The sequence below is a fragment of the Stenotrophomonas maltophilia group sp. LNF247 genome (genome assembly GCF_054083135.1).
Genome location: NZ_JBSRQL010000007.1, coordinates 111,455 through 167,357, shown reverse-complemented (window position 1 = coordinate 167,357; position 55,903 = coordinate 111,455). Strand labels below are relative to the sequence as shown.

General features: G+C 66.5%; 52 protein-coding genes (2 of these 52 cut by a window edge). 30 read left to right on the top strand and 22 right to left on the bottom strand.

Annotated features, from left to right (window positions below; genetic code table 11):
• Positions 1-746, top strand: the 3' portion of a protein-coding gene (locus ACTXG9_RS09600) for an NAD-dependent epimerase/dehydratase family protein (RefSeq protein WP_019660752.1). 148 nt of this gene lie to the left of the window's left edge; only the last 746 of its 894 coding nucleotides appear in the window; the start codon falls outside the window, past its left edge; the stop codon is at positions 744-746.
• 213 nt (positions 747-959) lie between these two features.
• Positions 960-3,491, top strand: coding sequence for a methyl-accepting chemotaxis protein (locus ACTXG9_RS09595; RefSeq protein ID WP_021204098.1), 2,532 nt, complete (start codon positions 960-962; stop codon positions 3,489-3,491).
• Positions 3,492-3,569: 78 nt separating this feature from the next.
• Here ACTXG9_RS09595 and ACTXG9_RS09590 read toward each other — a convergent pair whose 3' ends face one another.
• Positions 3,570-3,956: a DUF2628 domain-containing protein gene (locus ACTXG9_RS09590; RefSeq protein WP_019660750.1), complete on the bottom strand. Its 387-nt coding sequence runs from the start codon at positions 3,954-3,956 to the stop codon at positions 3,570-3,572.
• Between the two features lie 214 nt (positions 3,957-4,170).
• On the opposite strand from ACTXG9_RS09590, the gene ACTXG9_RS09585 reads away from it, so the two are divergent.
• Entirely contained in the window at positions 4,171-4,341 is a 171-nt protein-coding gene (locus ACTXG9_RS09585; RefSeq protein ID WP_021204097.1) for a hypothetical protein, read from the top strand.
• A gap of 57 nt (positions 4,342-4,398) precedes the next feature.
• Here ACTXG9_RS09585 and ACTXG9_RS09580 read toward each other — a convergent pair whose 3' ends face one another.
• Positions 4,399-6,441: a TonB-dependent receptor domain-containing protein gene (locus tag ACTXG9_RS09580; RefSeq protein ID WP_197575114.1), complete on the bottom strand. Its 2,043-nt coding sequence runs from the start codon at positions 6,439-6,441 to the stop codon at positions 4,399-4,401.
• Between the two features lie 494 nt (positions 6,442-6,935).
• Between ACTXG9_RS09580 and mdoH the strand changes: the two genes are divergently transcribed.
• The 5 genes from mdoH (at position 6,936) to hemC (ending at position 12,921) form a co-directional block, all read left to right on the top strand.
• On the top strand, positions 6,936-8,861 hold the full coding sequence (gene mdoH, locus ACTXG9_RS09575; protein WP_019660748.1) for a glucans biosynthesis glucosyltransferase MdoH: 1,926 nt from the start codon (positions 6,936-6,938) through the stop codon (positions 8,859-8,861).
• Positions 8,862-8,911: 50 nt separating this feature from the next.
• Positions 8,912-9,571 (top strand): alpha/beta hydrolase, encoded by a 660-nt coding sequence (locus tag ACTXG9_RS09570; RefSeq protein WP_019660747.1) that lies wholly within the window; start codon positions 8,912-8,914, stop codon positions 9,569-9,571.
• A 3-nt stretch (positions 9,572-9,574) separates the two neighbouring features.
• Positions 9,575-10,618: a sensor histidine kinase gene (locus ACTXG9_RS09565; protein ID WP_021204095.1), complete on the top strand. Its 1,044-nt coding sequence runs from the start codon at positions 9,575-9,577 to the stop codon at positions 10,616-10,618.
• Positions 10,619-10,628: 10 nt separating this feature from the next.
• The gene (locus tag ACTXG9_RS09560; RefSeq protein ID WP_019660745.1) at positions 10,629-11,360 is read left to right on the top strand and encodes a LytR/AlgR family response regulator transcription factor; all 732 of its coding nucleotides are present in this window, start codon (positions 10,629-10,631) and stop codon (positions 11,358-11,360) included.
• A gap of 649 nt (positions 11,361-12,009) precedes the next feature.
• Positions 12,010-12,921 (top strand): hydroxymethylbilane synthase, encoded by a 912-nt coding sequence (gene hemC / locus ACTXG9_RS09555; protein ID WP_111099183.1) that lies wholly within the window; start codon positions 12,010-12,012, stop codon positions 12,919-12,921.
• Between the two features lie 127 nt (positions 12,922-13,048).
• On the opposite strand, the gene ACTXG9_RS09550 is transcribed toward hemC, so the two are convergent.
• Both ACTXG9_RS09550 and ACTXG9_RS09545 read right to left on the bottom strand, forming a co-directional pair.
• Positions 13,049-13,825 (bottom strand): DUF481 domain-containing protein, encoded by a 777-nt coding sequence (locus ACTXG9_RS09550; RefSeq protein WP_019660743.1) that lies wholly within the window; start codon positions 13,823-13,825, stop codon positions 13,049-13,051.
• A gap of 107 nt (positions 13,826-13,932) precedes the next feature.
• The gene (locus ACTXG9_RS09545; protein ID WP_069139700.1) at positions 13,933-14,535 is read right to left on the bottom strand and encodes a LolA-like protein; all 603 of its coding nucleotides are present in this window, start codon (positions 14,533-14,535) and stop codon (positions 13,933-13,935) included.
• Between the two features lie 80 nt (positions 14,536-14,615).
• On the opposite strand from ACTXG9_RS09545, the gene ACTXG9_RS09540 reads away from it, so the two are divergent.
• Complete coding sequence (locus ACTXG9_RS09540; RefSeq protein WP_019660741.1) at positions 14,616-15,587, top strand: helix-turn-helix transcriptional regulator; 972 nt, start codon at positions 14,616-14,618, stop codon at positions 15,585-15,587.
• Between the two features lie 26 nt (positions 15,588-15,613).
• Entirely contained in the window at positions 15,614-16,408 is a 795-nt protein-coding gene (locus ACTXG9_RS09535; RefSeq protein ID WP_019660740.1) for a MetQ/NlpA family ABC transporter substrate-binding protein, read from the top strand.
• Between the two features lie 179 nt (positions 16,409-16,587).
• Here the strand turns inward: ACTXG9_RS09535 and glpK are convergent, their stop codons facing one another.
• The 3 genes from glpK to ACTXG9_RS09520 all read right to left on the bottom strand — a co-directional run bounded on the left by glpK (position 16,588) and on the right by ACTXG9_RS09520 (position 20,540).
• Positions 16,588-18,087, bottom strand: coding sequence for a glycerol kinase GlpK (gene glpK, locus ACTXG9_RS09530; protein WP_456115821.1), 1,500 nt, complete (start codon positions 18,085-18,087; stop codon positions 16,588-16,590).
• Positions 18,088-18,190: 103 nt separating this feature from the next.
• The gene (gene glpD / locus ACTXG9_RS09525) at positions 18,191-19,678 is read right to left on the bottom strand and encodes a glycerol-3-phosphate dehydrogenase (RefSeq protein ID WP_206621548.1); all 1,488 of its coding nucleotides are present in this window, start codon (positions 19,676-19,678) and stop codon (positions 18,191-18,193) included.
• Between the two features lie 226 nt (positions 19,679-19,904).
• A complete protein-coding gene (locus tag ACTXG9_RS09520; RefSeq protein WP_019660737.1) occupies positions 19,905-20,540 on the bottom strand; it encodes an OmpW/AlkL family protein in 636 nt (211 codons plus the stop codon).
• Between the two features lie 186 nt (positions 20,541-20,726).
• Here ACTXG9_RS09520 and ACTXG9_RS09515 point away from each other — a divergent pair, with 186 nt between their 5' ends.
• From ACTXG9_RS09515 to lpdA, 3 genes are all read left to right on the top strand, one after another.
• Entirely contained in the window at positions 20,727-21,242 is a 516-nt protein-coding gene (locus ACTXG9_RS09515; protein ID WP_207049357.1) for a DNA-deoxyinosine glycosylase, read from the top strand.
• A gap of 167 nt (positions 21,243-21,409) precedes the next feature.
• Positions 21,410-23,119, top strand: coding sequence for a dihydrolipoyllysine-residue acetyltransferase (gene aceF / locus ACTXG9_RS09510; protein ID WP_456115820.1), 1,710 nt, complete (start codon positions 21,410-21,412; stop codon positions 23,117-23,119).
• Positions 23,120-23,226: 107 nt separating this feature from the next.
• Positions 23,227-25,035: a dihydrolipoyl dehydrogenase gene (gene lpdA / locus ACTXG9_RS09505; protein ID WP_456115819.1), complete on the top strand. Its 1,809-nt coding sequence runs from the start codon at positions 23,227-23,229 to the stop codon at positions 25,033-25,035.
• 370 nt (positions 25,036-25,405) lie between these two features.
• Here lpdA and ACTXG9_RS09500 read toward each other — a convergent pair whose 3' ends face one another.
• Positions 25,406-26,224 carry a hypothetical protein gene (locus tag ACTXG9_RS09500; protein ID WP_019660733.1) on the bottom strand — a complete coding sequence of 273 codons (819 nt, stop codon included), beginning with the start codon at positions 26,222-26,224 and terminating at the stop codon, positions 25,406-25,408.
• Positions 26,225-26,683: 459 nt separating this feature from the next.
• Between ACTXG9_RS09500 and ACTXG9_RS09495 the strand changes: the two genes are divergently transcribed.
• The 9 genes from ACTXG9_RS09495 (at position 26,684) to ACTXG9_RS09455 (ending at position 33,900) form a co-directional block, all read left to right on the top strand.
• Complete coding sequence (locus tag ACTXG9_RS09495; protein ID WP_014648497.1) at positions 26,684-27,049, top strand: hypothetical protein; 366 nt, start codon at positions 26,684-26,686, stop codon at positions 27,047-27,049.
• A 31-nt stretch (positions 27,050-27,080) separates the two neighbouring features.
• A complete protein-coding gene (gene atpB / locus ACTXG9_RS09490) occupies positions 27,081-27,881 on the top strand; it encodes a F0F1 ATP synthase subunit A (RefSeq protein ID WP_005411134.1) in 801 nt (266 codons plus the stop codon).
• A gap of 73 nt (positions 27,882-27,954) precedes the next feature.
• Positions 27,955-28,260: a F0F1 ATP synthase subunit C gene (atpE, locus tag ACTXG9_RS09485; RefSeq protein WP_005411133.1), complete on the top strand. Its 306-nt coding sequence runs from the start codon at positions 27,955-27,957 to the stop codon at positions 28,258-28,260.
• Positions 28,261-28,366: 106 nt separating this feature from the next.
• Entirely contained in the window at positions 28,367-28,837 is a 471-nt protein-coding gene (locus tag ACTXG9_RS09480; protein WP_005419512.1) for a F0F1 ATP synthase subunit B, read from the top strand.
• Between the two features lie 2 nt (positions 28,838-28,839).
• Positions 28,840-29,367, top strand: a complete 528-nt coding sequence (locus ACTXG9_RS09475) for a F0F1 ATP synthase subunit delta (protein WP_019660730.1) — start codon at positions 28,840-28,842, stop codon at positions 29,365-29,367.
• 44 nt (positions 29,368-29,411) lie between these two features.
• Positions 29,412-30,959 (top strand): F0F1 ATP synthase subunit alpha, encoded by a 1,548-nt coding sequence (gene atpA / locus ACTXG9_RS09470; protein ID WP_005419511.1) that lies wholly within the window; start codon positions 29,412-29,414, stop codon positions 30,957-30,959.
• A 97-nt stretch (positions 30,960-31,056) separates the two neighbouring features.
• A complete protein-coding gene (gene atpG / locus ACTXG9_RS09465) occupies positions 31,057-31,920 on the top strand; it encodes a F0F1 ATP synthase subunit gamma (RefSeq protein ID WP_005411129.1) in 864 nt (287 codons plus the stop codon).
• 37 nt (positions 31,921-31,957) lie between these two features.
• Positions 31,958-33,364 carry a F0F1 ATP synthase subunit beta gene (atpD, locus tag ACTXG9_RS09460; protein ID WP_005419510.1) on the top strand — a complete coding sequence of 469 codons (1,407 nt, stop codon included), beginning with the start codon at positions 31,958-31,960 and terminating at the stop codon, positions 33,362-33,364.
• 113 nt (positions 33,365-33,477) lie between these two features.
• Positions 33,478-33,900, top strand: a complete 423-nt coding sequence (locus tag ACTXG9_RS09455; RefSeq protein ID WP_005419509.1) for a F0F1 ATP synthase subunit epsilon — start codon at positions 33,478-33,480, stop codon at positions 33,898-33,900.
• A gap of 308 nt (positions 33,901-34,208) precedes the next feature.
• Here ACTXG9_RS09455 and ACTXG9_RS09450 read toward each other — a convergent pair whose 3' ends face one another.
• Positions 34,209-34,592 (bottom strand): GtrA family protein, encoded by a 384-nt coding sequence (locus ACTXG9_RS09450; protein WP_021203877.1) that lies wholly within the window; start codon positions 34,590-34,592, stop codon positions 34,209-34,211.
• Between the two features lie 83 nt (positions 34,593-34,675).
• Between ACTXG9_RS09450 and glmU the strand changes: the two genes are divergently transcribed.
• Together glmU and ACTXG9_RS09440 are read left to right on the top strand one after the other, a co-directional pair.
• Entirely contained in the window at positions 34,676-36,043 is a 1,368-nt protein-coding gene (gene glmU, locus ACTXG9_RS09445; protein ID WP_021203878.1) for a bifunctional UDP-N-acetylglucosamine diphosphorylase/glucosamine-1-phosphate N-acetyltransferase GlmU, read from the top strand.
• The gene (locus ACTXG9_RS09440) at positions 36,012-36,545 is read left to right on the top strand and encodes a GNAT family N-acetyltransferase (protein WP_019660727.1); all 534 of its coding nucleotides are present in this window, start codon (positions 36,012-36,014) and stop codon (positions 36,543-36,545) included. The genes glmU and ACTXG9_RS09440 overlap by 32 nt, the downstream gene beginning before the upstream one ends.
• A 68-nt stretch (positions 36,546-36,613) precedes the next feature.
• Here the strand turns inward: ACTXG9_RS09440 and ACTXG9_RS09435 are convergent, their stop codons facing one another.
• The 7 genes from ACTXG9_RS09435 to ACTXG9_RS09405 all read right to left on the bottom strand — a co-directional run bounded on the left by ACTXG9_RS09435 (position 36,614) and on the right by ACTXG9_RS09405 (position 44,403).
• On the bottom strand, positions 36,614-37,966 hold the full coding sequence (locus tag ACTXG9_RS09435) for a sensor histidine kinase (protein WP_019660726.1): 1,353 nt from the start codon (positions 37,964-37,966) through the stop codon (positions 36,614-36,616).
• Entirely contained in the window at positions 37,963-39,309 is a 1,347-nt protein-coding gene (locus ACTXG9_RS09430) for a sigma-54-dependent transcriptional regulator (protein WP_111098356.1), read from the bottom strand. The genes ACTXG9_RS09435 and ACTXG9_RS09430 overlap by 4 nt, the downstream gene beginning before the upstream one ends.
• Before the next feature lie 123 nt (positions 39,310-39,432).
• Positions 39,433-39,801 (bottom strand): PDZ domain-containing protein, encoded by a 369-nt coding sequence (locus ACTXG9_RS09425; RefSeq protein ID WP_031270494.1) that lies wholly within the window; start codon positions 39,799-39,801, stop codon positions 39,433-39,435.
• A gap of 16 nt (positions 39,802-39,817) precedes the next feature.
• Positions 39,818-41,035, bottom strand: coding sequence for an ABC transporter permease (locus ACTXG9_RS09420; protein ID WP_019660723.1), 1,218 nt, complete (start codon positions 41,033-41,035; stop codon positions 39,818-39,820).
• A gap of 20 nt (positions 41,036-41,055) precedes the next feature.
• Positions 41,056-42,354 (bottom strand): ABC transporter permease, encoded by a 1,299-nt coding sequence (locus tag ACTXG9_RS09415; RefSeq protein WP_019660722.1) that lies wholly within the window; start codon positions 42,352-42,354, stop codon positions 41,056-41,058.
• Between the two features lie 10 nt (positions 42,355-42,364).
• Positions 42,365-43,090: an ABC transporter ATP-binding protein gene (locus tag ACTXG9_RS09410; RefSeq protein ID WP_014648484.1), complete on the bottom strand. Its 726-nt coding sequence runs from the start codon at positions 43,088-43,090 to the stop codon at positions 42,365-42,367.
• A 35-nt stretch (positions 43,091-43,125) separates the two neighbouring features.
• On the bottom strand, positions 43,126-44,403 hold the full coding sequence (locus ACTXG9_RS09405) for an efflux RND transporter periplasmic adaptor subunit (RefSeq protein WP_111102117.1): 1,278 nt from the start codon (positions 44,401-44,403) through the stop codon (positions 43,126-43,128).
• Positions 44,404-44,606: 203 nt separating this feature from the next.
• Between ACTXG9_RS09405 and glmS the strand changes: the two genes are divergently transcribed.
• Together glmS and ACTXG9_RS09395 are read left to right on the top strand one after the other, a co-directional pair.
• Positions 44,607-46,445, top strand: a complete 1,839-nt coding sequence (gene glmS, locus ACTXG9_RS09400) for a glutamine--fructose-6-phosphate transaminase (isomerizing) (RefSeq protein WP_111102116.1) — start codon at positions 44,607-44,609, stop codon at positions 46,443-46,445.
• 445 nt (positions 46,446-46,890) lie between these two features.
• Positions 46,891-47,322, top strand: coding sequence for a CBS domain-containing protein (locus ACTXG9_RS09395; RefSeq protein ID WP_014648481.1), 432 nt, complete (start codon positions 46,891-46,893; stop codon positions 47,320-47,322).
• Positions 47,323-47,389: 67 nt separating this feature from the next.
• Here ACTXG9_RS09395 and ACTXG9_RS09390 read toward each other — a convergent pair whose 3' ends face one another.
• Both ACTXG9_RS09390 and gloA read right to left on the bottom strand, forming a co-directional pair.
• The gene (locus ACTXG9_RS09390; RefSeq protein WP_019660719.1) at positions 47,390-47,818 is read right to left on the bottom strand and encodes a VOC family protein; all 429 of its coding nucleotides are present in this window, start codon (positions 47,816-47,818) and stop codon (positions 47,390-47,392) included.
• 124 nt (positions 47,819-47,942) lie between these two features.
• Entirely contained in the window at positions 47,943-48,461 is a 519-nt protein-coding gene (gene gloA, locus ACTXG9_RS09385) for a lactoylglutathione lyase (RefSeq protein ID WP_111098353.1), read from the bottom strand.
• A gap of 126 nt (positions 48,462-48,587) precedes the next feature.
• Here gloA and ACTXG9_RS09380 point away from each other — a divergent pair, with 126 nt between their 5' ends.
• Positions 48,588-49,700: a PLP-dependent cysteine synthase family protein gene (locus ACTXG9_RS09380; protein WP_019660717.1), complete on the top strand. Its 1,113-nt coding sequence runs from the start codon at positions 48,588-48,590 to the stop codon at positions 49,698-49,700.
• 47 nt (positions 49,701-49,747) lie between these two features.
• Here the strand turns inward: ACTXG9_RS09380 and ACTXG9_RS09375 are convergent, their stop codons facing one another.
• A complete protein-coding gene (locus ACTXG9_RS09375) occupies positions 49,748-50,152 on the bottom strand; it encodes a hypothetical protein (protein ID WP_111098352.1) in 405 nt (134 codons plus the stop codon).
• A 165-nt stretch (positions 50,153-50,317) separates the two neighbouring features.
• Between ACTXG9_RS09375 and ACTXG9_RS09370 the strand changes: the two genes are divergently transcribed.
• Positions 50,318-52,348, top strand: coding sequence for a M3 family metallopeptidase (locus ACTXG9_RS09370; RefSeq protein ID WP_456115794.1), 2,031 nt, complete (start codon positions 50,318-50,320; stop codon positions 52,346-52,348).
• Between the two features lie 102 nt (positions 52,349-52,450).
• On the opposite strand, the gene ACTXG9_RS09365 is transcribed toward ACTXG9_RS09370, so the two are convergent.
• From ACTXG9_RS09365 to ACTXG9_RS09355, 3 genes are all read right to left on the bottom strand, one after another.
• Positions 52,451-53,254 (bottom strand): SDR family oxidoreductase, encoded by an 804-nt coding sequence (locus tag ACTXG9_RS09365; RefSeq protein WP_329866090.1) that lies wholly within the window; start codon positions 53,252-53,254, stop codon positions 52,451-52,453.
• On the bottom strand, positions 53,251-53,817 hold the full coding sequence (locus ACTXG9_RS09360) for a DUF1415 domain-containing protein (protein WP_134729982.1): 567 nt from the start codon (positions 53,815-53,817) through the stop codon (positions 53,251-53,253). Before ACTXG9_RS09360 ends, ACTXG9_RS09365 begins: the two co-directional genes overlap by 4 nt.
• Positions 53,818-53,917: 100 nt before the next feature.
• A complete protein-coding gene (locus tag ACTXG9_RS09355; protein WP_049411069.1) occupies positions 53,918-54,400 on the bottom strand; it encodes a YajQ family cyclic di-GMP-binding protein in 483 nt (160 codons plus the stop codon).
• A gap of 153 nt (positions 54,401-54,553) precedes the next feature.
• Between ACTXG9_RS09355 and ACTXG9_RS09350 the strand changes: the two genes are divergently transcribed.
• Together ACTXG9_RS09350 and ACTXG9_RS09345 are read left to right on the top strand one after the other, a co-directional pair.
• A complete protein-coding gene (locus tag ACTXG9_RS09350) occupies positions 54,554-55,450 on the top strand; it encodes a DMT family transporter (protein WP_019660712.1) in 897 nt (298 codons plus the stop codon).
• 199 nt (positions 55,451-55,649) lie between these two features.
• A protein-coding gene (locus tag ACTXG9_RS09345; RefSeq protein ID WP_021203891.1) for a methionine ABC transporter ATP-binding protein crosses the window boundary here: on the top strand, positions 55,650-55,903 show its 5' portion. It continues 754 nt past the right edge of the window; the window shows 254 of its 1,008 coding nt (coding positions 1-254); its start codon is at positions 55,650-55,652; the stop codon falls past the right edge of the window.

The window sequence follows — 55,903 nt, the reverse complement described above, 5'->3', positions numbered from 1 at the left end:
CACGGGCGGTGCAGGGCGTTGACGCGGTGATCCATACCGCCGCCCTGCACGCACCCCACGTCGGCCTGGTGCCGGACGGGGTGTTCCACCAGATCAACGTGGAGGCGACCGCGCACCTGCTGCAGGCCGCACGCGAAGCCGGGGCGCGGCGATTCGTGCTGACCAGTACAACCGCGCTGTACGGCCACGCCGTGGTCGCCGGTGGCTGCCGTTGGATCGATGAAGACACCGAGCCGTTGCCGCGCACGATCTACCACCGCACCAAGCTGCAGGCCGAAGCACTGGCCGAAGCCGCTGCGGCGCCGGCCTTCAGCGTGCGCGTGCTGCGTATGGCCCGCTGCTTCCCCGAGCCGCCCGAACGCATGGCGATGTTCCGCCTGCACCGCGGTATCGACGCACGTGATGTAGCCAGCGCGCATGCTGCACTGCTGCTGGACGAAGGTGCCGCTTTCGCGCGTTACATCGCGTGCGCTCCAACGCCGTTCCGGCGTGAGGATTGCCTGGAGCTGGCCACCCACCCGCGCAGCGTGCTGGCACGCCGCGCGCCACAGCTGCTGGCCGAGTTCGAACGACGGGGCTGGCCGCTGCCGTTGAGCATCGATCGCGTCTACGACAGTGCCCGCCTGCGCAGCGTGCTGGGCTGGCAGCCGCGCTTCGGCCCGGACGACGTGCTGCAGCAGTACGCCGCCGGCAGCATTGAGGTGCTGCCAAGGGCGGAGTGGATCAAGGATCGGGTCGCCGAATGAGATGGTCGCAGGGGGCGGGGCACCGAGCCCACCCTGAGCAGGTTCAGGAATGTGCAGGCCGCTGGCCTCAATCTCGATGGCGGCCGGCCGCTAAACCCGGTGTGCCTCGTGCACCGGGCGCGGCCCGGCGGCCGGTGGCCTGCGCGACGGATCGCGCGCCTGCGCGGTGTCCTCGTGACGCCGGTCGTCCTGAATTGCCTTGCGGACCCTCCCATGCCTTCTTCCCGCTCCGCCACTGCCCAACGCCCGGGCAGCATCGCCCACAAGCTGATGCTGGGCACCGCTGTGATCGCGCTGCTGTGCTTCGGCCTGACCGCGTTCCTGATCTACCGGCAGGCCAGCGCCAGTCTGATCAGCGCCTCGCGCCAGACCATGACCAGCGAGGCCAACGCCGAGGCGCGCCAGGTGGCGGCTGACCTGGGCACCGCCTTTGCCAGCAACGATGCCATGGTTGAAAGCGTGCTGGCCCAGCGTGCCCGTGGCGACGTGCCCGACCGCGCCAGCCTGGCGGCGGTGCTCGGCGAACAGCTGCGTGCTCATCCGCAATGGCTCGGCAAGAGCACCATGTGGGAGGCCGATGCCTTCGACGGCAAGGATGCGGAGTTCGTCAATAGCGAAGCTCACGATGCCACCGGCCGTTACATGAGCTACTGGGCCTGGCAGGACGGCAAGCCGCAGCAGTCGGTGATGACCGATTACACCGAGACCGCCAGCGGATCGGGCGACTGGTACATGGGGCCCAGCCGTGACAAGCTGCCCAAGGTCAGCGAACCCTACGCCTATGACATCGCCGGCCAGAAGGTGCTCATGAGCACCCTGAGCACGCCGATCATCGAGAACGGCAGATTCCTGGGCGTGTTCACCGTGGACTTCTCGCTGGCGGCGTTGCAGAAGCACCTGGCCACGCTGAAGCCGATGGGGGCCGGTCGTGTCGAACTGCTGTCGCCGAAGGGTGTGGTGCTGGCCTCGGCCAATGCCGCCGAGATCGGCAAGCCGCGCAGCGACGCGCAGACCCGCAGCATGCTGGCCGACATTGCCGCCGACCGTCGGTTCGAGGCCTTCACTCCGGATGCGGCCGGCAATGTGCGGGTGTATGTACCGCTGCGGGTCGGCGATGCGCCGCAGCGTTTTGCCCTGGGCGTGGTGATGCCGCACGCGGTGATCGTGGCTGAGGCACGCCAGCTGCTGTGGCTGACCCTGCTGGTCGGCGTGATCGCCGCGCTGAGCCTCAGCGCCGGTGTCCATGTACTGCTGCGCCGCCTGGCAATCCGCCCGTTGGCCGAAGCGGTGCGCGTGGCCGGTGATGTCGCCGCCGGCAAGCTGGACAGCACGCTGCCGGCGCGCAGCAACGACGAAGTGGGGCGCCTGCTGGACGCGATGCAGGGCATGCGTGGGCAGTTGCAGTCAGTGATGGCTGCGCAGGCCGAAATGGCGCGCCGCCACGATGCCGGGGAACTCAGCTACCGCATGGATGCTGCGGCGTTCCCGGGCGAGTACGGCCGCATGGTGGCCGACAGCAACCAGCTGGTGGCCTCCAGCAATGCGGTCACCCAGCGCCTGGTCGAGGTGATGCAGCGCTACGCCGTGGGCGACCTCAGCGTGGACATGGAAGCGCTGCCGGGCGAGAAGGCGGCATTCACCGCCGCGATGGCAACCACCAAGGGCAACCTGGCTGCGATCAACGAGCAGATCCAGCAGCTGGCCGCCGCCGCCGCTGCCGGTGATTTCGCCGTGCGCGGTGATGCGCTGCGCTTCGAGCATGATTTCCGCCGCATGGTGGAGACCTTGAACACAATGATGCAGGTCAGCGACCACAACCTGGCTGCACTGTCTACGCTGCTGCGCGCGATCGCCGCCGGCGACCTCACTGCGCGCATGCAGGGTGAGTTCCACGGGGTGTTCGCGGTGATGCGCGACGATGCCAACAGCACCGTGCAGCAGCTGACTCAGATCGTCGGACAGATCCAGCAGTCGGCGGCCAGCATCCGCCTGGCCGCTGGCGAGATCGCGGCCGGCAACAGCGACCTGTCGCGCCGCACCGAACAGCAGGCCGCCAATCTGGAAGAAACCGCCGCGTCGATGGAGGAACTGACCTCCACCGTGCGCCAGAATGCCGACCACGCGCTGCAGGCCAACATGCTGGCCGGTTCCGCAGCGGGCGTGGCCAGCGAAGGGGGCGAGGTGGTCAGCCAGGTGGTGCAGACGATGCAGCAGATCGAAGCCTCGTCGCAGCGCATCGCCGAGATCATCTCGGTGATCGATGGCATTGCGTTCCAGACCAACATCCTGGCATTGAACGCGGCGGTGGAAGCCGCGCGGGCCGGCGAGCAGGGCCGTGGCTTCGCCGTGGTCGCCAGCGAAGTCCGTGCGCTGGCGCAGCGCTCAGCGGGTGCCGCCAAGGAGATCAAGGAGCTGATCGACGCTTCGGTGGCACAGGTCGGAGCCGGTGCGCAGCTGGTGCACGGTGCCGGACGCACCATGCAGGACATCGTCGGTCAGGTCGGCCGCGTGAATGAGATCATGGCCGAGATCTCGGCCGCCTCGCGCGAACAGTCGGCCGGCATCGAGCAGGTCAACCAGACCGTGGTGCAGATGGACGAAACCACCCAGCAGAATGCTGCACTGGTGGAGGAAGCCAGTGCAGCAGCCCGCGCGATGGAGGAGCAGGCCGAGCAGCTGGCGGTGGCGGTGTCGCGCTTCCGCCTGCAGGCCGGGCCGATGGCCACGGCACGCCGCGCGGCCTGAGCCAGAAAACGAAGACGCCCGGCGGAGGCCGGGCGTCGCTTGCATCCTTGCCGCGCATCCCTGCGCAGGTCTGATGGCTCAGAACATGCCTTCAAACGGGTTCCAGCTGGTGCGCCCTTCCACCTTCTCCAGGTAGTAGCTGTAGTTGGTGCTGGAGGCGACCAGCAGGTTCATGGCGATGAACAGCATGCGCCCGACAACGTCGGGAAGGAACATGGTGATGATGGCCAGTACGATGTTGATGCCGATCACCACCAGTGCCTTGCGCCACATGCCAAGGATCAGCAGGTAGATGGCGCCGAAGAACAGCGCGAAGAAGTTCAGGTTGATCTTCAGGCGGTCACCAAAGGACAGCGCCTTCCAGGCCTGCTTGAAGCCGGGGTTCTTGGGGGCGCCGTGCTGGCGGAAGAAGTTGAAGCGGAACTGCCACTTCGGGCTGAACTGGGACAGGTCAGTGGTATTCATTGGGGAAACATCCCTGTGAGAAAACGTTTTCATGATAGGACAAGTCCTATTCAGGATCCAAGCGCTGCCGTCAAAAATGTGACGCCTGCCTTGTTCCGACGGCTGCGGCCCGGCGCCGCACCGTCACCCGCCCGCCTTGTTTTTAGGTTAGGGTGCGCAGTTCCGCTGCCGCCGCGGTTGACCCCGGCGGCGGCGGGATGTCCATGGAGGTTGCATGACCACAGCTGCTACACCGGAAAACGCACCGGGGCCGGTGCTCCTGCCGACACCTGAAGTGGTGCAGGCACAACAACTGCTCGCGCGCCAGCAACTGGCGGTGGCGATGGACCGTGCGCGCACGGCCGCCACGCGGGACGCGGCGCCGGCCGCGCTGGAAAGCGAGTAATCCGCCACCGTTGATCGCGCTGGCATCACGCCAGCGCGATCACGGCGCGCGCGCGGCTCAGAACCGTGCGGTCATGCTGAGGAAGTAGCTGCGCCCAGCGACGAAGTAGTCGGTGGAGCCTTCGGCATACAGCGTCTTGTCGGCCAGGTTGCTGATGCCACCGCGCAGGGCCAGCACCTCGTTGACGTTAAGCGCTGCGGTCAGGTCATACAGCGCGTAGGCCTTGAGGAAGGTCGTCGCCGTGCCGGTCTGCCTGCCGGTGTACTGCGCCGACAGGCTGCTGGAAAACACCGTGTTGGGCGTCCAGTCCAGCGACGAATAGCCGGAGAATTCCGGCGTATCGATCAGGTTGCGGCCGGTAGTCAGGTTCTTGGCTTCCTTCATCCAGGTTGCCGAGGTGCGCCAGCGCCAGTGCTCGCCGAAGCGGAAATTGAGGTTGCCTTCCATGCCGCTGGTGCGTGCGCGCTGCACGTTGCTCATCCGTGTCCACCAGATGCCGTTGAACCTGCCCAGCGGTGCGTACTCGATCTTGTTCCTGAAGTCGGTGTGGAAGTAGGTCAGGCCGGCATCGACCAGGTCGTTGCCAAAGCTGATGCCGATCTCGCGGTTGGTGCTGGTTTCCGGGTCCAGGTCCGGGTTTCCGGCCATGTAGCAGCCGCCACGGGTATAGCCCAGCGGGATCAGCGAGGTGCAGCCACGGCCCCCGGACTGGGTGGCGGCGCTGGGCGAGTTCTCGGTCAGGCTGGGCGCGCGGAAGCCCTTGGAAACGCCACCGCGGATGGTCCATTGCTCGGCCGGATGCCAGACCAGGTAGGCGCGCGGGCTGACGTGGCCACCGAACTTCTCATGGTGGTCCAGGCGCGCGCCCAGGGTCAGTGCCAGGGTGCGGTGCAGCTTCAGTCCGTCTTCTACGAACAGGGCCCAGGTATCCACTTCCAGATCGGAACCGCTGACGGCATTGCCGGCATAGTCGATCGGCGCGCGGCCGATGGTATCGGTGTTGGTCAGTTCCTGGCGCTTCCACTGGCCGCCCACGGCAAACTGGTGTTCAACGCCGAGGGTGAACGGCGTGGTCAGGTTGCCCTCGATGATCGTATCTGTTGCTTCGGAACGGCCGGTAGCACCGATGTTGTTCCTGTACTCGGTCCAGTACGCACTGATCTTCGAATTGCCGAAGCTCCACTTGCCATCGTGGTTGAGCGCCAGCGAGCTGCGTTTGAGCTCACTGGCACCCCACGCGCTTTCATCCTGCTTTTCCAGCGACGCATCGATGAAGGTCTGCTGCACGCCATGGCCGGCTTCCAGCGACAGCGCCTGTGCGTCGCTCAGGTTCCACTGCAGCAGCGCGTCGACATTGCGGTCCTTCTCGCCCGCATAGGCATTGCCGTAGACACCGCCGTTGGAGCGGTCCGAATCGCGGCGCATGCTGTTGGCGCCGATGCGCAGGCCAAAGCGCTCGCCGAGCGGGCCGGAGAACGTTGCGCCGATCTGCTGGGTATCGCCGCGCTTGCCGTCAGCGGGGCGGGTGTAGCTGTGGGTGGCGCTGCCGCTCCAGTCATCACCGATGCGCTTGGTGATGATGTTGATCACCCCGCCCATGGCATCGGAGCCATACAGCGACGACATCGGCCCGCGCACCACTTCGATGCGTTCGATCTGCTCCGGCGAGATCCAGTTCAGATCCTGACGGCCGAGGTCGGGGCGGTAGTTGGTCGACGCCGAGCTGCCCATGCGCTTGCCGTCCACCAGCACCAGCGTGTAGTTCGACGGCATGCCGCGCAGCTTGATCTTGGACTGCTCGCCGACCGCGCTGAGGCCACCGGTCACGCCCGGCACACGGCTGAGCAGGGTGGCCAGGTCGTGCACCGGCTGACGTTCGATGTCCTCGCGGCTGATTACGCTGATGCTGGCCGGGGCATCCTTGATCCATTGCTGGTTGCCCGAGGCGGTAACCACCACGGTATCCAGATTCGTGGTGGAGGCATCGGCGCTGGCCTCTGCGGCAGCCATGCCGGGCAGGCCAAGCAGGCAGGCGGCGGCCAGGGCGCTGGCCAAGCGGGTGCGCGGCGGGCGCGCGGGACGGGAACGGGACAGGGGCATGATGGCTTCCATCGGAGGAGGGAGACCCGATGGAGGCAGCAGGCGCACGCAGACAGCGGGCAGCTCCCTTCCATGGGTCGTACGGCGCCGGAGCTGGAACCGGCGCAGCTGGGTGGGTTTTGACCGTGCGGACGACGGCAACCTGCCTGGTTCATGAAATGATAACCGTTCGCATTTGTTACGATCCAGCACAGGAGGCGACGAGGTGACATCCGATACCTGGCTGCCAGACTCGCCTGCTGTTTGCTGAATGGGGATAAATCCCGGCGTAGGCCTTCGCACCCGGCTTACATCCGGCGCCCTAGACTGGGCCGCATTTTCGATTCCGCCCTGTTGGAGATCGTGTGGGTTCCGGTAGTGACAGACAGCGACTGCGCGGCGTGAGGCCGACGCAGCCAGGACAAGTGCGGGCGCCGGGAAAGCGCGCCGGGAACCTTGGTGCATGCAGCCCGGCCGGGATGGCCGGCCGTGCCGACCGCGCGGAGTAGGCGGCAATGGGGGTGCAGACCATCCATGCGGAAGCGGATACGCCCCGGCTTGATGCCGGCTGGGCGCTGCTGCCGGTGGAATCGCCGTTGCAGATGCCCGAGCAGACCCTGCGCGAGGGCCATCTGAAGGTTCGACGCCACCGCACCTCGCCGCGGCTGATCGGCCTGCGCCGGTTCTACATCTTCGGCGGCACGCTGGCGATGACCGCCATCGCTACCCGGATGATGTGGCGGGTGCTGTCGGCCAACGGCATCAGCGTGCTTGAAGCCTGCCTGCTGGTGCTGTTCGTCGGCCTGTTCGCCTGGATTGCGCTGTCGTTCGCCAGTGCCGTGGCCGGCTTCCTGACGGCGGTGTTCGACCGGGGTTACCGGCTGGGCATCGATCCGGACAAGCCGCTGCCTACGGTACACAGCCGCACCGCGCTGCTGATGCCAACCTACAACGAAGACCCGCGCCGCCTGCTGGCGGGCCTGCAGGCGATCTACGAGTCGGTGGCGGCCACCGGCCAGCTCGACCGCTTCGACTTCTTCGTGCTCAGCGACACCCGCCGCGAGGACATCGCCGGTGCCGAGGAACAGGTGTTTGCCGAACTGCGCGAGCGTGTACCTGATGGCCGGGTGCGGCTGTTCTACCGCCGCCGTGGCGACAACAGCGGGCGCAAGGCCGGCAACATCGCCGACTGGGTGCGCCGCTTCGGCGGCGCCTACCCGCAGATGCTGATCCTGGACGCCGACAGCCTGATGACCGGCGACAGCATCGTGCGCCTGGTGGCCGGCATGGAACACAACGCCGACGTCGGCCTGATCCAGACCCTGCCGTCGGTGATCGGTGGCCGTACCCTGTTCGCGCGCATGCAGCAGTTCGGTGGCCGCGTGTACGGGCCGGTGATTGCGCGTGGCGTGGCCTGGTGGCATGGCGCCGAGAGCAACTATTGGGGCCACAATGCCATCATCCGCACCCGCGCCTTCGCAGACCACGCCGGCCTGCCAGCGCTACCAGGACGCAAGCCGTTCGGCGGCCATGTGCTCAGCCATGACTTCGTCGAAGCGGCGCTGATGCGGCGTGGTGGCTGGGCCGCGCACATGGTGCCCTACCTGGGTGGCAGCTACGAGGAAGGCCCTCCGACACTGACTGACCTGCTGGTGCGCGACCGCCGCTGGTGCCAGGGCAACCTGCAACACGGCAAGGTGGTCGGCAGCCGTGGCCTGCACTGGATCAGCCGCACGCACATGCTGATCGGCATCGGCCATTACTTCACCGCGCCGATGTGGGCGATGCTGATGCTGATCGGCATCGCCATTCCATTGTTCCAGGAAGGCATTGATTTCAACGCCCTGCTGCACCTGTCGCCCAGCGTTTACTGGCGCGCACAGGACGAAGAACAGGTGGTTCGCCTGTTCGCTGCCACCATGGCCGTGCTGCTGCTGCCCAAGGTGCTGGGGTACCTGGCAATGCTTCTGGAGCCGGTCGACCGTCGTGGCTGTGGTGGCGCGATCCGCGCGTTCGTTTCGATGCTGGTGGAAACCGTACTGGCCGCGCTGATGGCGCCGGTGGTGATGTACGTGCAGTCGCGCGGCGTCGCCGAAGTGCTGTCCGGGCGCGATTCCGGCTGGGACGCGCAGCAGCGTGACGACGGTGGTATCTCGTGGCTGGCGCTGATCCGCGGCTATGGCGGCCTCGGCGTATTCGGTGCCTTCATGGGCGTGCTGGCCTGGGCCGTATCGCCGTCGCTGGCCGCGTGGATGGCGCCGGTGGTGATCGGCATGGTGCTGGCGGTCCCGGTGGTGGCGCTGACGTCATCGCGCGGGCCGGGTACCTTCCTGCATCGGCTTGGCCTGCTCGATATCCCCGAAGAGAACATCCCGCCGCCGGTGCTGGTACGCGCTGCACAGCTGCGCCGGGAAGCGGCCGAACAACCGCCGCTGTACTGATCGCCCTGCGGCAGCGGCATAATGCGGCTCGAACTTGAAGGAGCCACATCATGCTGCAAACGGTGGAACAGGAAACCGGCGCCTCGCCGCAGTGGTCGGTGATCTGGCTGCACGGCCTTGGCGCCGACGGTCACGACTTCGCGCCGATCGTGCCGGAGCTGGTGCGTCCGCACTGGCCAGCGCTGCGCTTCGTGTTCCCGCATGCGCCGGTGCGGCCGATCACGATCAACAACGGCGTGCCGATGCGCGGCTGGTACGACATCGTCGGCATGGATTTCCGCTCGCGCGCCGACATGGCCGGCGTGCAGGACTCGGTACTGCAGCTGGATGCGCTGATCGCGCGTGAGATCGAGCGCGGCATCGCTCCGGAGAAGATCTTCCTGGCCGGTTTCTCGCAGGGTGGCGCGATCATCCTGACCGCCGCACTGTCACGCACGGCGCCACTGGCCGGCCTGATTGCACTGTCCACCTACCTGCCCGAGGCCGAGAGCGCCAAGCGCGCTGACGGTGCGGTGCAGGTGCCGGTGTTCATGGCCCATGGCAGCAGCGACCCGGTGATTCCGCAGGCGGTGGCCGTACACAGCGCGCAGGCCCTGCAGGCGATGGGCCTGGAGGTGGAGTGGCACAGCTATCCGATGGCCCACCAGGTCTGCGCCGAAGAAATCCAGGCGCTGGGTGACTGGTTGCAGGAACGCCTGGGCGCTGCCTGAGCCATGTCACCGGCCAGCGCCCCGCCGTGGATGCCGGAACTGTGCCGCCTGCCGCGGCTGGCGGCGATGCTCGGCCTGGCCGAGCTGGTGGTGGTGGTACTGGCGCTGGCGCCCGACGGTAGCCGTCACTGGACCTTCGGCGAACTGCTGTCGGCCAGCGGCTTCGCGTTGTGGCTTGCGCTGGCGGTGACCGCCAGCCTGTGCCTGCTGCGGCAGGCGCTGTCGAGGCTGCCGCAGGTGCTGGGGGCTGTGGCGGCCATCGCACTGGCGACACTGATCGCGGTGATCTGCGCCGGCATCGTGCATGCGCTGTACGCGGTGCTGGGCGACAACTTCGCCCGCGGCATCAGCTTCTGGCGCTTCACGCTGGGCAGCGCGGCCACCACCGCGCTGATCACCGCGCTGGCCCTGCGCTATTTCTACGTGAGTGACCGCTGGGCCGCGCAGGTGCAGGCCAACGCACGCGCACAGGCCGATGCGCTGCAGGCGCGGATCCGCCCCCATTTCCTGTTCAACAGCATGAACCTGATCGCCAGCCTGCTGCATCGCGATCCGGCGGTGGCCGAGCGTGCGGTGCTGGACCTGTCCGATCTGTTCCGTGCTGCCCTAGGCGCGGGCGAGGGCGATTCCACCCTGCGTGACGAATGCGAGCTGGCCGAGCGCTACCTGTCGATTGAATCACTGCGCCTGGGCGAGCGTCTGCAGGTGCGCTGGCTGCGCGATGAGCCGCTGCCTTGGAATCTTCCCCTGCCTCGCCTGGTACTGCAGCCGCTGGTGGAGAACGCCGTGCTGCATGGCATCTCGCGGCTGCCCGAGGGCGGCACCATCGAGCTGCAGCTGGTGCGCGAGGGCAACGAGCTGCAGATCCGCGTGCGCAACCCGGCGCCCGACCCGCAGGCGCCCGGACTGGCCCTGGCGCGCGGTGCCGGCCATGCCCAGCACAGCATCGGCCATCGGCTGGCCTGGCGTTTCGGCAGCGCCGCGCGGATGACGGCTGGCTGGAGCGAGGGCTACTATGCCTGCCAGGTGACAGTGCCGATCCAGTGAGGGAGCGATCGTGAGGGTAGTCATCGCCGATGACGAACCGCTGGCGCGCGAGCGCCTGCGCAGCCTGTTGTCCGCGCAGGACGGCGTGGTCGTGGTGGCCGAGGCCGGTAACGGCGAGCAGGCCCTGCACGCGTGCGCGGAGCTGCAGCCGGACCTGGTCCTTCTGGATATCGCCATGCCCGGGCTGGATGGCCTGGAAGCGGCCCGTCATCTGGCCAGCTTCGAACCCCGGCCGGCGGTGGTGTTCTGCACCGCCTACGATGCGCATGCGCTGTCGGCGTTCGAGGCTGCGGCGATCGACTATCTGATGAAACCAGTGCGCGCCGAACGCCTGGCGGCGGCGATTGCACGCGCACGCACGTTCCTGGCCGGCCGTGATGGCCAGCCGCAGGACCATCGTGGGCAACAGGCACGGAGCATGCTGTGCGCACGCCTGCGTGGCAGCCTTCGGCTGATCCCGCTGGACGACATCCACTACCTGCAGGCCGAAGAGAAGTACGTGGTGGTGCACCACGCGCGTGGAGAAGACTTGATCGAAGAGTCACTGAAGTCGCTGGAAGAGGAGTTCGCCAGCCGCTTCATCCGCATCCATCGCAACTGCCTGGTGGCGCGCCATGAGCTGGTGGAGCTGCGTCGTGGCACGGGCGGCCAGGTGCAGGCGATGCTGCGCCATGGCAAGCAACCGCTGGAAGTCAGCCGCCGCTGCGTGGCGACGCTGAAGCAGGAACTGCGGCATCTGTGAGGTTTCCGCGCGGCCTGCGGCCGCGACTGCTTTCAGATCAACATCAACAGCAACAGCAACGGCGGGTTGGTCGGCTCGTTGGTGCTACGTACTGGGTCGGGCCGAGGTGGGGTGGCGGGACACGCTGCAAGTACATCCCTGTAAGCTCGATGGCGCCTTGCTCGTGTGCGCTGTCCTGCGCACACGGCAAGACCGGGGTTGGGCGTCCTGCCCAACCCGCCCGAGGCATGCCTCGGGCCCATGGCGCCAACGGTCCCGCCACCCCACCCCGGCCCAACCCTCTCGTTTTTCCCGCGTCGGACGGCAAAGGCATTGTTGTTATCGGGTGGGGAAAGAGGGGTCAGATCCCTTTTCCTGCGGAAAAGGGATCTGACCCCGGAAGCCGTCGGCTGTTGCTTTTGCTTCTGCTTTTTTCTTTTGATCTTCCGTGGCTGACGCGCACGGAAGCTGTCAGAGGCCGGGCGGGGTGGGGTCGCGGGGGTGTCCGCGGCATGGATGCCGCGGCCAAGCCTCCACGGACGGATTCACGGCGTCCCCCGCGACCCCACCCCGCCCGGCCAAGCGCGGCTGTTGCTTTCACGACCCCTCCGCCAGCCACGAGGGGCTCCGCCGTTGGCCGTATCCGCGCCGGAGGCGCGATAATGACCGGATGGAAACCGTTCGCATCGCCACCCGCAAGAGCCCGCTCGCCCTCTGGCAGAGCGAACACGTCGCTGACCGCCTGCGCCAGGCCCATCCCGGCCTGCATGTGGAACTGGTGCCGATGAGCACCCGCGGTGACGAGGTGCTCGACCGCTCGCTGGCCGCGATCGGTGGCAAGGGCCTGTTCCTGAAGGAACTGGAGCTGGCCATGCTGCGCGGTGAGGCCGACTGCGCCGTGCATTCTTTGAAGGACGTGCCGATGGAACTGGACGAGCCGTTCGCGCTGCCGGCAATCCTGCCCCGACACGATCCGGCCGATGGCTTCGTCTCCAACCTGTACGCCTCGCTGGACGCGCTGCCGATCGGCGCGCGGGTCGGTACCTCGTCGCTGCGCCGCCAGGCCCAGCTGCGCGCGCTGCGCCCGGACCTGGAGCTGCTCGACCTGCGCGGCAACGTCAACACCCGCCTGGCCAAGCTCGACAACGGCGGCTACGACGCCATCGTGCTGGCCGTGGCCGGCCTGGAGCGCCTGGGCCTGGGTGAGCGCATCGTCGCGCGCCTGCAACCGCCGCAGTGGTTGCCGGCCCCGGCGCAGGGCGCGGTGGCGGTGGAGTGCGATGGCGGCAATGCGCACCTGAGGGCGCTGTTCGGCCAGCTTGATGACGCGGCTACCCGTGCCTGCGTGGAAGCCGAGCGGGCAATGAACCGTGCGCTGCATGGCAGCTGCCATGTGCCGGTGGCGGCCATCGCGCAGTGGCAGGGCGACGACCTGCACCTGCAGGGGCTGGTTGGCAGCGCCAGCGATGGCCGTGCGGTGCGTGCCGAGGCGGTGGGCCCGGCCAATGCCCCGGAAGCGCTGGGCCAGCGCGTGGCGAACATGCTGCTGGACGATGGCGCCGGCGAACTGCTGAACGCCTGAGCCCCGATGTCTGTAGAGCCGAGCCATGCTCGGCTGCTCTTCGCCGGGAAAATCCCGGGCTTCGCGCTCAAGTCGAGCATGGCTCGACTCTACAAAAACGAAACGGGCGCCCCGGCGCCCGTTCTGCTTATTTGAACTTGTAGACCACGTTCATCGTGGTCAGCGTATCGGTCTTGCGCTTGTCGACAGCGACGTCGCTGTTGTAACGCGCCTGCCAGCCGGCCTTCAGCGCCAAGTGCTCGTTCATGCTCACCGACACGCCGAAGTCGTTCTGGCCGAAGGTGTTGTACGAACCGGATTCGACCAGCAGCGTGTTGACCAGGTCGGTGTTGTCGGTCAGCGAGTACTTCATGTCGAACAGGCCGCGGCCGATCATGCCGGTGCGGGTGCGGTCGTCCTCGGTGCTGTGGGTGCGGCGCACACCGGGACCGATCTGCGCGTCGAACGAGAAGCGCTCGGTGTTCCACAGGCGGGTGCCGTAACCCAGGCCGAACGAGCTCTGGCGGTCGTAGGTGGCGAAGTCGTCGCGCTCGGTACGCACCGTGGCCGTCAGCTGGCGGTGCTCGCCCAGCTGCAGCGCGCTGCCGGCACTGCCGGTGTAGCGATTGGCCGTGGTGTTGTTGCGGCGGGTGGTGGTGCCGTCATCGCGGGTCTCGGTCACCTTGGAGCTGGAGCGCAGGCCGGCCAGGTCCATGCTGTGAACCCAGTCGCCGTCGGTGTAGCGAAGGCGCAGGCGGCCGTTGAAGCTCTCGGTGCTGCTGTTGCCGCGTGCCGAAGCGAAGCCGAGCTCGCCGCCACTGCCGCTCCACGGCGAGGACATCGCCGCCAGTTCGGAGGCATCCTGTGCGTACGCGAGCGGCGCGCACAGCAGCAGGGGGATCAGCAGGGACACGCGCAGGAACATCGGGACTACTCCGAAGCGGTTGACAGCCGGTGATGATACTGGAAGCGTGATGGCGGTCCGAATCGATCCAAACGCCCGCTTCAGCAGACGTTGCCGCGACCGCCCATTCAGGGCAGATCGACGCGCAACGCCGGGTCGTTGAAGCGCGAATAGCGCAGCCGCAGCTGGAAACTGCGGCCATTGCTGCTGCCGCTGCGCACGATCTGGCGTGGCAGGCCCTGGGCATCCACCCAGTACTCCAGGCGTTCGCCGGGCTGGTTGCCGCGCAGCCGGTAGTGACGGGTCTCGACCCCGTCCAGCGCCTGGCTGCCGAGATCTTCGGCCTTCAGGTCGGCGGGCAGGGCGTCGGCCGGCAGCGGGTTGCGCCACTGCTCGAGCAGGCCGGGCGGGGCCGGCACCTGGCGGATCGCACCGTCGGCCTGCAGGAACAGGGTGTCGCCGATGATGGTCTGCGGCCCGGCCGGGGTCTCCACCCGGAAACGGTCGGGTGCAACGAAGTCCATGGCGCTGCGTACCCGCTGCGGCGCGCCCAGCACTTCCAGTTCGGCGTGGAAGCTGCGCAGGGCGGCGAAACGCTGGCTGGCGCCCAGCACCGCCTGTGCCGGATCGGCGGCGGGTACCGGGGCCTCGGTGCCCGCCGGCGCCGGCGCGCGATCGCAGGCGGCCAGCAGCAGGCAGGCCAGCAGGGACAGGGCAGGCAACCGGCGCATCGGGCATTCCATGGGGTGGGGGCGACCACGATAGCCCAAACGTCCCACACAAGACCCGCGACTCGGACATAATCGGGGGCATGGACCGATACGAACGCATCACCGCCCTGCATCGTCTGCTCAAGTCCGCGCGCTATCCGGTGACGGTGGCGACCCTGCAGGACAAGCTCGGTTGTTCCCGTGCCACCGTCTACCGCGACCTGGCCTTCCTGCGCGATGCGCTGATGGCACCGATCGAGGGCGACGGCGAGGCAGGCTTCCGTTACCAGGCCGACGAGAGCGACCGCTTCGAACTGCCTGGCCTATGGCTCAGCTCGGAGGAGCTGCATGCCCTGCTGGCTTCGCAACACCTGCTGGCGCGCACCGGCGGTGGCGTGCTGTCGTCGGTGCTGGCGCCGCTGCAGCAGCGCATCGAGAGCCTGCTGGCGGCCCAGGCGGGCGTGTCCAGCTGGCCGGTGGACCGCGTGCGGGTGATTCCGCACCGTGGCCGCAAGTTTGACGAAGGCAGCTTCCGCAGCGTCGCATCGGCCGTGCTGGAGCGCCGCCAGCTGGCGTTCGAGTACCGTGCCCGTTCCACCGACGAGCCGACCAAGCGTACCGTCTCGCCGCAGCGCCTGACCCATTATCGCGACAACTGGTACCTGGATGCCTGGGACCATGACCGCGAGGCGCTGCGCAGTTTCGCCGTGGACCGCATCCACAAGGCACGGGTGATCGACAGCACCGCCCGCGATGTCGCCGACAGCGAGCTGGACGAGCAGCTCGGCGCCAGCTATGGCATTTTTTCTGGTGCGCCGAAGGGCTGGGCGACCATCCTGTTCAGCGCCAAGGCCGCGCGCTGGGTGGCCGACGAGCACTGGCATTCCAAGCAGCAGGGCCGCTTCCTGGCCGATGGCCGCTACGAACTGAAGGTGCCGTACAGCGTCTCGCGCGAGCTGCTGATGGACGTGCTGCACTATGGTTCGGATGCCGAGATCATCGAGCCGGTGATGCTGCGCGAGCAGGCCAAGGCGCTGCTCGAGCTGGCCCTGAGCAACTACGAAAAATCCTGACACTCCCCCCGAGAACCCTTCCGCCCATGAAGAAGACCCTGTTGCTGCCCCTGCTCGCCGCTGCGCTGGCCCTGACCGCCTGCGGCACGTCCGGCGAGCCCTCGCAGAAGCTGGTGGTGGCCGCCACGGCCGTGCCGCATGCCGAGATCCTTGAAGTGGTCAAGCCGATCCTCAAGCAGGAAGGCGTGGACCTGGACGTGCGCGTGTTCAACGACTACGTGCAGCCCAACGACCAGCTGGTGCAGAAGCAGGTGGACGCCAACTACTTCCAGACCGAGCCGTACCTGGATGCCTACAACCGCGATCGCAAGACCGATCTGGTGAAGGTGATCGGCGTGCACATCGAGCCGTTCGGTGCCTATTCGCGCAAGGTCAAGTCGCTGGCCGAGCTGCGCGACGGTGCCGACGTGGTGATCCCGAACGACCCGAGCAACAACAGCCGCGCGCTGATCCTGCTGCACAAGGCCGGCGTGATCGAGCTGAAGGATCCGGCCAACGCGCTGTCGACCCTGCGTGACATCACCGCCAACCCGAAGAACCTGAAGTTCCGCGAACTCGACTCGGCGATGCTGCCGCGCGTGCTGGACCAGGTGGACCTGGCACTGATCAACACCAACTACGCGCTGGATGCCGGCCTCAACCCGACCAAGGACGCTCTGGCGATCGAGAGCAAGGATTCGCCCTACGTGAACTTCCTGGTCGCGCGCCCGGACAACAAGGACGACGCCCGTGTGCAGAAACTGGCCAAGGCCCTGACCAGTCCGCAGGTGAAGGCCTTCATCGAGACCAAGTACAAGGGCGCGGTGCTGCCGGCGTTCTGATTGCGGCTGATCTGTTGATTTGAACGGTGGGTGTCGACCTTCGTCGACACTGCCTTCCCTGTAGAGCCGAGCCCACGCTCGGCTCTGCTGTTTCCGGCATTTCACCGGCGGCGGCCGAGCATGGCTCGGCTCTACCGTGTCACTCCACGTGTGCCGCAGCAGGGCAGGGCATTGCAGTTTCAATCGACGTGGAAGGCGAGGGTGGCGGCCACCGCCTGCTGCCATCCGGCATACAGTTTCTCGCGCTGGGCCACGTCCATCTGTGGCTCGAAGCGCCGGTCCAGGCCCCATTGCGCGGTGATCTGTTCGCGGCTGGACCAGAACCCGACGGCCAGGCCGGCCAGATAGGCCGCACCGAGCGCGGTGGTTTCGGTCAACCGCGGCCGCAGCAGCGGCACACCGAGGATGTCTGCCTGGAAGCTGGCCAGGAAGTCGTTGCCGATCGCACCGCCATCGGCGCGCAGTTCGGTCAGCGCGATACCGGCATCGGACTGCATTGCATCGAGCACGTCGCGGGTCTGGTAGGCCATCGCTTCCAGCGCGGCGCGCACGAAATGCGCCTTGCGGGTACCGCGGGTCAGGCCGAACATCGCGCCGCGCACATCGCTGCGCCAATAGGGCGCGCCCAGGCCGACAAACGCCGGCACCAGGTAGGCGCCGCCACTGTCGGGTACCTGTGCGGCCAGCGCCTGGCTGTCGCTGGCGCTTTCGATCATGCGCAGTCCGTCGCGCAGCCACTGCACCACCGAGCCGGCGATGAAGATCGACCCCTCCAGCGCATACTCCACGCGCCCGTCCAGGCCCCAGGCGATGGTGGTCAGCAGGCCGTTGCGCGAGCGTACCGCCTGCGTGCCGGTGTGCATCAGCATGAAGCAGCCGGTGCCGTAGGTGTTCTTGACCATGCCCGGCTGGAAGCAGGCCTGGCCGAACAGCGCCGCCTGCTGGTCACCGGCGATGCCGGCGATCGGGATCGGGTGGTCGAAGAAGAACTGCGGCCGGGTGTGTGCGTACACCGCACTGGAGTCGCGCACCTGCGGCAGCATCGCGCGCGGGATGTCCAGCAGCGCCAGCAGGTCTTCATCCCAGTCCAGCGTGTGGATGTTGAACAGCAGGGTGCGCGCGGCATTGCTGTAATCGGTCACGTGCGCCTGGCCACCGCTGAGGTTCCACACCAGCCAGCTGTCGATGGTGCCGAACAGGAGCTCGCCACGCTCGGCGCGCTGCTGCGCACCTTCCACGTGGTCGAGGATCCAGCGCACCTTGGTCGCGGAGAAATAGGCGTCGATCAGCAGGCCGGTCCGCTCGCGGACCAGCGCTTCATGCCCGTCGGACTTCAGCCGCTCGCAGATGGCGTGGCTCTGCCGCGATTGCCAGACGATCGCGTTATGGATGGGCTGGCCGCTGGCGCGGTCCCAGACCACGGTGGTTTCGCGCTGGTTGGTGATGCCCAGCGCAGCGATATGGCGCGGATCGATCTGTTCGCGGCTGAGCAGTTCGGTCAGCGTGGCATAGACGCTGGTAAGGATCTCGCGCGGGTCATGCTCGACCCAGCCGGGCTGGGGGAAGATCTGTGCGAATTCGCGCTGTGCACTGCCGACGATGTCGCCGGCACGGTCGAACAGGATCGCGCGCGAACTGGTGGTGCCCTGGTCGATGGCCAGCACGTAGCGGGGCGTCATGCAGCGTCTCCGGTAGAGCGGTCGGGGTAAGGTACCTCAGCTTCCTGCAGAGCCGGGCCATGCTCGGCTGCGTTGTGCGGATGCAACCGAGCATGGCCCGGCTCTACACGCTGGCTTGCTCCATCCACGCCTGCAGCCGTGCCACCTGCGCCGCGTCCAGCCGCAACCCCAGCTTGCTCCGCCGCCACAGCACGTCCTCGGCATTCGAGGCCCATTCGTGCTCACGCAGGAAAGCGACTTCCCGCGCGTGCAGGCCGCCGCCAAAGTCCTCGCCAAGATCGTTCACACCCTGCAGGCCATGCAGCAGCTCCGCGCTGCGGCTGCCGTAGGCGTCGGCCCAGCGGCGTGCGATTTCCTCGGGCAACCACGGTGCCAGCAACTGCAGGCGCGAGCACGCCTGCGTGGCGTCGCCCCAGTCGCTGCCAGGCAGCGGGTCTCCGCCTGCCGTCCACGCCGGGCCCATCTGCGGCAGCGCCGGCCGCAGCAGCTCCAGCGCTTCCTCGGCCAGCACCCTGTAGGTGGTGAGCTTGCCTCCCAGCACGTGCAGCGCCGGTGCCGGGTGGGACTGCAACTGCAGGCGGTAATCACGGCTGAGTCGTGCCGCACGCGGATCGGGATCGGCCAGCAACGGGCGTACGCCAGCGAACCGCCAGACCACATCCTCCGCTGCGATGGGATCACGCAGGTAGCGATTGGCCGCATCACACAGGTACGTCACCTCCGCAGGGAGCACGCTGCAGCGCGCCGGGTCACCGCGATAGTCGGTGTCGGTGGTGCCGACCAGCAGGTGGTCGTGGGCGAAGGGCAGAAGGAACACCACGCGCCCATCGGGCTGCTGCAGCAGGCAGGCGCTGTCGCTGGGCCAGGGGCGGCGCAGCACGATGTGGCTGCCCTGCACCAGGCGCAGCGCGGGGCCATCGCCGCGCCCCTGCATCTGTTCCAGCAGGCCGCCGGCCCACGGACCAGCCGCATTGGCAACGGCGCGCGCAGTCACCGGGTGCGGCTGGCCATGGGCGGATTCCAGAACGGCCTGCCATCGGCCGTGAACGGGGCGCAGGTCGATGCAGCGGCTGCGGACCCGCACCTGTGCGCCGCGCTGCGCGGCATCCAGGGCGTTGAGCAGCACCAGCCGCGCGTCATCGACCTGCGCATCGGCGTAGCTGAAGCCGATGCGCAGCGAGGGGGAGAGCCAGCGACCCAGCGGATCGCGTTGCAGGTCCAGTGCGTGCGATGCGGGAAACGCAGGGCTGCGCCGGCCCAGATGGTCGTACAGCCACAGTCCCGCGCGCAGCATCCAGCGCGGGCGCAGGTGCGGTTCCCAGGGCAGGACGAAACGCAGAGGATGGACCAGGTGAGGGGCTTGCCGGCGTACCGTCTCACGCTCACCCAGCGCTTTGCGCACCAGGCCGAATTCGCCCTGTTCGAGGTAGCGAAGGCCGCCGTGGACCAGTTTGCTGCTGGCACTGGAGGTATGCGCGGCCAGGTCATGCTGTTCGCACAGCAGGACGCGCAGTCCGCGTCCGCTGGCATCACGGGCGATGCCGGCGCCGTTGATGCCGCCACCGATCACCAGCAGGTCGACTTCCTCCATCGCGCCTTCGCACCCCGTTTGTCTAGAGCCGAGCCCATGCTCGGCTGCTTTCCCGATAGTCGAGCATGGGCTCGACTCTACAAAAAGGCAGTCGAGCATGGGCTCGACTCTACATAAAAGCAGCCGAGCATGGGCTCGGCTCTACAGGTGGAACGCGGGTGACGGAAACGACGACGGGCCCCGAAGGGCCCGTCGCGTTACATCAGTGAAGCAGGTGCAGCCTGGATCAGAAGCGGGCGCCGATGCCGAAGCCGACGGTCCACGGATCCATCTTGGCTTCGCCGATCTTTTCGCCGCCAACCTTCACGTCCGGGCGGGCGCGCATGTAGCGGGCGTCGGCACGGGCGAACCAGGTGGAGTTGATGTTCATGTCCACGCCGACGGTACCGATCACGCCCTTGGCATCCTTGAAGCGGATGTCGGTGTCAGCGCCGTTGCCCAGCTTCTCGTTGCTGAAGCTCGACTGGTAGTAGCCCACGCCCACGAACGGGCGGAACACGTTGTCAGCCTGGCCGAAGTGGTACTGGCCGCTCAGCGCGACCGGCTGCTGCTCGACCGAGCCCAGGCGGGCGTTGTTCGGGCCCTTGAACTTGTTTTCGAACTTGTCGGCAGCGCCCCACAGTTCAACGGCCCAGTTATCGTTGATGTAGTAGCTGAAGCTGACGGTCGGCGCCGGGCCGCCATCGGTCTTCTTCACGCCGGTGATCGGGTCGTTCTTCGGTTCCAGCAGCGAGATGCCGCCAACCACGGCAAAATGCTTGCCCGAGGCAGTGTCGGTGCTGCTGCTGTCCTGGGCGAAAGCGGCCGGTGCAAAGGCGGCGGAGGTCAGCAGGGCGAGACTCAGGATACGGATGGAGCGCATGGGGGTATCTCCTAATGTTTCTTGTTTTGGGCCCCCGGTTGCGGGGCGAGCACACCGTAGTCGCCCCAACATGAATCGAATCCGACGCACGTTAAAAAATAGTTTTCCTTGTTCAGCGACGGGTGCGGAATGCCTGTATTCATGGGGTTTTCGGCCCTCGCTGACATTCATGCAGTTGGAGAAGATGTGAGCGAAGCAACGTTGTGCATTGGCCTGCAAGCGCAGGTGAACGTGCAGTGCCGCGTGCTGCTGCTGGGCTCGATGCCAGGCGTGGCGTCGCTGCAGGAGCAGCGCTACTACGCGCATCCGCGCAACCGTTTCTGGCCGTTGATGGCCGATATCTGTGGCTTCAGTGCGGATCTGCCCTATGCAGCGCGGCTGCAGGCGTTGAACGCCGCAGGCATCGGCCTGTGGGATGTGATCGGCCGCTGTGAGCGCCGGGGCAGTCTGGATGCGGAGATCGTGCGTGGCACGGAAGTGCCCAATGCACTGCCGGAACTGATCGCCGCGTTGCCCGAGCTGAAGCTGGTTGGCTGCAATGGCGCCGCGTCAGCGCAGGCATTCCAGCGTTGGGTGCTGCCACGGTTGGAGGCCCCGCCGAAACGGGTGGTACTGCCGTCGACCAGCCCGGCCAATGCGGCCTGGTCGCTGCCGCGCCTGCGCCAGGCCTGGCAGCCGGTGGCAGACGCACTGGCGACATGAAGCGGACATCGTAGGGACAATACGCTACCGACTGGTGGCAGGCGCAACCCATGGGCAACAGCGTGTCCCGGCTGCGTGCGTACTGAAAACACCTGTAACGGTTGGCGCTGGACCCCGCTGGCCGCACAATAGACGTTTCCCTACACCAGATTGCCGGAGTTATCCCCATGGCCGAAATCAAGGAAGCACTTGTCCCCGATATCGGTGACTACAGCGATATCCCGGTAATCGAGGTGCTTGTCGCCGTCGGCGACACGGTCAAGAAGGACCAGGGGCTGGTGACGCTGGAAAGCGACAAGGCGACCATGGAAGTGCCGTCCTCGGTGGCTGGCGTGGTCAAGGAGCTGAAGGTCAAGGTGGGCGACAGCCTGTCCGAAGGCAAGGTCGTGGCCCTGATCGAAGTGGCTGAAGGCGAAGCGGACGCCGCCAAGCCGGCGGCTGCCGCGCCGGCGCCGGCCAAGGCCGCTGCCCCGGCTGCCGCTACCCAGAGCGCGCCGGCCCCGGCCGCAGCTGCTCCGGCTGCCAGCGGTGGTGCCGTTGAAGCGCTGGTGCCGGACATCGGCGACTACGCCGGCATTCCGGTCATCGAAGTCCTGGTCGCCGTTGGCGACACGGTCAAGAAGGACCAGGGCCTGGTCACGCTGGAAAGCGACAAGGCCACCATGGAAGTGCCGTCCTCGGTGGCCGGTGTGGTCAAGGAGATCAAGGTCAAGGTCGGCGACAACCTGTCGCAGGGCGATGTGGTTGCGATCATCGAGGCCGAGGGCGCTGCCGCGCCGGCACCGACCAAGGCCGCCGCTGCCGCCGCGCCTGCAGCCGCTGAGACAGCCACCAAGGTCGAGCCGGTCGCCGTGCCGGCGCAGCCGGACAAGCTGGCGGCCCGCGAGATCGCCTCGGCCGGTACCCCGTCCAGCCCGCCGGTGCAGTTCAACGCTGATGGCGTGCTGCCGGCCAAGGTGCCGTATGCCACCCCGGCGGTGCGTGTGTTCGCCCGCGAACTGGGCGTGGACCTGCTGCAGATCAACGGCACCGAGAAGGGCGGCCGCATCACCAAGGCTGACGTGCAGAAGTTCGTCAAGGCCGCGCTCAGCGGTGGCGTGCCGGCTGCCGGCGGTGCTGCCGTCGCTGCCGGTGGTGGCCTGAACCTGCTGCCCTGGCCGAAGGTCGACTTCAGCAAGTTCGGCGAGACCGAAGTCCAGCCGCTGTCGCGCATCAAGAAGATCTCCGGCGCGAACCTGGCCCGCAACTGGGCGATGATCCCGCACGTCACCCAGTTCGACCAGGCCGACATCACCGACCTGGAAGCGCTGCGCGTGGCGCTGAACAAGGAGAACGAGAAGGCCGGCATCAAGCTGACCATGCTTGCTTTCCTGATCAAGGCCAGCGCCGCGGCGCTGAAGAAGTTCCCGGAATTCAACGCCTCGCTCGATGCCAGCGGCGAAAACCTGACCCTGAAGAAGTACTTCCACATCGGCTTCGCCGCCGACACGCCGAACGGCCTGGTCGTGCCGGTGATCCGCGACGTGGACAAGAAGGGCGTGGTGCAGATCGCGCAGGAAACCGGCGAACTGGCCAAGAAGGCGCGCGACGGCAAGCTCGGCCCGGCCGACATGAGCGGCGGCTGCTTCTCGATCAGCTCGCTGGGCGGCATCGGTGGCACCGCGTTCACCCCGATCGTCAATGCACCGGAAGTGGCCATCCTCGGTGTCTCCAAGTCGTCCATCCAGCCGGTCTGGAACGGCAAGGAATTCGCACCGAAGCTGATGCTGCCGCTGTCGCTGAGCTACGACCACCGCGTCATCGACGGCGCCCTGGCCGCACGCTTCACCACGTACCTGTCCCAGGTACTGGCCGACATGCGCCGCGTGCTGCTGTAAAGCACCGCTTCGCCCCCACCGTGCGGCCGCAGCCCCTGGCGCGGCCGCGTGAACAGATGCAGTGACAGCCCACCGGCCATGCCGGTCGGGCACGAGGAAAACCCACCATGGCCACGATTGAAGTCAAGGTTCCCGACATCGGCGATTACAGCGATGTGCCGGTGATCGAAGTGTTGGTCGCCGTCGGCGACACGGTGAAGAAGGATCAGGGTCTGGTGACCCTGGAATCGGACAAGGCCACCCTGGAAGTGCCGTCCTCGGCTGCCGGCGTGGTCAAGGAAATCAAGGTCAAGCTGGGCGACACCCTGTCCGAAGGCGCCGTGGTCGTGGTGCTGGACGCTGAAGGCGCCGCCGAAGCCCCGGCCAAGGCCGCTGCGCCGACTCCGGCTGCGGCCGCTCCGGCCAGCAAGCCGCCGGTGACCCCATCGCACCGCGCCCCGGCTGAACCGGCTGCGCCGAAGCCGGCGCTGTCCAGCGGCAAGCCGGCCGACATCGAATGCGAAATGGTCGTGCTGGGTTCCGGCCCGGGCGGCTACACCGCCGCCTTCCGCGCCGCCGACGTCGGCCTGGATACGGTACTGGTCGAGCGCTACGCCAGCCTCGGCGGCGTCTGCCTCAACGTCGGTTGCATTCCGTCCAAGGCGCTGCTGCACGCCGCCGCGGTAATCGACGAAGTGGCCCATGCCGGTGATTTCGGCGTCGAGTTCGGCAAGCCGACCATCACCCTGGACAAGCTGCGCCAGTACAAGGAAAAGGTCGTCAACCAGCTGACCAAGGGCCTGGCCGGCATGGCCAAGCAGCGCAAGGTCCGCAACGTGCAGGGCGTCGGCAGGTTCATCTCGGCCAACGAGATGGAAATCACCGCCGCTGACGGCGGCACCCAGCTGCTGCGCTTCCAGAAGTGCATCATCGCTGCCGGTTCGCAGGCGGTGAAGCTGCCGAACTTCCCGTGGGACGACGCGCGCGTGATGGACTCCACCGATGCGCTGGAGCTGGCCGAAGTGCCGGGCTCGCTGCTGGTCGTCGGCGGCGGCATCATCGGCCTGGAAATGGCCACCGTGTACAGCGCGCTGGGCAGCAAGGTCACTGTGGTCGAGTTCATGGACCAGCTGATGCCGGGCGCCGACAAGGACCTGGTCAAGCCGCTGGCCGACCGCCTGAAGAAGCAGGGCATCGAAGTGCACCTGAAGACCAAGGCCTCGGGCGTCACCGCCGATGCCAAGGGCATCACCGTGACCTTTGAAGCTGCCGAGGAAGGCCAGGCGCCTGCGCTGGCGCAGGGCACCTTCGACCGCGTGCTGGTGGCCGTCGGGCGTTCGCCGAACGGCAGGAAGATCGATGCCGAGAAGGCCGGCGTGCAGGTCACCGAGCGTGGCTTCATCCCGGTGGATCGCCAGATGCGCACCAACGTGCCGCACATCTTTGCCATCGGCGACATCGTCGGCAACCCGATGCTGGCCCACAAGGCCACGCACGAAGGCAAGCTGGCCGCCGAAGTGGCTGCCGGCCACAAGAAGGAGTGGGTGGCCCGTGTGATTCCGTCGGTGGCCTACACCAACCCGGAAATCGCCTGGGTTGGCGTGACCGAGACCGAAGCCAAGGCCAAGGGCCTGAAGGTCGGCGTGGCCAAGTTCCCGTGGGCTGCCAGTGGCCGCGCGATCGGCATCGGCCGTACCGAGGGCTTCACCAAGCTGATCTTCGACGAAGAGACCCACCGCATCATCGGTGGTGCGATCGTTGGCGTGCATGCCGGTGACCTGCTGGCCGAGATCGGCCTGGCCATCGAGATGGGTGCGGAAGCCGAAGACATCGGCCACACCATCCACGCCCACCCGACGCTGAGCGAGTCGGTGGCGATGGCCTCGGAAATCTACGACGGCACGATCACCGATCTGTACATGCCGAAGAAGAAGTAAGGCGCCCGCGCCGTTCCAAATGAAAAGCCCCGGCGTTTGCCGGGGTTTTTTTGTTGAGCCTCGATCACTCTCATTGCGAGCGTTCGGGCCGCCGCGCGGGTGGCAGGCATTTGGGCAAATGTCCCCGTCACTCGCCTGCGGCGGTCGCCTCCTCCTTTACTTTGTCCAAACGCCTGCCACCCGCACAGCGGCTCGGCTTGCGGATAGTCGAGAGCCGGTGCTCAGGCCGCCGGGATGCCTGACCCGCTCCCTCAAGCGCTCGACCCAGCTGCTCTTGCTCCTGCACGCAGGGAAAAACAGCACAAAAGAGCGCGGCCCCGATGTTCCGGAGGCCGCGCCAGGAGAGAGAGTGCCGTGGAAGGGGCGGGTGTCAGAACACGAAGCTGATACCGGCCACCGGGCCCTTGAATTCCTGCTTCAGGCCGATGGTGCCATCGCTGCCCTTCTTGTCCGCATCAAGCTTGAACCAGTCGTAGCCGGCGAACACGCCGAAGTTCCTGGTGAAGCGGTAGTCGACGATGGCGTTGGCGCGGCTCAGGTCGCCCTTGTAGTCATCGAAGCTGCCCCAGCGCGTGTTGAGGTACTGGCCCTGCAGGGTGATCATCCACTTCTCGGACGGGGTGAAGCTCAAGCGTGCACCGACCACCGGCGCCACGCCGTCGGTCTTCTCGTTGAGGAACTGGCCTTCATAGACAGTGCCCAGATCGGCGTAGGCCTTGGTGCTGACCTTGGCGTACTCGGCACCCAGCTGCAGGCCGAGGTCGAAGGTGTCGGTGTCCACCACCGAGTAGTCGTAGACCAGGCTGGCCACCTGGTACTTCAGCTCGCCCTTGACGAAGCTGCCGGAAGGCACGCTGACGTCACCGAAGGAGATGTCCTGGCCGAGGGTCTCGCGGCGGTCCTTGTCGTACTTGAAGTAGTTGAACAGCAGGCGCTGGCGGTTGCTGATGCGGAACATGCCGTCAATGCGCGGCTCCCACTCCTTGCCACCCAGCTTGAAGTCCTCGGAGAAACCGATGTCCTGGCCGGCCACGTTGGTGTTGCCGCGGAGCGTGTTGTCCGAGTCGATATTCATCGCACCCAGGCGCAGGGCAAAACGGTCGTCGCCTTCGGCGGCGTGGGCGGCATTGGCGAACGAGGCGCCGGCAGCGAGCAGGGAAAGGGCGAGCAGGGTGGGTACGGGGCGCATCGAAGAGTCCTTGCAGTGGTTCATCAGAATGAAGACCACTGTGCGGGACAGGCCCGTCCACCATCCGTGAACGTATGGTCCACGGCGTGTGCACGGTTCAGCGCTGTCGCGACGATGCAAAAAGATGGCCCCGGAGCCGGGCTTCGGGGCCATCGTGGGACCTGCGGGGTGGAGCCGACGAGGATGCTGCAGGCAGGTCGAGGAATCGGACCGGCGCATCCGGTGAAAGTTCCGTCGACTGCGACCAAAGTTCAATACTGCGGTGCAACATCGTGCGGACGTCATTGTCCCCCCGGTGGTACGCAAAAATGTAACCGTTACCGCAACTTGCGCTTTCCCGGGATGAACAGGCAGCGGTTGTCTCGCAAATTGTCCCATTGCTATAATTTGGCGGCTCGATGAGGCCCCCCCCTGCTGTAGCCGCCTCAACCCTCCACATGCAACCACGCGGGACGTCCTGTGCTGAACTCCGTTGACGCGGGTCGGCGACTGATGCTGCGCGCCGCGGTCTACCCGCTGGCCGCGGTCGCTGTCCTGGCCCTGGCCTTCCTGCTGGTCGGTCCGAAATATGCCCTCGGCGCGCTGGCGTCTGGTGTGGCCATTTCGGCCGGTGGCTGGGTTGCAGCACGGATGGCGCTGGGCGGAGGTGCGGTGGCCGCAGGATCGGCGATGGCTCGCCTGATCATTGCGATCGTGGCCAAGTGGGTCGTGGTTTTCGGCGTCCTGCTGGTGGGGTTCCTGGTCTTCAAGCTGCCTGCGTTGGCGCTGTTGGCCGGTATCGCCGTCGGCTTGATGTTCCAGGTCCTGGCCATGGCCAGGCGTTGACAGAATTCAATTAACTGAAGGTTCCGGACACATGGCGGGCGAGGCTCTAACCCCTACCAGCTACATCCAGCATCACCTGCACAACCTGACCGCGCCGGTCGGCAAGGGTGAGGGTATGTTCTGGCATATCCACGTCGATACCTTCCTCACCGCCGTCCTGATGGGCCTGGTGATCGTGGTCGCGTTCTGGCTGGGGACCCGCAAGGCCACCGCCGGCGTGCCGGGCAAGTGGCAGGCCTTCGTCGAGATCTGCCTGGAGTTCGTCGACCGCCAGGCCAAGGACACCTACCACGGCAAGAGCAAGCTGGTCACGCCGATCGCCATCACGATCTTCTTCTGGATTCTGCTGATGAATCTGCTGAAGATGATCCCGGCCGATTTCATCGCCAAGCCGCTGGAATGGGCGGGCGTGCACTACTGGAAGCCGGTCCCGACCGCTGACGTCAACGCCACCCTGGGCATGGCCATCAGCGTGTTCTTCCTGATGCTGTTCTTCGCGCTCAAGTCCAAGGGCCTGGGCGGCTTCATCAAGGAATTCCTGACGGCGCCGTTCGGCAAGTGGATGATGCCGTTCAACCTGATCCTCAACATCGTCGAGTGGCTGAGCAAGCCGATCTCGCTGGCGATGCGACTGTTCGGCAACATGTTCGGCGGCGAAATCGTGTTCCTGCTGATCTGGGTGCTGGGTGGTGCCGGTTTCTTCGGTGCCATTGCCGGTGGTGTGTTCGGCCTCGGCTGGATGCTGTTCCACCTGCTGGTGATCCCGCTGCAGGCCTTCATCTTCATGATGCTGTCGATCGTGTACCTGAGCCTGTCGGAAGACGCTCACTGAGTTTCAAGCTTCAACGCGTTTCAACCTTCATCCGTTTCATCACCCTTAGCAACTTAAGTTCCTGGAGATAACCATGTACTTCGCCGTCCTGACCAACTTCGCGCAGATTCAGAGCTCCACCGCCCTTGCCGTCGGCATCATGATCGGCCTGGCCGCGCTGGGCGCCGGTCTGGGTCTGGCCATCATGGCTGGTAAGTTCCTGGAGTCGGCCGCCCGCCAGCCGGAACTGATCCCGGTCCTGCAGGTCCGCATGTTCATCACCGCCGGCCTGATCGACGCCGCGTTCATCATCTCGGTCGCCGTTGGCCTGCTGCTGGCCTTCGCCAACCCGCTGTCGGCTGCCTTCGCTGGCGCCGTCACCAAGGCTCTGGCCGGCTGATACAGCGGTTTGAGACGACCGGGTGCTGATGCACCCGGTTTCGGATGAAGGCCGGATGTGCCGCTACGGCGGCGCGTCCACCCCGAAACCAGCGATCGAGCTAACCATGAATATCAATTTCACCCTTCTTGCGCAGGCGCTGGCCTTCGCTGGTCTGATCTGGATCATCGCGACCAAGATCTGGCCGCCGCTGATGAACGCGATCGAGGAGCGCCAGCAGAAGATTGCTGAGGGCCTCGCTGCTGCCGACCGCAGCCAGAAAGATCTGGCCCAGGCGCAGGAGAAGGTCAACGAAGCGCTGAAGGAAGCCCGCACCAAGGCCAACGAGATCATCGATCAGGCCCACGCGCGTGCCAACCAGATCGTTGATGCTGCCCGTAACGAAGCGATCACCGAAGCCACCCGTCAGAAGGAACTGGCCCAGGCTGAAATCGACGCCGCCGCCAACCGTGCCCGTGAAGATCTGCGCAAGCAGGTGTCCGCGCTGGCCGTGACCGGTGCCGAAAAGCTGCTCAAGCGCGAAATCGATGCCAACGCCCACAAGGCGCTGCTCGACGAGCTGGCCTCGGAGATCTAAGGATGAGCCAGGCCCTCACGCTTGCCCGCCCGTACGCCCGCGCCGCGTTCGCGACCGCGCGCGACGAAGGCGCGTTCGCGCCGTGGTCGGACGCCCTGGCGTTCTCCGCCCACGTCGCCGCCGACCCGCGCGTGGCGGCCCTGCTCGCCAACCCGGAGCTGGGTCGTGACGACGCCGTCGCCCTGCTGGCGCCGGTGTCGCACGGCGAGACCTACTCGCGCTTCCTGGCCGTCCTGGCCGAGTCGCACCGTCTGCCGCTGCTGCCGGAAATCGCCGGCATGTTCGACGCCCTGCGCGCCGAAGCCGAGCACGTGGTCAAGGCCACCGTCACCTCGGCCGCCGAACTGTCGGCCGCTGAGCTGGATGCGATCAAGGTCGCGCTGCGCAAGCGCTTCAACCGCGAGGTCGACGTGACCACCGCGGTCGATGCCTCGCTGATCGGCGGCGCCGTGATCGACGCCGGCGACGTGGTCATCGATGGTTCGCTGAAGGGCAAGCTGGCCCGTCTGCAGACCGCGCTCGCTAACTGAATTCATTTAACGTCCGGCCCCGCTGCCGGCACTAGGACTTGACGATGGCAACCACGCTCAACCCCTCCGAAATCAGCGAACTGATCAAGAACCGCATCGAGAAGGTCAAGCTGGCCGCGGAATCGCGCAACGAAGGCACCGTGACCAGCGTGTCCGACGGCATCGTGCGCATCTTCGGTCTGGCCGACGTGATGCAGGGCGAAATGATCGAACTGCCGAACAACACCTTCGCACTGGCCCTGAACCTGGAGCGCGACTCGGTCGGCGCCGTGGTCCTGGGTGACTACGAGCACCTGCGCGAAGGCGACGTCGCCAAGACCACCGGTCGCATCCTGGAAGTGCCGGTCGGTCCGGAACTGCTGGGCCGCGTCGTGAACGCGCTGGGCGAGCCGATCGACGGCAAGGGCCCGCTGGGCACCGACCTGACCGCTCCGGTGGAGCGCGTTGCTCCGGGCGTGATCTGGCGCAAGTCGGTCGACCAGCCGGTGCAGACCGGTTACAAGTCGGTCGACTCGATGATCCCGATCGGCCGTGGCCAGCGCGAGCTGATCATCGGTGACCGCCAGACCGGCAAGACCGCCATGGCGATCGATGCGGTGATCAACCAGAAGGGCACCGGCATCAAGTGCGTGTACGTTGCGATCGGCCAGAAGGCGTCGACCATCGCCAACATCGTGCGCAAGCTGGAAGAGAACGGCGCGCTGGCCCACACCATCGTGGTGGCCGCGACCGCTTCCGAATCGGCTGCCATGCAGTACATCAGCGCCTACTCGGGCTGCACCATGGGTGAGTACTTCATGGACCGCGGTGAAGACGCGCTGATCGTGTACGACGATCTGTCCAAGCAGGCCGTCGCCTACCGCCAGATCTCGCTGCTGCTGAAGCGTCCGCCGGGCCGTGAAGCCTACCCGGGTGACGTGTTCTACCTGCACTCCCGTCTGCTCGAGCGCGCTGCCCGCGTGTCCGAGGAGTACGTCGAGAAGTTCACCGAAGGCAAGGTCACCGGCAAGACCGGTTCGCTGACCGCGCTGCCGATCATCGAAACCCAGGCCGGCGACGTGTCCGCGTTCGTTCCGACCAACGTGATCTCGATCACCGACGGCCAGATCTTCCTGGAAACCGACCTGTTCAACGCCGGCATCCGCCCGGCCGTGAACGCCGGTATCTCGGTGTCGCGCGTCGGTGGCTCGGCCCAGACCAAGATCATCAAGAAGCTGTCGGGCGGTATCCGTATCTCGCTGGCCCAGTACCGTGAGCTGGCTGCCTTCGCGCAGTTCGCCTCGGACCTGGACGAAGCGACCCGCAAGCAGCTGGAGCGTGGCCAGCGCGTCACCGAGCTGATGAAGCAGAAGCAGTACGCGCCGATGTCGATCGCCAACCAGGCGCTGTCGATCTACGCCGTCAACGAGGGTTACCTGGACGACGTGCCGGTCAACAAGCTGCTGGCGTTCGAAGAAGGCCTGCACGCCCACTTCGCCAACACCCAGGGCGAGCTGATCAGCAAGGTCAACGCCACCGGCGGTTGGGACAACGACATCGAAGGTGCCTTCAAGAAGGGCATCGCCGAGTTCAAGACCACCGGCAGCTGGTAATCGCGGTCCTGTAGAGCGGAGCCTCCGGCTCCGCTGGACCAGATGACAAACGGTTGAACAACGCGGGGCATCAGCCCCGCGCCACGGGAAACAAGAGATGGCAAGCGGACGCGAAATCAAAACCAAGATCAAGAGCGTGCAGAACACCCGCAAGGTGACGCGCGCCCTGGAAATGGTCTCGGCCTCCAAGATCCGCAAGGCGCAGGATCGGATGAAGACCTCGCGTCCGTACGCGCAGGCGATGAAGCAGGTGATCGGTCATCTGGCCCAGGCCAGCACCGACTACCAGCATCCGTTCCTGGTCGAGCGCGAGCAGGTCAAGCGGGTCGGTTTCATCGTGATCTCCTCCGATCGCGGCCTGGCCGGCGGCCTGAACAACAACCTGTTCCGCAAGATGCTGGGCGAAGCCAAGGCATGGCAGGACAAGGGTGCCGAAGTGGACCTGGTGACCATCGGCCAGAAGGCTTCGACCTTCTTCCGCCGCGTGAAGGTCAACATGGTCGGCAGCGTGACCCACATCGGCGACGTGCCGAAGCTGGAATCGCTGATCGGTGTGATCAAGGTCATGCTCGACGCCTTCACCGAAGGCAAGATCGACCGCGTGTACCTGGTGTACAACCGCTTCGTGAACACCATGGTGCAGAAGGCCAGCTTCGATCAGCTGCTGCCGCTGCCGCCGGCTGAGAAGCAGGTCGCTCACCACGACTGGGATTACCTGTACGAACCCGATGCCGCGACCGTGCTGGAGCACGTGATGACGCGTTACATCGAGTCGCTGGTGTACCAGGCACTGCTGGAAAACGTCGCCTCCGAGCATGCCGCACGCATGGTTGCGATGAAGGCGGCGAGCGACAACGCCAACAAGCTGATCGGCACCCTGCAGCTCGTCTACAACAAGGCGCGCCAGGCAGCGATCACCCAGGAAATCTCCGAAATCGTCGGCGGCGCGGCAGCAGTCTGACCGCGTTCGTTCAAAGCACACATTAGAGGATGCAGCAATGAGTCAGGGCAAGATCGTTCAGATCATCGGCGCGGTCGTCGACGTCGAATTCCCGCGTGAATCGGTGCCGAAGGTGTACGACGCACTGAAGGTGGAAAACACCGAGATCACCCTCGAAGTCCAGCAGCAGCTGGGTGACGGCGTGGTGCGTACCATCGCCCTCGGTTCCACCGACGGCCTGAAGCGCAACCTGGTTGCCGTCAACACCGGCCGTGGCATCTCGGTGCCGGTCGGTGCCGGCACCCTGGGCCGCATCATGGACGTGCTGGGCCGTCCGATCGACGAAGCCGGCCCGGTCGCTGCCAGCGACAACTGGGAAATCCACCGCGCTGCGCCGTCGTATGAAGACCAGTCCCCGGCCACCGAGCTGCTGGAAACCGGCATCAAGGTCATCGACCTGATGTGCCCGTTCGCCAAGGGCGGCAAGGTCGGCCTGTTCGGCGGCGCCGGCGTCGGCAAGACCGTCAACATGATGGAGCTGATCAACAACATCGCCAAGGCGCACAGCGGCCTGTCCGTGTTCGCCGGCGTGGGTGAGCGTACCCGTGAGGGCAACGACTTCTACCACGAAATGAAGGACTCCAACGTCCTGGACAAGGTGGCGATGGTGTACGGCCAGATGAACGAGCCGCCGGGCAACCGTCTGCGCGTCGCGCTGACCGGCCTGACCATGGCCGAGTACTTCCGCGACGAGAAGGACGAAAACGGCAAGGGCAAGGACGTCCTGCTGTTCGTCGACAACATCTACCGCTACACCCTGGCCGGTACCGAAGTGTCGGCACTGCTGGGCCGTATGCCGTCCGCGGTGGGTTACCAGCCGACCCTGGCCGAGGAAATGGGCGTCCTGCAGGAGCGCATCACCTCGACCAAGAACGGCTCGATCACCTCGATCCAGGCCGTCTACGTTCCCGCGGACGACCTGACCGACCCGTCGCCGGCGACCACCTTCGCCCACCTGGACTCGACCGTCACCCTGTCGCGTTCGATCGCCTCGCTGGGTATCTACCCGGCCGTCGATCCGCTGGACTCCACCAGCCGCCAGATGGACCCGCTGGTCATCGGCCACGAGCACTACGACACCGCCCAGCGCGTCCAGCAGACCCTGCAGAAGTACAAGGAACTGAAGGACATCATCGCGATCCTGGGCATGGACGAACTGTCCGAAGAGGACAAGCAGGCCGTGTCGCGCGCCCGTAAGATCGAGCGCTTCTTCAGCCAGCCGTTCCACGTGGCCGAAGTGTTCACCGGTTCGCCGGGCAAGTACGTGCCGCTGAAGGACACCATCCGTGGCTTCAAGGCCATCGTCGATGGCGAGTACGACCACCTGCCGGAGCAGGCGTTCTACATGGTCGGCGGCATCGAAGAAGCGGTCGAGAAGGCCAAGAAGATGGCCGAGAAGGCCTGATCCGGGACGGGCGGGAGCTATCCTGCCCGACCTGACGCCGGCGCCGGGCAACCGCCCGCGCCGGTGGACCCCCACGGTGGCATTGCGCCGCCGCGAACAGCGAAGAGATTTGCATGAGCACGATCCGTTGCGACATCGTCAGCGCCGAGCAGGAAATCTTCCGTGGCGAAGCGACCCTGGTCGTGGCCACCGGTGAGCTGGGCGAACTGGGCATCGCGCCCAAGCACGCGCCGCTGATCACCCGCCTGAAGCCGGGCAAGGTGGTGGTGACCACGCCGAATGGCGAGCAGCTGGATTTCGCCATCTCCGGCGGTATCCTGGAAGTGCAGCCGCAGGTGGTGACCGTGCTGGCCGACACCGCGATCCGCGCGCAGGACATCGACGAAGCCTCGGTCCGCAAGGCCAAGGAAGAAGCCGAACGCATCCTGGCCAACCGCGGCGAAGCGATGGAAGTGGCCGAAGCCCAGCAGAAGCTGGCCGAGGCCGTCGTCCAGCTGCAGGCACTGGAACGCCTGCGCAAGAATCTCAAGCACTGAGGTTCGCGCTGCACCCACGAGAACGCCGGCCCTGTGCCGGCGTTCTTGTTTGTGCTGGCGGGGCAGCGCCGACCGGGTAGAGTCGACGGGGTAGAGTCGACTGTTAGTCGACTACCGCGCGCAGCGCGGGATTTTCGCGGCCTGATGGAAGAGCAGTCGACTGACAGTCGACTCTACCGATGCCGATGCCGATGCCGATGCCGATGCCGATGCCGATGCCGATGCCGATCCCGATCCCGATCCCGATCCCGATCCCGATCCCGATCCCGGTCCCGGTCCCGATCCGGCATCCCGGATCCCGCCCCGTCTCAGCGATACACCACGTAGCGCATCAACAGGAACGACACGCAGGCCAGCCCGCCTTCCACCAGCGGCTTGGCCAGCCACGTGTACTGCAGGCCCAGCGCCTGGTCGACCAGGCTGACCAGCAGCGTGCTCGCTGCGGTCAGCAGCAGCCACAGCCCGAAGAAGCGTGCAAAGCGCTTCCATCCCAGCTTGCGGGTGCCGGCCTCGGCAAAGGTGTAGCGGCCGTTGAGCCAGAAGCCCAGCAGCATGCCGGCCAAGCGACCGGTGATATTGGCCGGCGCGACCGGCATGCCCAGCGCACTGGCGGCCACGAACACCAGCCAATCGACCAGCAGCTGCACGAGCCCGATGACGAGATAGGTGCTTCCCTGGCGGACGAGGCCCATCAGCGTGGTGAAGGAGGCGGGATGCCCATGTTAACGGCCCACGCTCTAGAATCATCTGCAACGAACCACGGACCGCCTTTTCCATGACCCAACCCCTGCACGTCATCATCCTCGCCGCTGGCGCGGGCAAGCGCATGAAGTCGGTGCTGCCGAAAGTGCTGCAGCCGATCGCCGGCCAGCCGATGCTGGCGCATGTGATCGATGTGGCCCGCGAGTTGCAGCCTACGGCGATCCACGTGGTCCATGGCCATGGTGGCGAGGCGGTGCGGCAGTATTTCGCCGACCAGCCCGACCTGCAGTGGGCCGAACAGGCGCAGCAGCTCGGCACCGGCCACGCCGTGGCGCAGGCGATGCCGCAGGTGCCCGATGCGGCGCAGGTGCTGGTGCTGTACGGCGATGTGCCGCTGATCCGTGCGCAGACCCTGCGCCACCTGCTGTCGGAGCCGGGGCGCCTGGCGGTGCTGGTGGCCGAGCTCGATGACCCGACCGGTTACGGCCGCGTGCTGCGCGATGCGGAGGGCAAGGTCGGCTCCATCGTCGAGCAGAAGGACGCCACTGACGACCAGCTGCGCGTGCGCACGATCAATACCGGCATCATCGCCGCCGAGTCGACCGCGCTGCGCCGCTGGCTGTCGCAGCTGTCCAACAGCAACGCCCAGGGCGAGTATTACCTCACTGACGTGTTCGCGTTCGCCGCGAACGAGTACACCCCGGCCGAGATGGCGCTGGTCGCCGATGCGCAGGAGGCCGAGGGGGCAAATGATCCCTGGCAGCTGTCGCAGCTGGAGCGCGCCTGGCAGCGCCGTGCGGTGCGTGCACTGTGCGCACAGGGCGCGCGCGTGCGCGACCCGGCACGCCTGGATATCCGTGGCACCGTCACCGTGGGCAGCGATGTGCTGATCGATGTCGACGTTGTCCTTGAAGGCAACATCGTGCTCGGTGACGGCGTCACCGTAGGCCCGTTCAACAGGCTGAAGGACGTCAACCTGGGGCCAGGCACCGAAGTGCGTGCGCACTGTGATCTGGACGGCGTGGTCACCGAAGGCGCTGCGCAGATTGGCCCGTTCGCACGGCTGCGCCCGGGCACCGTGCTGGCCGATGGCGTGCACGTCGGCAACTTCGTCGAGACCAAGAAGGTCACCCTCGGTGTGGGCAGCAAGGCCAACCACCTCACCTATCTGGGCGACGCGGTGATCGGCAGCAAGGTCAACATCGGTGCAGGAACCATCACCTGCAACTATGACGGCGTAAACAAGTCGACCACCACCATCGGCGACAACGCATTCATTGGCTCCAACAGTTCGCTGGTCGCGCCGGTACTGATCGGCGAAGGCGCGACCATCGCCGCCGGCTCGGTCATTACCCGCAACGCGCCTGATGGCAAGTTGACACTGGCACGTGCACGGCAGGAAACCATCGATGGCTGGAAGCGCCCGCTCAAGAAGGCCTGAGGCACGCATTCCGCACGCCGACGAGCTCGGCCTGCTGCCGGGCATTGAACAGCGCGCTGGCGAACTGCTCAGGGACCACGAAGCCTATCGGGTGTTCACCGGCCACGGCCTGGACCTGGCGACACTGCAGTACGGCCTTGAGCGCGGGCAGTTGTGGGTGGTGGATGCGGCCGGCGGCGGCATTGCCGGCTACGTGCTGGCGGGAGAATTGGCAGGCGAGTTCCATGTGCTGCAGATGGATGTGGATCCTGCACACGGGCGGCAAGGCCATGGCCGCGCGTTGTTGCGCCATGCGTTGGCACAGGCCAGGGCCGACGGCTACGCGTCAGCGGTGCTGACAACGTTGATCGACGTACCGTGGAATGCGCCTTTCTATGCCAGCGAAGGATTCGTTGAAGTGCCGGAGGCGGAGTGGGATGCCGGGCTGCAGTCGGTGATGGCGGAAGAGGCTGCGCTCGGGTTTCCGATGCACCTGCGGGTGGCGATGCGGCGGGTCTGGTAGGTGCCGACCCTGGTCGGCACATCCACGCATGGCGTGGATCCACTGGCAGACCGAGCCAAGTCGGCAACTCACCCCACCGGCAGCAGGATCGAGACGCACAACCCGCCATCGCCACGATTCTGCAGTGACACACGCCCGCCGTGCGCCTCCACGATCTCGCGGGTCAACGCCAGCCCCAGCCCGGTGCCGTTGCGCTTGGTGGAATAGAACGGCATCAGCGCGTTCTGCAGCACCTGCTCGTTCATGCCCTTGCCACGGTCCAGCACATCCAGGCGCAGCCATTGCGGCAACCGCGTCAGCTGCACCTGCACGTCATCATTGGGCGGATCGGCTTCGGCGCCGGCCTCATGCGCGTTCTTCAACAGGTTCAACAACGCCTGCCCGAACTGCGCGATGTCGATGCGGCTACTCAGTTCCTCGTCCGGCTCGCGCTCCATGGTGAACGGAATCTGCTGGCGCAGGCTGGACAGGAAGGGGGCCCAGTGCACGGTCTGCAACTGCGGCTGCGGCAGCTTGGCAAAACGCGCATAGCCGCGAATGAAACCTTCCAGATGGCGCGCCCGGTCTTCGATGGTGGTGAAGATCTCCGGCAGCCGATCGAAGCGCTCGCGCTGCACCAGCACGCCGCCGGAGTGTGCCAGCGAAGCGATCGGTGCCAGCGAGTTGTTCAGCTCATGGCTGATCACCCGGATCACCTTCTTCCACGTCTGCACTTCCTGGCGGCGCAGCTCGGCGGTGAGCAGGCGTACCAGCAACAGGTCGTGCGGACGGCCATTGAGGTGGAAAGAACGACGTGAGAGGTGATAGACCTGTTCGTCATCCTCGTCGCTGTCTTCGCCTTCCGCATGCACCGCGAACAGGCTGTCGCCGCCGCGGGCGATGGCATCGCGCAGTTCCACCGGCACCTGTTCCAGCACGTCCTCCAGGCGCTGTCCTTCCAGCTTCCAGCCGCCATGCAGCAACTTGCGCGCGGCCAAGTTGGAGAACACCACGCGGGCGATGCCATCGCCGCCGGAGGCGATCAGCAGCATCGCCACCGGCGTGTTCTGCACCATTGTGTCCAGCAGCAGCTCGCGTTGCACCAGGCCCTGCCGCTGTGCACGCAGTACATCACCCAGTTCGCGGTGTGCCTGCACCAGGTCGCCGAGCTCGTCATTGCCGGGCCAGTGCACGCCGAAGTTGTATTCGCCGTCGCGATAGCTGCTGGTGGTGCCCGCCAGGGCCCGCATCAGTGACCGCACGGGGGCGGTGGCACGGCGCAGCGTCCACCACATCAGCGACAGCAGGATCAGTGCCGACACGGTGGTCACAACCCAGCCGTGGTCCATCCAGTACGCCAGCAGCCACGGCAACGCGGCGGCCAGCGCCAGCACCGGCAGCAGGCGCAGGAACAGGCGGAAGGTGAACGAACGCCGCTTCATTCGCGTGGGATGCCGTGCCGGTCCATGCGCCGGTACAGCGCCTGGCGGCTCAGGCCGAGTTCGGCGGCGGCCTGGGCGATGACGCCGTGGTTGCGCGCCAGCACATCCTCGATGCGCGCACGGTCAGGATCATTGCCGGCACTGGGCGCCGGTCGCGAAGCAGGTGCGGCACGCGGCAGGTTCAGGTCGGCCACTTCGATGCGGTTGCCGGTCGCCAGCAGCTCGGCGCGCTGGATCACGTTGCGCAGTTCGCGCACGTTGCCGGGCCAGGGATGCCGTTGCAGGGCCGCGGTGGCGGCGCTGGACAGCGGCTTGCCGGCGGTCAGGAAGCGCTCGGCCAGCGGCACGATGTCGCCCGGGCGTTCGGCCAATGGTGGCAGTACCAGTTCCACCGTATTGAGGCGGTAGTACAGGTCTTCGCGGAAGGTGCCGTCGCGGATCATCGCCGGCAGGTCGGCATTGGTCGCACTGACCACGCGGACTTTGACCTGGCGCTCGCGATTGGAGCCAAGACGCTCGAAGCGGCCGGTTTCCAGCACACGCAGCAGCTTCATCTGCCCGCCCAGCGACAGGTTGCCGATCTCATCCAGGAACAGGGTGCCACCATCGGCGGCCTCGAACTTGCCTTCGCGTGCCTTGTTGGCGCCGGTGTACGCACCGGCCTCGGCACCGAACAGTTCGGCTTCGATCAGTTCCGACGGCAATGCGCCGCAGTTGACCGTGATGAACGGGCCCTTGGCCACCAGCGAGTTGGCCTGGATGATCTGCGCGATCTTCTCCTTGCCAGCGCCGTTGGGACCGGTGATCAGCACCGGCAGTTCGGAGCGCGCGACCTGGCAGGCGAGCGCGATGACGCGCTCGCTGGCCGGATCTGCAAAGACCGCGCCACAGAGCTTGTACTTCTCTTCCAGCGCGTTGCGCTGCCGCAGCTCACGCGCGCGCCGCCGGTCCAGCTCGCGGCGTGCCTCGGACAGCTCGAGCAGGTTGTTGACCGTGGTCAGCAGCTTGCGGTCGTCCCAGGGCTTGGCCAGGTAGTCGGCGGCACCGGCCTTGACCAGGTCCACCGCGCTGCTCAGGTGGGTCCAGGCGGTGAGCAGGATCACCGGCAGGTCCGGGTGGCGCGCGCGGATCTGTGCGAACAGCGCTTCGCCCTCCTCGCCGGAGGTGGTGTCCTCGCTGAAATTCATGTCCTGGATCACCAGATCAACCGGCTGCGACTCGAGCAGGGCCAGCCCTTCGGCCGGGCTCTGCGCCTGCAGGGTGTCGATGTCATGCAGGGAGAACAGCACGTCCAGCGCGGTGCCCACGCTGGCGTTGTCGTCGATGATCAGGATCGAAGGCATCAAGCAGTTCTGCAGAAAGGGATGGGCGGCGCCGATGGAGCCGTGTTCGTATCCATACGCCGGGAGAGCCCGGCGCCACCCATCAAGCATAGCCAAAGCCGCGGCGACGAGGGCGGGCTGGTTTCAGCGCCGCGCGGGTGGCGGCGGTGGCGGCGGTGGCGGAGCGACCAGCGCCAGCCGCCACGAGGTGGCGTCCACCGGGACGGTGAGCTCGCGTTTGTCGCGGCGCAGCAACAGGTACGCAGTCGGGGCACTGGAATGCCGCAGCGCATCGGCAAGATGCTCGATCCGCCGCACAGCCGTATCGTCCAGGCGCAGGATGCGGTCGCCGCTGCGCACGCCGAAGCGGGCTTCCGGACGCGCGGCTTCCACCCGTACCTGGCCCTCGGTCGAGCGCAGCGCCAGGCGGGCATCATCCTGGCGCCATTCCAGCGTCTGCGAGCTGCCACCGCCGGCCAGCGCCGGCAGTGGCAGCAGTGCCATCAACAGCATCCGGCAGGCACGCATCTCACGCGCCCCGCGTGGCAACTGCGGGCGGGACCGCTGCCGCGCGCCGGGCCGGCCCGAACACCGCGACCTGGCCCAGCACCCACAGCAGCAGCGCGCCCAGCGGCAGGTAGTACAGGGGCATGCGTGGCAGCTCGTACAGGTTCATCAGTGCCAGATTGATCGCGTAGGCCGCCAGCATGCCCAGCACGATGCCCAGCGAGGCCAGCAGGAAGTTCTCGGTCTGGAAGTAGCGCAGGATCTGCCCGCGGGTGGCACCGAGTGCGCGGCGAATGCCGATCTGCTTGCTGCGCTGCTGCACCCAGAAGCTGGCCAGGCCGATGATGCCCAGTGCGGTGACCACCAGCAGCGAGACGCTGACGGTGATCAGCAGGCCAACCATCGCGCGGTCGTTCTTGAAGAAGTCCTTGCGCTGGTCTTCATAGGTCAGCTTGTCGCGCATCAGCCGGTTGGGGTCGTTGCGCTCCAGTACAGCAGCCCCCGCATCAAGCACCTCCTGGCGGCGTTCCGGCGAAGTGCGCAGCACATAGGTGCCACCCTCGTCGAAGGTGCGCCGCATGGGCAGCAGCATGGAGTTCGTCCAGTTGTCATTCCAGCCGTTGGGCGTGCTGAGCGTGTCGACGATGCCGACCACGTGCAGCGGCTGCTTGCCCATGTAGTAGGTCTTGCCCAGCGCGCTGCCGTTGGGTTCCATCTTGGCGGCGGTGGCCTGGGTGAGGATGACCGGGATGGCGTTTTCCTTGGCGCCCCCCTTGCTGGCGTCTTCGAAGTTCTGGTACTCGCCGGGCAGGAAATCGCGGCCGGCGATCAGGTTGATGCCCATCGTCGCCAGCCCGTTCTCGGACAGGGTGTACATCGAAGCGTTGGTGGTCGGCCGTTCCTGGTCGATCTCCCGCGAGATGCTGCTGCTGGACGAGCCGTTGCGGAAAGGCACCTGGTTGATGATGGTGACGTTGCTGACGCCGGGAAGCGCACGCAATGACGCCAGGTCCTCACGGGTGCGGGCCATGGCATCGGTCTGCTTGCCGATGCCGCTGACGCGGAGCATCACCAGTTCGTTCTCGGCGATGCCGCTGGGCATGCTGATCTTCTCCACGCGCTGGCTGACCAGGAACAGCGCGTTGCAGACGATGGCGCAGGTCAGTGCGACTTCCAGCACGATCAGGGCAGCGGCAGTCTTGTGCCGGCGCAGCGTGCTGAGGATGGGGCGGATGTCCATGGGAGTCCTCGTTCGATTGCTTACTGCGACTTGAGCTGGATGGCCGGAGTGACCTGCATGGCGCGCCAGGCAGGCAGGAAACCGGCGGCAAGGCTGGCGAACAGGGTCAGGCCCAGCGCGAGCAGCAGCATGTTGCCGTCCAGGTGGGCCAGCTTTGCGTACTCCACCGGTTGCTGGCGCACCGCGAACAGGCCGAGCAGGGCCAGGCCGATGCCCAGCACGCCCCCGACCACGCCGACCGCGCCGGCTTCCACCAGGCACTGCAGGAAGATCTGGCCACGGCTGGCACCGAGTGCGCGGCGCACGCCGATCTCTCCACTGCGGCGCAGGAACTTGGCCAGCAGCAGGCCCACCGTGTTGACCAGGCAGACACCCAGGAAACCCAGTGCCAGCCACAGCTGCAGGCGCACGTCGCTGGGCACCGCGCCGTTGAAGTCCAGCCATTCCATCACGGTGCGCAGGCGCACGTTCGGCGGGTGCTTGAAGCGGCCGGCCTGGCGCTGCTGGCTCGAATAGTTCTCCAGGTAGCGGCGGTAGTCGGTGGCCTTGGCCGGGTCCATCTCCACCCAGTACTGCAGCCACGCGCAGGGCGCGTTGAGCGAGTAGCTGTTGCCATCGGGATTCTCGCCGAAGCAGTTCATGTTGCCGTTGCTGCCCAGCTTCAGGTCGAACGAGGTGGAGATCGGCAGCAGCAGGTCTTCGTTCTTGCCGTAGCTGCCGGTGGTCAGGTCGTAGAAGTGCGGCTCCGGGCTCCATTCCTTCATCACGCCGACGATGCGGTAACTCTGGCCTTCCATGCGCAGGTCGCGGCCCACGCTGTTGGCGCCCTGGTACAGCTTGTCGTTGAGCGCCTTGGAAATGACCACCACGCGTGCGCGGCCTTCATCGTCCTCGCGCGTCCAGGGGCGGCCGTACTGCATCGGCACCTCGAACATCGGGAAGAAATCGGCCGAGGTCCAGCGAGTGTCGATGCTGAAGGGCTTGAGGGTGCTGTTGTCCGGTTCGATGGTGCCGCCGCCGCCGCTCATCAGCGCCTGGCGCTCGCCCTTGGCCTCGCGCAGCAGCGCTTCACCGTCGAAGCGGGTCAGCTGGGTTTCCGGTTCCTCCCCGGCGACATAGGCGCCGGTCGCGGCATCGAGCTGCACGTAGAACAGCCGGTCGCTCTTGCCGGGAATCGGGTCACCGGACAGCACATGGAACACGGTCAGGGTGGTCATCGAGGCACCGATGCCGAGGGCGATGGCCACCACCATCAGCGCGGTCAGGACCTTGTTGCGGCGGAAGCTGCGCACCGCCAGTCGGGCGTAGTAGGCGAACATGGCCGGCCCCTCACTCGTTGACGGCGACGATGTGGCGCGGCGGGGTGGCCAGCACCGGTTCGCGCACCAGGTCGGTGACCTGGCCATCGACGATGTGCACGTTGCGCTGCGCACGCGCGGCCAGTTCCGGATCATGGGTGACCATCACGATGGTGGTGCCGGCGGCATTGATCTCCTCCAGCAGTTCCATCACGCCGCGCGCCATCTGCGTATCCAGGTTGCCGGTCGGTTCGTCGGCCAGCAGCAGGCGAGGGCTGCCGGCCAGGGCGCGTGCGATGGCCGCGCGCTGCTGCTGGCCGCCGGACAGCTCATTCGGGTAGTGCTTCATGCGCGAACCCAGGCCGACCTGGGTCAGCGCCTTCTCGATGCGCTCGCGGCGCTCGTTGGCGCTCATCTTCCGATAGCGCAACGGTACGTCGACGTTGTCGAACAGATTCAGATCGGGAATCAGGTTGAAGCCCTGGAAGATGAAGCCGATCTTCTGGTTGCGCAGGCGGCTGCGTGCGTCGTCGCCCAGCGTGCTCACATCCTGCCCGTCCAGCAGGTAGGTACCGCTGGTGAAGGTTTCCAGCAGGCCGGCGATGTTGAGGAACGTGGTCTTGCCGGAACCGGACGGGCCGGTGACGGCGACGAACTCGCCTTCCTTGACCTGCAGTTCCAGCGAGCGCAGAGCGTGGGTCTCCACCTGTTCGGTACGGAAGACCTTGGCGACCGAACGCATTTCGAGCATGTACATGGGGTGTCCTCTCTCCAGGATTCAGGTATCAGGTGTCAGTTGACGGAGACGCGTTCGGCGTCCTTGAACAGGTCGCTGCCGGAGACCACGATGCGGTCGCCTGGCTGCACACCGGACTTGATTTCCACTTCGCCCAGGCTGCTGACGCCCAGTTCCACCGGACGGCGCACGGCGGTGCGGCCATCCATCACGTAGGCCATGCCGTTGCCCTGTTCGACGAACGGGCCGCGCTCGACCTTCAGCACGTCCTTGCGGGTATCGAGCAGCACGCGCACCGACATCCGCTGGCTCTGGCGCAGGCCTTCGGGCTGCGCGCTGGCAAAGCGCACGCGGGCGTTGACCTCGCCGTTGACCACTTCCGGCGATACTGCGCTGATCTCGCCCGGGAACGGCTGGCCGTTGCCACCGGTCAGCTGGGCCGGCATGCCGATCGCCAGGTCGCGGGCGAAGCTCTCCGGCACCTTGATCTCGACCTCGAACTTGGACAGGTCGACTACGCCCAGCACCGGCGCGTTGGCGGCCAGGTTGGTGGACTGCACGGCCTGCACCTGGCCAACCTGGCCATCGAAGGGCGCGCGCAGCGTCAGCGCATCGACCTGGCGTTGCACTTCGGCCACCACCGCTTTCTGGCGGTCGGCCAGCAGGCGCTTGTTGCGGGCATCCAGGTCGGCGCCCTGGCTCTGCAGGCGCGCATCGGTGGTGGCGTTGGCCAGGGCGATGTCGGCTTTCTTCAGCGAATCCTTGGCCTTGGCCAGGTCGATCTGCGGTACCGCGCCGCCGTCGTAGCCGCGCTGGTAGCGCTGCAGGTCACGGTCGGCGGCCTGACGCTCGATGGTGGCCTGGTCGGTTTCCTTGCGGGACTTGGCGCGGGCCAGGGTCGCGTCCAGCGCGGCGCGGCTGGCCTCGGCTTCCAGCCCGGCCAGCGTTGCCTGTTCCTGGGCCAGCTTGCTGCGCAGTTCCGGGCTGTCGATGATCGCCAGCTCCTGGCCCTTCTTGACCACGTCACCGGCGACCACCTTCAGGTCCACGGTACCGGCCGAGATGGCATACAGGATCGGGCTGTTGGCGGCGATCACGCGGCCGTCGGCGGCGATGTCGCGCACCAGGTCGCCGCGCTTCACTTCGGCGATGCGCACGCGGCTGCTGTCGAAGGAGCGGCTGGCATTGGACCAGGCATGTACCGCCCAGCCGATGCCCGCCAGCAGCGCGATGGCACCCAGCGCCGGCCAGCGATAGCGGTGCCAGGCCACGCGGGAGGTGCCGGCCGGGGCGGTGGAAACGATCTGGTCCTGTGCGGAGGTGTCGCGGATCATCGGATGCGTGCCTGACGGTGGTAACCAGTACCAAGCAGGTTGCGTGCCAACCTTATTTCCTTTTGGTTCAATAGGTTGGATGAGGAGGCGAAGTGTCCGGGTGTCCGCGGACACCTTTCCGGACACTTTCATTAAGCGGACAGGAGGGCGACGCCGGACGCGCGGGCTAGAATGCGCCGATCGTCTTCAAGGAAACGCGTGACATGTGTGGAATCGTGGGTGCGATCGCTGATCGCGACGTGGTGCCGGTACTGATCGAGGGGCTGAAGCGTCTTGAATACCGTGGTTACGATTCCTCGGGTATTGCGGTAGTCGACCAGGATGAGCGCCGCGATGTACGCCGCGTGCGTCGTACCGGTCGTGTGTTGGAAATGGCCACCGCGGCCGAGGCAGAGGGCTTCAATGCGGTGCTGGGCATCGGCCACACCCGCTGGGCCACCCACGGTGGTGTCACCGAGGCCAACGCGCATCCGCATATCAGCCATGGCGTGGCGCTGGTGCACAACGGCATCATCGAGAACCATGAGGAGCAGCGCGAGAAGCTGCGTGCGCTGGGCTACACCTTCGAGTCGCAGACCGATACCGAAGTCATCGCCCACCTCATCCACCACCACCTGAAGGACGGCGATGACCTGCTGGTGGCGCTGCAGCACACGGTGAAAGAGCTGACCGGTGCCTATGCGCTGGCCGTGGTCAGCCGCGCCGAGCCGGAGCGCTTCGTCTGCGCGCGCATGGGCTGCCCGCTGCTGATCGGCCTGGGCGAGGGCGAGAATTTCGTCGCCTCCGACGTCTCGGCGGTGATCTCGGCCACCCGCAAGGTGATCTTCCTGGAAGAGGGCGACACCGCCGAGATCCGTCGCGATGGCGTGCGCATCTTTGACGAGCATGACCAGCCGGTCGAGCGCGACGTGCATCTGTCCGATGTGTCGCTGGCCTCGCTGGAGCTGGGTCCGTACCGCCATTTCATGCAGAAGGAAATCCACGAACAGCCGCGTGCGCTGGGCGACACCATCGAAGCGGCGATCGACGCCGGTGGCTTCCCGGCCGAGCTGTTCGGCAAGAACGCCGAGGCGGTGCTGTCGGGCATCGAGGGCGTGCAGATCATTGCCTGCGGCACCAGCTACTACGCAGGCCTGACCGCGCGCTACTGGATCGAGGCCATCGCCGGCCTGCCGTGCAGCGTGGAGATTGCCAGCGAGTACCGCTACCGCGCCGCTTATGCGAACCCGAAGCATCTGGTCGTGACCATTTCCCAGTCCGGCGAAACGCTGGATACGATGGAGGCACTGAAGTACGCCAAGGCGCTTGGCCACAAGCACACGCTGTCGATCTGCAACGTGCCGGAAAGCGCGATTCCGCGCGCCAGCGAGCTGGTCTGCTACACCCGTGCCGGCGCCGAGATCGGCGTGGCTTCGACCAAGGCCTTCACCACCCAGCTGGCCGCGCTGTTCCAGTTGACCGTGGTGCTGGGCAAGCTGCATGGCCGCATCGACGCGGCGCAGGAAGCGGATTACCTGGAGCAGCTGCGCTTCCTGCCGGGCAGCGTGCAGCACGCGCTGAACCTGGAACCGCAGATCGCGGCGTGGGCCGAACGCTTTGCGCGCAAGTCCAATGCGCTGTTCCTGGGCCGTGGCCTGCATTACCCGATCGCGCTGGAGGGCGCGCTCAAGCTCAAGGAGATTTCCTACATCCACGCCGAGGCCTACCCGGCAGGTGAGCTGAAGCATGGTCCGCTGGCGCTGGTGGACGAGGATATGCCGGTGGTGGTGATCGCCCCCAACGACAGCCTGCTGGAAAAGGTGAAGTCGAACATGCAGGAAGTGCGCGCGCGTGGCGGCGAGCTGTTCGTGTTCGCCGACCAGGACAGCAACTTCAACGCGTCCGAAGGCGTGCACGTGATTCGCACCCCGCGCCACGCCGGCGTGCTCAGCCCGATCGTGCACACCATCCCGGTGCAGCTGCTGGCCTACCACACTGCGCTGGCACGCGGCACCGACGTGGACAAGCCGCGCAACCTGGCCAAGAGCGTGACGGTGGAGTAATACCCATCGCTCCGGTTGGATGCTGCAAGCGAAGGGGCCCCGCGTGGGCCCTTTCGTTTGGCCGGACAGTGCGAAGTGGGATTGCCGCCGGGTGTTCTGTCCGCTGTCGGCAGCGGGCAATCAATCTTTAATGCGCAACTGCGCTTGTATTCAGCGGCGGTTTCAGCCGCGGTGCCATTCTCTGGATCGTCAGCTGGTTCCCACGACGAACTGTCCTATCGATGCCGGTAGTGACCGATGGTCGCAGTCGTAGAATCGATTTGACCGAGGTCCGGGTTGAGCGGTTGAACCCCCACCTCGTTCGCGTTGCAGCACGTCGTCTGCCGATGCCTCCCATGCGGCAGACGGGTGCGCCAGACGTGCGCTGAAAGGTCTGTTCCCGGGGAGGGGGCGTATCGGAAGAGCACACTTTTTTGACTTCAGTGACCTGCACCAGGAAACAAGAATGAACGTCCGCGAACTCCTGCAATCCAAGAAAGAAGCTGTCATCACCATCGATGCCGAAGACACCATCGGTGCCGCCGCCCACAAGATGAGCGCGAACAGGATCGCTGCGCTGGTGGTGATGAAGGACGATGCCCCGGTCGGCATCATCTCCGAGAAGGACATCGTGCGCACCCTGGCCGACGATGGCCCGCAGGCCGGCCGCCGGGTGATTTCCAGCCTGCCGTCCACGGGCCTGGAGGGCATTGCGCCGGACGCCACGCTGAAGCAGGCCATGTCGCTGATGACGTACTCGCGTCGCCGTCACCTGATGGTGACCGACGGCAACCAGCTGGTCGGCATCCTCAGCCTGGGCGATATCGTGAAGAACCTGCTGGGCGAGCTGGAACTGGAAAAGGCCGTGCTGCAGGACATCTACATGGCCGCCCACTGAGGGCTGCAGCGCTGGAAACAGAGAAGCCGGGCATTGCCCGGCTTCTTCGTTCACGGCGTCGGTGAAGTCAGAACGTCACCTTCACCGAGTCGGCACTGTAGTTCGCCGGGCCGTGGTAGACCACTTCGATGTTGTTGCCATCGGGGTCGAGCACGAAGGCGCCGTAGTAGCCCGGGTGGTAGGGGCGCTCGCCCGGTGCACCGTTGTCTGTGCCACCGGCGGCGATGGCAGCGGTGTGGAAGGCATCGACCGTGGCGCTGTCGCGGGCCTGGAAGGCTAGATGATGGCGGCCGGTCAGCTGGCCGGCGGCGGCACGGCTGCTGGCGCTGGAAATGAACAGCTCGTCGGCCCAGAAGAAGTCCGGCCCTTCGCCGCCGAGTGGGATGCCGATCGTATCGAACACTGCCTGGTAGAAGCGGCGGCTGGCGGCCAGGTCGCGCACCACCAGCTGGATGTGGTCGATCAGGCGGCCACGGTGCAGTTCCATCGTTTCCATACGAACCTCTTCAAAAAGGGGACGGAGTCGGTAGCGCCGGGCCGTGCCCGGCGAGCGCGCAGCGCGGCCTGCTCAAGGCCGCCGGGCATGGCCCGGCGCTACCGGAATTGTGCCCCTTTCCGGGTCAGACGTTGGCGATGATCTCGACCCAGTAGCCGTCCGGGTCCTTGATGAAGGCCAGGTTCTTCATGCGACCGTCGGTCAGCCGCTTCTGGAAGGTTACCCCGAGGTCCTCGAAGCGCTGGCAGGCCGCCTCGATGTCCGGCACCGACACGCAGATGTGGCCGAAGCCGCGCGGGTCGCTGTTGCCGTCGTGGTAGACCGCGCCGTCCTGGGTTTCGGTGCCGTGGTTGTGGGTCAGTTCCAGCACGCCCGGCAGGCCGGCCATCCACACGCGGCGCTGGCTGTCGTCTTCCGGTACCACCACGCCGGCCGGGAGGTAGGCCAGGAAGTACAGGCTGAACTGGGCCTCCGGGAAGTCGCGCTTGTCGATCAGCTGGTAGCCGAGCACGCGGGTGTAGAAGTCCAGCGAGGCGGTGATGTCCTTCACACGCAGCATGGTGTGGTTGAACACGAAGCCGGTGGTTTCGGCCGGGGCCTGGGCGGCGACGCCGGGGACATCGCGCAGGGCGGGAATGGTCATGGGGGGAGGTCCTTCAGACAGGGCCGTTGCCGGCCGGATGGGGGCATTCTACCGGCCAGCACCTGACGGTACCGCGACGTACAATGGCCGGATCGCACCGTTCCGTCCTGACAACGATTGCCCGCCATGTCGCAGCGTGAATGGGTGGCCGCCGCCATCCGCAAGATTGAAGCCGATTTCAACCGCTCCGCCGATACCCACCTGATCCCGCTGGCGCTGCCCGGGTTCGAGGGCATCGATGTGTACCTGAAGGATGAGTCGAGCCATCCCACCGGCAGCCTCAAGCACCGGCTGGCGCGCTCGCTGTTCCTGTATGCGCTGGCCAATGGCTGGCTGCGCGAAGGGCGACCGGTGATCGAAGCGTCCAGCGGCTCGACGGCGGTGTCCGAAGCCTATTTCGCGCGCCTGCTCGGCCTGCCGTTCATTGCGGTGATCCCGGCCACCACCTCGCCTGAAAAGATCGCCGCGATCGAGTTCCAAGGCGGCCGCTGCCACCTGGTCGAACGCGCCTGCGACCTCAACTGTGATTCGGAAAAGCTGGCCCGTGAAACCGGTGGCCACTTCATGGACCAGTTCACCTACGCTGAGCGCGCGACCGACTGGCGTGCCAACAACAACATCGCCGAGTCCATCTTCAAGCAGATGGCCGAAGAGCCCAGCCCGGTTCCGGAATGGATCGTGTGCAGCCCCGGCACCGGCGGCACCGCCGCCACCCTGGGCCGCTATGTCAGCTACCGCCGCCACGACACCCGCATCCTGTGCGCGGACCCGGAAGTGTCGGTGTTCTTCGACGGCTACCGGGCCGCCGTGGCCGGTGAACAGGACTGGCGCGACCTGACCTGCAGTGGTGGTTCGCGCGTGGAAGGCATCGGCCGGCCAAGGGTGGAGCCGAGCTTCATCCCGACCAGCGTCGATGCGATGGTCAAGGTACCCGACGCGCTGAGCCTGGCTGCGATGCGCCATGTCAGCCGCCAGCTCGGCCGACGCGTCGGTGGCTCCACCGGCACCAACTTCATCGGCGTGCTGCAGGCGGCACAGTGGATGCGCGAGGCGGGCCACCAGGGCAGCATCGTCAGCATCCTGTGCGACAGCGGCGAGCGTTATGCGCAGAGCTACTACGATCCGGCGTGGTACGCGCGCCAGGGCATTGATGTCGACGGCGCCGACGCACAGCTGGCCGCTGCGGTGGCCGGGCAGGGACTGCCCGAATTGCCGTGGTGCAGCCTGGAAGCGTTGTAGGACGGCCGACGTTGTCGCCGGGCCATGTCGGCGTCCGCGACGGTGTCTCAGTAACCCGCTGCGGTGAAGGCGTCGAGCACCGCGTCGCGCAGTGCATCGGGCAAGGCCTCGATGTCCATCGCGCGGTCATCCAGGTGCAGGGTGGGATCCAGGATGCTGGCGCGGCCCTGGGCCAATGCCTGCAACCACAGCAGCACGCAGATCACGAACTCGCGCTCATGGCCCAGCTGCAGCTGGCTGGCGCCGCGCTCGATCACTTCGAACGGGTACCACTCCTGGCTTTCATTGAACGTGCCGCCCTGCTGCAGCACCGCCTGCAACTGCTGCAGGTGGCGCGGGGCGTCGTCGCCGGCATCGCACAGCGCGGCGATCCAGGCCAGTTCGGCCGCGCTGGCAGACAGTGCCAGCGACCGCGCCGGTGAGGCGGATGCAACTGCAGCCAGACCTTCCATGTGGGGCCTCGTTCGGTACGTGCCGCTGCGGACTCCCCCGCATCCAGAGCTTCGGGGGGCGCGCGTAAGGCCGATGTGAATGCCGTGCCCCCTTGTCAGCCGCGCCCGGCAGCGCCATATCTGGAGGGCTGCCCGGGTGCCGGGCCCGTATCCTGGAGATCTGCCGTGACCGTTGCCAACCCCCTGCTCGATTTTTCCGGCCTGCCGCGCTTCGAGGCGATCCGCCCCGAGCACGTCGCGCCGGCGCTGGATGTGCTGCTGGCCGAGGCCGAAGCCGCCGTCAGCGCGGCCGAGCAGGTGCAGCCGGTGCGTTGGGAGACCTTCGTCACCCCGTTGGACGACGCGACCGAGCGACTGTGGCGCGCCTGGGGCCTGGTCGGCCACTTGCAGGGCGTGGTCAACACCCCGGAACTGCGCGAGGCCTACAACAGCAACCTGCCGCGGGTGACCCGCTTCGCCAGTGCGCTGGGGCAGAACCTGGCGCTGTATCGGCAGTACCAGGCGCTGGCCGCCAGCCCGGAGGCGGCGCATTTCGATGAAGCCCAGCGCAAGGTGCTGGACAACACCCTGCGCGACTTCCGCCTGGGCGGCGCCGAGCTGGCGCCCGAGGCCCAGCAGCGTTTTGCTGCGATCAAGGACGAACTGTCGGCGCTGTCGGCGAAGTTCTCGCAGAACGTGCTCGACGCTACCGATGCCTGGTCGCTGATCATCGAAGACGAAGCGCGGCTGAAGGGCCTGCCGGAAGACGTGAAGGCCACCGCGCATGCCGCAGCACGGAAGGACGGCAAGGCCGGCTGGAAACTGACCCTGCAGATGCCGTGCTACTTGCCAGTGCAGACCTGGGGCGAGGACCGCGACCTGCGCGAGATCCTGTACCGCGCCAGCGCCCAGCGTGCGTCCGAATTCGGCGATGACGCACTGGACAACAGCGGCAACATCGACCGCATCCTGGCCCTGCGCGCCGAACTGGCTGCGTTGCTCGGCTTCGATTCGTACGGCCATTACTCGGTGGCGACCAAGATGGCGCAGGACCCGGCCGAAGTGCTCGGTTTCCTGCGTGACCTGGCCTCGCGCGCCAAGCCGTTCGCGGCCAGGGACCGCGCCGAGCTGGAGCAGTTCGCACGCGAGCAGCTGGGCATCGATGCCCTGCAGGCCTGGGACCTGGCGTTCGCCGCCGACCGCCTGAAGCAGGCGCGTTACAGCTATTCCGAGCAGGAGGTGAAGCAGTATTTCACCGAGCCGAAGGTGCTGGGCGGCCTGTTCTCGGTGATCGAGCAGCTGTATGGCCTGCATGTGCAGGAGGACAGCGCGCCGGTCTGGCACGAAGACGTGCGCTTCTTCCGCCTGGTCGATGCGCAGGGCGCGCTGGTCGGCCAGTTCTACCTGGACCTGTACGCACGCGAGGGCAAGCGCGGCGGGGCGTGGATGGATGATTGCCGCAACCGTCGCGTGCGCGGCGACGGCAGCGTGCAGACGCCGCTGGTCTACCTGGTGTGCAACTTCGGCCGGGGTGCCAACGGCAAGCCGGCCACCTTCAGCCACAACGAAGTGACCACGCTGTTCCATGAGATGGGCCACGGACTGCACCAGCTGCTGACCCGCATCGGCGAACTGGGCGTGGCCGGCATCAACGGCGTGGAATGGGATGCGGTTGAGCTGCCCAGCCAGTTCATGGAGAACTTCTGCTGGGAATGGGACCACCTGCAGGCGATGACCGCGCACGTGGACAGTGGCGAGCCGCTGCCGCGCACGCTGTACGAGCGCATGCTGGCCGCGCGCAACTTCCACAGCGGCATGGCCACCGTCCGCCAGCTGGAGTTCGGCCTGTTCGACATGCTGCTGCACAGCCAGTTCGAGCCAGCGCAGGACAGCGTGCTGGCGCTGCTCGACCGCGTGCGCGCGGAAGTGGCGGTGAACCACCCGCCGGCCTGGAACCGCTTCCCGCACCAGTTCAGCCACATCTTTGCGGGCGGTTACGCCGCGGGCTACTACAGCTACAAGTGGGCCGAGGTGCTCAGCGCCGACGCCTATGCCGCGTTCGAGGAAGCGCCACAGGCACTGGCGGAAACCGGTGCACGCTTCCGTGATGAGATCCTGTCGCGCGGTGGCAGCCGCCCGGCGGCGGAGAACTTCAGGGCTTTCCGCGGCCGTGCACCGCAGATCGACGCGCTGCTGCGTCACTCGGGCATGGCGTAAGGCGTCGGGTAGGTGCCAACCTTGGTTGGCACTTCACCGCCCTCCACGCATGGCATGGATCTACCGGAACGCCGGCCAACGGCCGGCACTACCGGTGGTGGGTCATTCGGCGTAGATCATCTTCCGGGTCATGCCGCCGTCGACGATGAAATCCTGGCCGGTGCTGAAACCGGACAGTGATGACAGCAGGTATACGGCCAACGCACCGATGTCCTCCGGCTGGCCGACGCGGCCGACCGGGTGTTGCGCATGGTCGGTGGCCGAATACTCCGGTGCGTGTCGCCGTGAGGGTGCCTGCCACTCGCTGGTGCCGATCCAGCCCGGGCTGATGCTGTTCACCCGCACCGCCGGGCCGGCGCTGATCGCCAGCGCATGGGTGAAGGCCACCAGGCCACCCTTGGCCGCCGCATAGGCCTCGCTGTGCGCTTCGGATTGCCAGGCGCGGGTCGAGGCGATGTTGATGATCGCACCGGCGGCGCTGGCGGTCAGCGCCGGCAACGCATGCTTGCTGCACAGGAACGCGCCGTGCAGCGAAGACAGCCGGCGCTGCCACTCGTCCCAGTCCATGTCCTGCAGCAGCGTGCCGTGCGGGCTGACAATCCCCGCGTTGTTGACCAGCCCGTCGATGCGGCCGAAACGCTGCAGGGCCACGGCGATGAAGGCGCGTACGCTGGCTTCGTCGGTGACGTCCAGGCGCTGGAACACGGCATCCTCACCACGCTGCCATTCCGCCAGGCACGCCTCGCCGGCCTCCATGTCGAGGTCGCCGATCAGCACGCGGCCACCGGCGCCGAGCACGGCCTGCGCGATGCCACGGCCGATGCCGTTGGCACCGCCGGTGACCAGCACCACCTTGCCCGACAGCGGCGCGGCCGGCCAAGCGGCAACCGGCGGTACCGTGCTCACGACAGGTCTTCGCCACGCAGGCGGCGATGCCAGCCGTCCACGCCGATGCGGTCCAGGGTCTGGATGTTGCGCTCGACGATCACATCCGGATCCGGATAGACGTCCACCGCGCGCGCCACGCTGTCTTCGCGCAGCAGGTGCAGGGTGGGGAAGGGCGCACGGTTGGTGTAGTTGCTGGCATCGCCCGGCGCCACGCCTTCGAACTGGTAGTCCGGATGGAAGCTGGCCACCTGCAGGATGCCCTGCAGGTCCAGTGCCTCGATCGCCGCATCGGCGTTGTCGAGGAAGTCGTTGTAGTCGAGGAAATCGGTCAGCACCTGCGGATGCACGATCAGCGTGGTATCGATCTGCTCGGCCGGCGTATCGCGCAGCAGGACCAGTTCCTCGGCCAGCTGCTCAACCAGGGCTTCCGTGGTGGTCGCATCGCTGAGCACGATGCGGACCTGGTCCTTCACATACACCGCCTTGGCGAACGGGCACAGGTTCAGGCCGATGACGATGCGTTCCAGCCACAGGCGGGTGGCGGCGATCGGGTCCTCGGTGGGCAGTTGGGCGTCGGTCATGGCGGGCACGTCGGCTGGCGGGGCGGACATTGTAGGCGCGTCGCTTGCAACGCGCCGTCGTACCGCAGGTGCCGGCGCCGGGCCATGCCCGGCGGCCAGATCAATCGCGGAAATTGTTGAACTGCAGCGGCAGCTCGAACTTGCCGGCCTTGAGCACGGCGATGGCGTCCTGCAGGTCATCGCGCTTCTTGCCCTGCACGCGCAGCTTGTCGCCATTGATCTGGCTTTCAACCTTCAGCTTGGCCTCCTTCAGCGCAGCGGCGATCTTCTTGGCGACCTTCTGCTCGATGCCCTGCTTGACGGTGATTTTCTGCCGGGCCTGGGCCAGGTTGGTCTCGATGTCGCCGAATTCGAGGCTGAGCACATCGATGCCGCGCGCGGCCAGGCGTGCACGCAGGATGTCGTTCATCTGCTTGAGCTGGAACTCGGTCGGGGCGAACTGGTTGATCACATCGCCATCGCGCTCGAACTTGGCATCCACGCCCTTGAAATCGAAGCGGGTGGCCAGTTCGCGGTTGGCCTGGTCGATGGCGTTGGTCAGTTCGTGGGTGTCGACTTCGGACACGACGTCGAAGGAAGGCATGGCGATGCTCCGCAGGATTCAGTGGCAGCCATTCTATCGCGAGGGCCCTATGCCCGCCCTTTATAGCGCCGAGCCCACGCTCGGCTGCTTTGTGAAGAGCAGCCGAGCGTGGGCTCGGCTCTACAGAAAGCGACGACCGGGCGATAATGGGCCATGAACGTGCAACGCTCTCCCTCGCGCGCAGTGGCCTGGATGGTCGCTGCGGTCGCCTGCTTCTCGCTGATGGACGCCGGCATGAAGCAGTTGTCGGCCAGCTATCCCACCCTGGAAGTGACCTTCCTGCGCGGCGCGGCCTCGTTGCCGTTCGTGCTGGTCTGGGTGCTGGCCAGCGCCGGGCCGCGTTCACTGGTGCCGCGCCGCTGGGGGCTGCACCTGCTGCGTGGTGCGCTGGGCATGGCGATGATCGGCTGCTTCGTGTTCGCCCTGCGCGACCTGCCGCTGTCCACTGCCTACACCATCTATTTCGTTGCCCCGCTGCTGATCGCTGCGCTGTCGGTGCCGCTGCTGGGCGAACGGGTCGGGCCGCGGCGCTGGGTGGCCATCGGCATCGGCCTGGTCGGCGTGCTGGTCGTGCTGCGGCCGGGCGTGGACGGCTTCATTTCGGTGCCTGGGCTGATGGTGCTGGCCGCGGCCACCGCCTATGCCGTAGCCGCGATCACGGTCAGCCTGCTGACCCGCACCGATACCTCGCAGTCGATGGTGGTCTGGTTCCTGGTGATCATGGCCATCGGTGCCGGCCTGCTGGCCCTTCCCGGCTGGGTGCCACTGCAACTGGCACATGCGCCGCTGATCGGCGGCATGGGCCTGGCCGGAGCGCTGGGCCAGATCGCCCTGACCAGGGCCTTCCAGCTGGGCGAGGCCTCGATGATCGCGCCGCTGGAGTACAGCGGGCTGGTCTGGGTGATCGGCTGGGACCTGGCGTTCTGGGGCCAGCTGCCCGATGGCTATACCTGGGTGGGGGCGGCGATCATCGTTGCATCCGGCCTGTACCTGCTGCATCGCGAGCGGGTGAACCGGCAGGAGCCGCCGAAGCCGTTGGACCACCCCTGAGCCGGGGTAGGGCCGGCCGGCGGCCGGCAACCCCTCGCGCCGGAGGGACCGCTGCAGGTGCCGGCCAGCGGCCGGCGCTACCGCGGGCAGCGGCTTAGAACCAAAAGGAATAACATTCTGGCCCATGGCGCGGGCGCGCGACCGCCTGCGCTGGTAGGCTGCACGCCCCCTTCCGTCACCCAGCCGGTGAGCCACGCCCGTGATCGAGTTCCAGCGCCTGCACAAATCCTATGCCGTTGCCGGCCGCGCAGTGAGCGCGCTGCAGCCGCTGGACCTGACCATCGAGGCCGGTGAGGTATTCGGCATCATCGGCCATTCCGGCGCCGGCAAGTCGACGCTGATCCGCATGATCAACCGCTTGGAAGAACCCAGTGGTGGGCGTCTGCTGATCGGTGGCGAGGATGTCACCGCACTGGACGCGGACGGCCTGCGCGCGCTGCGCCGGCGCATCGG

Coding starts and splice junctions, on each gene's coding strand:
- ACTXG9_RS09595 (WP_021204098.1), top strand. CDS start 960: ATGCCTTCTTCCCGCTCCGCCACTGCCCAACGCCCGGGCAGCATCGCC.
- ACTXG9_RS09590 (WP_019660750.1), bottom strand. CDS start 3,956: ATGAATACCACTGACCTGTCCCAGTTCAGCCCGAAGTGGCAGTTCCGC.
- ACTXG9_RS09585 (WP_021204097.1), top strand. CDS start 4,171: ATGACCACAGCTGCTACACCGGAAAACGCACCGGGGCCGGTGCTCCTG.
- ACTXG9_RS09580 (WP_197575114.1), bottom strand. CDS start 6,441: ATGCCCCTGTCCCGTTCCCGTCCCGCGCGCCCGCCGCGCACCCGCTTG.
- mdoH (WP_019660748.1), top strand. CDS start 6,936: ATGGGGGTGCAGACCATCCATGCGGAAGCGGATACGCCCCGGCTTGAT.
- ACTXG9_RS09570 (WP_019660747.1), top strand. CDS start 8,912: ATGCTGCAAACGGTGGAACAGGAAACCGGCGCCTCGCCGCAGTGGTCG.
- ACTXG9_RS09565 (WP_021204095.1), top strand. CDS start 9,575: ATGTCACCGGCCAGCGCCCCGCCGTGGATGCCGGAACTGTGCCGCCTG.
- hemC (WP_111099183.1), top strand. CDS start 12,010: ATGGAAACCGTTCGCATCGCCACCCGCAAGAGCCCGCTCGCCCTCTGG.
- ACTXG9_RS09550 (WP_019660743.1), bottom strand. CDS start 13,825: ATGTTCCTGCGCGTGTCCCTGCTGATCCCCCTGCTGCTGTGCGCGCCG.
- ACTXG9_RS09545 (WP_069139700.1), bottom strand. CDS start 14,535: ATGCGCCGGTTGCCTGCCCTGTCCCTGCTGGCCTGCCTGCTGCTGGCC.
- ACTXG9_RS09540 (WP_019660741.1), top strand. CDS start 14,616: ATGGACCGATACGAACGCATCACCGCCCTGCATCGTCTGCTCAAGTCC.
- ACTXG9_RS09535 (WP_019660740.1), top strand. CDS start 15,614: ATGAAGAAGACCCTGTTGCTGCCCCTGCTCGCCGCTGCGCTGGCCCTG.
- glpK (WP_456115821.1), bottom strand. CDS start 18,087: ATGACGCCCCGCTACGTGCTGGCCATCGACCAGGGCACCACCAGTTCG.
- glpD (WP_206621548.1), bottom strand. CDS start 19,678: ATGGAGGAAGTCGACCTGCTGGTGATCGGTGGCGGCATCAACGGCGCC.
- ACTXG9_RS09520 (WP_019660737.1), bottom strand. CDS start 20,540: ATGCGCTCCATCCGTATCCTGAGTCTCGCCCTGCTGACCTCCGCCGCC.
- aceF (WP_456115820.1), top strand. CDS start 21,410: ATGGCCGAAATCAAGGAAGCACTTGTCCCCGATATCGGTGACTACAGC.
- lpdA (WP_456115819.1), top strand. CDS start 23,227: ATGGCCACGATTGAAGTCAAGGTTCCCGACATCGGCGATTACAGCGAT.
- ACTXG9_RS09500 (WP_019660733.1), bottom strand. CDS start 26,224: ATGCGCCCCGTACCCACCCTGCTCGCCCTTTCCCTGCTCGCTGCCGGC.
- atpB (WP_005411134.1), top strand. CDS start 27,081: ATGGCGGGCGAGGCTCTAACCCCTACCAGCTACATCCAGCATCACCTG.
- atpE (WP_005411133.1), top strand. CDS start 27,955: ATGTACTTCGCCGTCCTGACCAACTTCGCGCAGATTCAGAGCTCCACC.
- ACTXG9_RS09480 (WP_005419512.1), top strand. CDS start 28,367: ATGAATATCAATTTCACCCTTCTTGCGCAGGCGCTGGCCTTCGCTGGT.
- ACTXG9_RS09475 (WP_019660730.1), top strand. CDS start 28,840: ATGAGCCAGGCCCTCACGCTTGCCCGCCCGTACGCCCGCGCCGCGTTC.
- atpA (WP_005419511.1), top strand. CDS start 29,412: ATGGCAACCACGCTCAACCCCTCCGAAATCAGCGAACTGATCAAGAAC.
- atpG (WP_005411129.1), top strand. CDS start 31,057: ATGGCAAGCGGACGCGAAATCAAAACCAAGATCAAGAGCGTGCAGAAC.
- atpD (WP_005419510.1), top strand. CDS start 31,958: ATGAGTCAGGGCAAGATCGTTCAGATCATCGGCGCGGTCGTCGACGTC.
- ACTXG9_RS09455 (WP_005419509.1), top strand. CDS start 33,478: ATGAGCACGATCCGTTGCGACATCGTCAGCGCCGAGCAGGAAATCTTC.
- ACTXG9_RS09450 (WP_021203877.1), bottom strand. CDS start 34,592: ATGGGCCTCGTCCGCCAGGGAAGCACCTATCTCGTCATCGGGCTCGTG.
- glmU (WP_021203878.1), top strand. CDS start 34,676: ATGACCCAACCCCTGCACGTCATCATCCTCGCCGCTGGCGCGGGCAAG.
- ACTXG9_RS09440 (WP_019660727.1), top strand. CDS start 36,012: ATGGCTGGAAGCGCCCGCTCAAGAAGGCCTGAGGCACGCATTCCGCAC.
- ACTXG9_RS09435 (WP_019660726.1), bottom strand. CDS start 37,966: ATGAAGCGGCGTTCGTTCACCTTCCGCCTGTTCCTGCGCCTGCTGCCG.
- ACTXG9_RS09430 (WP_111098356.1), bottom strand. CDS start 39,309: ATGCCTTCGATCCTGATCATCGACGACAACGCCAGCGTGGGCACCGCG.
- ACTXG9_RS09425 (WP_031270494.1), bottom strand. CDS start 39,801: ATGCTGTTGATGGCACTGCTGCCACTGCCGGCGCTGGCCGGCGGTGGC.
- ACTXG9_RS09420 (WP_019660723.1), bottom strand. CDS start 41,035: ATGGACATCCGCCCCATCCTCAGCACGCTGCGCCGGCACAAGACTGCC.
- ACTXG9_RS09415 (WP_019660722.1), bottom strand. CDS start 42,354: ATGTTCGCCTACTACGCCCGACTGGCGGTGCGCAGCTTCCGCCGCAAC.
- ACTXG9_RS09410 (WP_014648484.1), bottom strand. CDS start 43,090: ATGTACATGCTCGAAATGCGTTCGGTCGCCAAGGTCTTCCGTACCGAA.
- ACTXG9_RS09405 (WP_111102117.1), bottom strand. CDS start 44,403: ATGATCCGCGACACCTCCGCACAGGACCAGATCGTTTCCACCGCCCCG.
- glmS (WP_111102116.1), top strand. CDS start 44,607: ATGTGTGGAATCGTGGGTGCGATCGCTGATCGCGACGTGGTGCCGGTA.
- ACTXG9_RS09395 (WP_014648481.1), top strand. CDS start 46,891: ATGAACGTCCGCGAACTCCTGCAATCCAAGAAAGAAGCTGTCATCACC.
- ACTXG9_RS09390 (WP_019660719.1), bottom strand. CDS start 47,818: ATGGAAACGATGGAACTGCACCGTGGCCGCCTGATCGACCACATCCAG.
- gloA (WP_111098353.1), bottom strand. CDS start 48,461: ATGACCATTCCCGCCCTGCGCGATGTCCCCGGCGTCGCCGCCCAGGCC.
- ACTXG9_RS09380 (WP_019660717.1), top strand. CDS start 48,588: ATGTCGCAGCGTGAATGGGTGGCCGCCGCCATCCGCAAGATTGAAGCC.
- ACTXG9_RS09375 (WP_111098352.1), bottom strand. CDS start 50,152: ATGGAAGGTCTGGCTGCAGTTGCATCCGCCTCACCGGCGCGGTCGCTG.
- ACTXG9_RS09360 (WP_134729982.1), bottom strand. CDS start 53,817: ATGACCGACGCCCAACTGCCCACCGAGGACCCGATCGCCGCCACCCGC.
- ACTXG9_RS09355 (WP_049411069.1), bottom strand. CDS start 54,400: ATGCCTTCCTTCGACGTCGTGTCCGAAGTCGACACCCACGAACTGACC.
- ACTXG9_RS09350 (WP_019660712.1), top strand. CDS start 54,554: ATGAACGTGCAACGCTCTCCCTCGCGCGCAGTGGCCTGGATGGTCGCT.